Below are 56,100 nucleotides of genomic sequence, written 5' to 3' on the forward strand. Positions count from 1 at the left end.
CGGCAAGCAGGAGTTGGCGGTGATCGTGTCGGGCACCAAGGAGTCCGACGGCGATGGTCAAGAGCGCTGAACCGAGCAGCGATCCGGTTGCAATGATGCCGACCTGCAGAGGCGCGAAGCCTAATGCGAGGAGATAGACCGGCAACAGAACGGCCACGAAGCCATCGCCCATGTCGCGCAGGGCTCGGGCCGCAAAAAGAAAAGTCGCCGGGCGGATCTGCTGCACTGGTCTAGCCTGCCCTCATCACCTGCGTTGGCGTCAACGGCTTTGGCAGCGTCGCTCGACAGGGCCGGAAGATCATGACGGAGTCGCGTTAGACATTCCAGCGAGGCGAATATCGGTTTCAATCCTCGGGCTGCCGCCCAACAATGCTGAATCATATCGTGTCAAGGCTTGCAACGACCGAAGACGCAACTGGCGCATATTGCACTTGGCTGTCAAGGTCGGGAATAGGGTCAGAACCTGCCCGTGATCTTGCATTCAGGGAAGGTCCGAGAAGGGTCGGATCGCGAAGTTCCCCGCCGCATTGGCGAACGTCCCAAGATGGCGCATGGTGCCGTTTCGGAACCGGATGGACCGGGGCAGGATCGCCAATCAACCTGGGATCATGTTGCAACCAAGTTCGAATGTCGCGTTGCTGGCAAGTAGAAATGTCGCATTGGGACGTTTCAGAGGTAGGCGTCAGGTCAGGATTGCGAGGTGACGTGCATCCTGGCTTCGCCGTGAGCGCCCGATCGGGGGCGATCCAGTATGGCACTTCGGCTTTACTAGCTTTGAGAGCGGCCACTTACGCGCGAGCTTCGTTGGCCGGTGTCGGTTGCGGGTGATCCGATATTCGTCCAGCATCGCGACGACATCTGCAATGCGAAGCTTGGCGAAGAGTTTGACAGCGCAGATCAGCGCAAGATGTCCGACAGGCTCTCGGGCTTCTTCTCGCCAAGCGACAGATCAAGGCCCGACAGAAGTTCGACGAGATGGCTTTGCATCAGGTCGGACGCGTTTTGTGCGTCGTGCTTTTCGATGGCATCGACGAGGGCGTGATGGGCGTGGCTTTCGCAGGTGGTGTCGCGGCGGCGCCAGTAGAGCGCGATGATCAGCGACGACCGCGACAGCAGGTCTTTGACGAAACCGGTCAGGATAGAATGGCCGGCGATTTCGGCGATGCCGACATGGAATTTTGCCGACAGCATGATGGCGTCGCTGTCGCGGCCGGCATGCAGGGCCTCGTGCTCTTTTTCGAGATGAAGCCGCAGTTGCGCGATCTCGGCCGGCTTTGCCACTTCGGCGGCAAGCGCCGCGACCTTGGGCTCGATCAGCGCCCGCGCTTCGAACACCTCGCGCGCTTCCTGCCTGGTCGGCTGGGCGACGAACGCGCCGCGGTTCGGCTCGAGCCGAGCCAAGCGGTCATGCGACAGCGCCTGCAGCGCCGCGCGTATCACCGCGCGGCTCACCGAATAGATCGAGGCGAGTTCGTCCTCGGGTAGTTTTGTGCCCGGTGCGAGGCGGTGGCTGACGATGGCATCGCGCAGGCCGGCATAGACCGGAAACCAGCGCATCGTCGGCTTGTCGCCATCCCGTGGCTTTGGCCCAAGCAGGTCCATCGTCTCAGTGTCCCGGCGGCCGGATCGCTTAGCGGCGCGAACACCGCGTTTCCGGCCGGACATCGAACATCCTGTGTGGGAATGTCAACAATTTTGCACGCATCAGGATACACGGCCGGAGGGCGAAAAGGACGCAAAGATTCCGGCGAAGGATTTTTCGAGTGGAACCTGGTAGCCGCCGCGCTTTGAGGTCGACAGGCCAAGGCCGACGAGGCTCTCACAGAGTTTTACTGCGCAGGCGACGCCGTCGAGCACGGGAAGGCTATGTTCACGGCTGAGCGCGGCGGCGAGGTCGGCCATGCCGGCGCATCCCAGCACAATCGCTTCGGCCCGGTCGTCGCGGATGGCGCGCTCGATCTCCTCCGAAATTCGATGGCGGGCGTTGGAGCCGGGCACTTCGAGCTCCAGAACGGGAACGTCGCTGGCCCGCACCCTGGCGCAGCGGCTGGCGAGGCCGTAGCGCACCAGATTGTGCTCGATCGCCGGCACCGAACGCGACAGCGTCGTCACCACGCTGAACTTGCCGGCAATCAGGCTCGCCATGTGAAACGCCGCTTCGCCGATACCGACCACCGGCATCTCGCCGACGCAGCGTACTGCGTCGAGGCCGGTGTCGTCGAAGCAGGCGATGACGCAGGCGCTCGCCGCCGGATGTTTTTGGATCTCGCCGATCATTCCCGGGATGGCGAAGACCTCGTCGAAATAGCCTTCGACGCTCGGCGGCCCGTCCTTCGGATTGACGGCGATGATCCTGGTGCCGGCCGAAGCCGCGCGGCGCGCCGCCTCGCCGATCTTTTCGGTCATGGACGCGGTGGTGTTGGGATTGACGACGAGTACGTCCATTTGCGCTTTCATATTTCGCCGCCGAGATAGAGTTTCTTGACCCGGTCGTCGCCAAGCAGCTCAGCCGAATGTCCGGCCAGCGCGATCTTTCCGGTCGTCAGTGCGTAGGCGCGCTGCGAGATGCGCAGCGCCATGCGCGAATTCTGCTCGACCAGCAGCACGCTGACCTTTTCGTCGCGGTTGATCGCGACGATCGAGCGGGCGATGTCCTGAACGAGCTTCGGCGCGACGCCGAGCGAGGGTTCATCGAGCAGCAGAAGCTTCGGTTTGGCCATCAGCGCCCGCCCGATCACCAGCATCTGCTGTTCGCCGCCGCTCATCGTACCCGCCGTCTGGGAATAGCGTTCCTTCAGGCGCGGGAAGCGCCCGAGCACCATGTCCAGCGTCCTTGCGATTTCGGCCTTGTCGGTGCGGGTGAAGGCGCCCATCATCAGATTGTCGCGCACCGTCATGTAGGAAAAGACGCGACGACCCTCAGGTACCATGGCGATGCCCATCCTGACCAGCTCGTCCGGGCGCGTTCCGTCGATGCGGTGGCCCTGGAAATGAATCTCGCCGCTGCGGACCTTCTTCAGGCCGGTGATGGCGCGCAGGATCGAAGATTTGCCCGCGCCGTTCGCGCCGATCAGCGCTACCGTCTCGCCCTCGTTGACGCTCAGCGACACACCCTTCAGTGCATAGACATGGTCGTAGTAGAGTTCGACGTCGGAGACTTTCAGCAGTTCGCTCATGGCTAAAATCCGATCGTCTCATCTTCGGCGCCGAGATAGGCCTCGATGACCTTTTCGTTCTCCTGGATTTCCTTCGGCGTTCCCTCGGCGATTTTCACACCGAAGTTCAGGACGACGATGCGGTCGGAAATGTTCATGACGGCGGGCATATCGTGCTCGACCAGCAGGACAGTCACGCCGCGCTTCCGCACGCCGCGCACCATCTCCACCGCGCGCACGGTTTCGTCATGGTTCATGCCGGCGAAGGGCTCGTCGAGCAGAAGCACGGTCGGGTTCGTGGCGAGCCCGATGGCAATCCCGAGCGCGCGCAGATGGCCGTGTGGCAGCGTGCTGGCGATCTCATGCCGTTGCGCGCCGAGACCGAGGAAGTCGATGATCTCGTCGGCCGAGCGGCCGAATTCATCCTCGTCGCGCCGTGCGGTATTCGTGCCGAGATAGAAGCCGGCAAGGCTGGCATTGGAACGCAGGTGATGCGCGATTATGACATTGTCGCGCACCGTCATGCCCTTGAAGATCGTCGTCTCCTGGAACGTGCGCACCACGCCCTTCCGGGCGACGATATGCGGCGCCAGGCCTGAAATCCGCTCTCCCCGGAACAGCACTTCGCCCGAGGTCGGATTGAGGAAAGAGGAAATCAGCTTGAACAGCGTCGACTTGCCGGCGCCGTTGGGGCCGATGACGGAAAGGATCTCGCGTTCGCGGACCGCGAAGGAAACATTGTTGACCGCGACCAGCCCGCCGAAGCGTTTGGTCACTGCCTTGATCTGGAGAAGCTCAGTCATGGTCCTAGCCCTGCTTCTTGCCGAACAGCCTGAGGCTGAGCAGGCCGTTGGGAAGGAACAGCATCAGCGCGATCAGCACCGAAGAGAAGATCAGCAACTGGAACTCGCCGGTCTCAAACAGGAAATCCCAGCCGAAATAGAGCACGAAGGTGCCGATCATCGGCCCGAAGACGTGGCCGAGACCGCCGAGGAAGCAGTTCAGCATGAAGTTCACCGAGTCGGTGACGGTGAAGCTCGACGGATAGATCGATTGCGAGATGGCGACGAACATCGCACCGCCGAGACCGCCGAGGAATGAGGAGATGGCATAAGCGATGACGCGCAGATAGGCGATGTTGACGCCGATCGAGGAGGCCAGTTCCTCGTTCTGCTGCAACGACTGGCAGAGTTTGCCGATGCGCGAATGGACAAGGCGGTAAAGCCCGGCAAAGCACAGCACCATCAGCGCAACCGACACCAGATAGAAGGCGGGACGCGGATTGGCGAGCGTCGCGAAATCCGGAAGGATGGTCAGCCCGAAGATCGAGATGCCGCCGGGGAGCGGAATGCTGACCATGCCCTTGGCTCCGTTGGTGATCGGCAGCGCCAGCGCGAGCAGCCGCGCCACTTCGGTCAAAACCAGCGTGACCATGGCGAAATAGACGCCGCGAAGCCTGAGGATGGGCAGCCCGATCAGCACGCTTGCAGCGGCGCAGAACAGCCCAGCCAGCGGCAGTGTCAGCCAGAACGACACACCATACTGGACGACAAGGATGGCCGAAACATAGCCGCCCATAAGCGCGAAGGCGCCCTGGCCGATATTGATGCGGCCGATGTAAAAAGTCACCCACACCCCGGCGCTGGCGATGCTGAGCAGCGCGACCGAAGTCAGCGTGTAGTAGAGGTCGAGCCGACCGGTCGCCTCGATCAGCCAGGGCACGCCGATGAGTACGACCAGCAGGAAGACAGCGACGCCGAGGATGTTGCGTGTACGCTTCATGTCGATCACCCCCACGGCTTGCCCATGAGCCCGTTCGGGCGGATGCTCAGGAACACCATCAGCGCGGCGAAGATGACGAGATAAGTGACGTCGCCATATTGGCGTAGCACCGTCAGGCCGACCGATTCCATCATGCCGAGGATGAAGCCGCCGGCGATTGCTCCGCTGACCACGCCGGCCCCGCCGATCATCACCATCAAGAACGCCTTGATCGAGATCGGCCCGCCGATGCCCGAATTGACGCCGGTGATGGCGACCAGCAGCCCGCCGACTATGCCGGCAAGCATGGCGCCGAGCGCAAAGCCGATCATCGAATAGCGGTCGACCTCGACGCCCATAAGCTGCGCCGCGACCCGGTCCTGCGCCAGCGCCCGCATGGCGCGTCCCGGCTTGCTGTACTGCATGAAAAGCACGAAGGAGGCGATGAACAGTATGGCGAGTGCGCCGACCAGCAGCCGGTCGTAAGGCATTATGAGGCTGTCGGAGACGAAGACGCCGTTGACGATCTTCGGCACGCCGCGCTGCTTTTCACCGAACAGGAGGAGGATCACGGCGTCGAGGAAAAATGCGACCGCCGCCGCGAGAAGCATCGTACTTTCCTCCCGCACGCTTCGCTTGATCACCGTTCTGAAAAGGAATTTCTCGACCAGCGCTCCAATGACCAGCAGCGTGATCCCGGACGCAACGAGCGCGACGACGAAAGGCATGCCGAGCTGGCCATAGACGGTGTAGGTGATGAAGCCGCCGAGAACGTACATCTGCCCATGGGCAAAGTTAAGCACGTTCATCAGCGCGAAGATCAGGGTCAGACCGAGCGCGATCAAGGCGTATTGCGCGCCAAGATAGAGCCCGTTGGCGATGACTTGTTCCATCAGGATGGTTTCCCGGCCATTCAGAGGCTCAAGACGAATGCACGAGCCTCCGCGGCAATCCGCTTCAGTGCAGTTGCGTCAATCGACTTGAGCGACGAAGAGCGTCTCGAACTTGCCGTCGCGGTATTCCGTGACCACCATCGGGACCGAAAGCTGGCGCTTCTGGCCAAACGACGTCATTCCGACATAGGTCAGCTTGGCATCGCCCTTCAGATAGGGATTGGGCGCCGAGAAAGTGTCGATCGTCTTCTTGAACTCCTCGACATTGTCGATCGCGGCCGGGTTCGCCTTCAGCGTCTCGATGATGTATTCGAGCGCGTAGACCTTGGTGTTGGACTCGTCATTGTATTCGCCGAACATTTTCGTATAGCGGTCGACGAACTCCTTCATCATGTCGGACGCGATTTCGGGCGTCGATGCGCCGCCGACTGAGATGAAGCCGTTGGCCAACTCGCCCGCGCCCTCTTCCAGCACCTTGGCATCCTGCGCCGTTTCGGTGGAGATCAGACCTTCGTAGCCGAGCTCGCGCGCGGCGCGGATCAGCAGCGGCGCATTGCCGGGCGCGACACCCGAAAGCACCAGCAGGTCCGGTTTTTGCAACACGATCGGCGTCAGTACCGGCGTGAAATCGCGGGTATCGTTTTGGTAGACATCCGTGGCAGCCACAACCTCAAGCCCGAGCGCCTTTGCCGCGGCAACACCGCCATCCCGCTGGCTCAGCGGATCGGATTCGTTGGCGGCGACAAAGGCAACTTTTCTCACGCCCCTGTTTTCCATGAGATATTTGTAGATCGCCGGAGCTGACTGGTAGTTGGCGATCATGCCGAGCACGGCGTTGGACGCCGGCGGGGTGTAGAGTTCCTTCGGGAATGCGTAGGGAAAATAGATGATGCCCTTGGATTCTGCCACGGGACGCACCGCCGCCGCGCCGTCGTCGACATTCGGACCGACGACATAGTGGATGCCCTCCTGGGCCATCTTCTCCATGCCGGCGATCGCCCGCTTCGGGTCCTTCTGATCGTCGAAGGTGACGATTTTGATGTCATAGGTCTCGTCACCAATCTTCACACCGCCGGTTTCGTTGATCCAGGCGGCGCGCGTCTGCATCGAGCGGACGTTGGATGTGCCCCACGCAGCGGCCGCGCCACTCGTCACGCCGACAAAGCCGATCTTGAGTTCCTTGTTGGCGGCGTGCACCGTGATTGTGCCGCCGGCCATGATTGCCAGCGCAGAGACTGCGCTGAGCGCCGCGTATGTGATTATTGAACGTCTATTGATCATTGTTCTTTCCCCTTTGGAGGCCGCGCATTGTTGCGACAGAACTCGACCGATACGCGGAGTTTTGTGAGTGAGGGCTCAAATCTATTATCTGTCAACAAAACTTTTACAGATTGTTGACAATCTTGTGCGGTCGTAGATGGAGGACGCGGTCCGCATCCGATGCGCTCTGCAATCGATCGAGCTGGCCGTGCGCTTCCTGCTCTTTCCGGTACGCGCTTACGACAGTTTAGCGGAATGCTGTTGACGGAAGCCGTCCCGGAAAAGGAGAGCGTCCCATCAACAGTCTGACCAGACACTGGTGCAATGATGGTGAGCGGATTCTGCGCCTGCGCGTAGCCGAGAGCGTCTACGACACACAGGCAATCAACAGGGTCGCGCCGAGGGCTCCACAATGGTATCTCAATTGAAGCTAGGCCAGCCCCGCGCGGCGGGCGCCCTCCCGGATCGCGGCAATTGCGGGAGGATTGGTGACTGGATAGGAGCCGATAAATCCTTCGGCCGAAATGTCTGGAAATTCTCTCGCCAACCGGTTGGCAATTTTTATTGCCTGAGGTGTTTCGCCGAGCATGGCGTGCGCCATGGCCTGGAACAGCAGCGTTGCAGGCGAGTCCGGCGGAGCTTGGCTGAACGCGGTCAGGCACTCCCTGTGGAGACCTACAACGAAGCTCGACCGGCCCAGCATGCTATAGTACCAGGAAACATGTGGATTGAGACGGATCGCGCGGTTCGCCAATTCATATCCTTCCTGCGGGTCGCCTGTCACGAATGCCTTTCCTCCGGCAAGCAAGGCGAGGGTATCGGCATCGTGCGGGGCGGCCGCCAAGGCAAGATCATGTTCTCTTGCTGTGGCATCGAGATCGCCCTGCAAGGCCCGCAGCTCGGCTAGACATATGCGCGCATGGGTATCACCCGCGTCGAGCGCCAAAGCTCGTTCGAGGCACAGTTTCCAGCGCTCCTTTGCGACGGAAGGTTTATTGGTAAACGCATTGATGGCGGCGACGGCATGCGCCAGCCCCAAGACAGTCCAGGCTCTGGCAAGGCCCGGGTCCAGCTCGATGGCACGCGTCAGAAGCCGCACCGCTTCCGCATTCGAAGCGTGCGTGTAAAAATTGTGCTGCTCGACGCCGAGCAGATAGTAGTCATAGGCACGAAGGCTGGCGGGGTGTTTTCGACGGACGACATCACGTCGAAGTTTTGCGAGCTTGCCGCAACAGCTAGCAAGGACATTGACGACGTTTTCGGTGACCATGTCCTGCATCGCAAACAGATCTTCCGCTGATCGATCATAGCGGACCGTCCACAAATCGACTCCAGTGCGCGCGTCGACGAGTTGGACGCAGATCCGCAGCTGCTGCGCTGCCGCCTGCAAGGTCCCCTCAAGTAGATAATCCGCATTCAGTTCCCGCCCGATGGATCGCACGTCATCGCGCCGTCCCTTGTACGAGAGCATGGTCTGGCGGGCGATGACCGCAAGATCGGGGTAGCGAGCCAGATCGACCATGATGTCCGCCGACAAGCCATCGGCCAGGCGGTTCCATGGTTCGTCCGCACTCAGATTGTCGAAAGGGAGAACCGCAACGACTGTTGGCCCTGAGCCCTCTACCGAAAGGTCACCGGATGGTGCCTGGCCCGTGTCTTGCTCGTGTTGGTCGGCAAGCAAGCTTGCAAGCGCCACTTTGTTGCGAATATCGAGTTTCCGATAGATGGCCGACAGATGGGTCCGCACGGTAGTCGGCGCTATGAAGAGCGTCTCGCCGATTTCACGATAGGTCATCCCCTGGGCGAATTTTGCAGCGACCACCCGCTCCCGGTCCGACAGACTGGTCAGAGGATTGCTCACGGCGCGAAGCATCGCTTCAGGTCTCCGATCCGCTACGAGTTGTGGTCGACCCGGCACGGCAAAATACTACAGATGCGATCTCGAAAACACTGCATTTGAACGATCCCATCCGACCGCCAGCAATTCTAGGCTTTCCTGTCGATAGGGTTTCGTCGGGTCGCAGACCCCGATCCATTCTGTAACAGGAGGTATCCATGACAAAGTCATCTATCTTTGCCGCAATGCTGGTGCTGCCTTTGTCGGCTGGACCATGCTTGTCCGAAGGCAGGCAATCTGGTGGCAAGCTGATTTCCGAAGATGCCACGAGAGCCGTCAGTGCCGAATTGTATTCCGACGTCCTCATCCGAGCGTGCAGGAACGGATGGCGCTACCCTCGGAGCCAAATCGAGAACGGCTTTAAACGGCATCTTAGGGAGCTGAAATTGCAACTGGTCGATCAGGGTTACACGATCGTGCCTGGTGCGAAAGCGAACAACTCGCTCCGGAGTCTCTCCGCAATGGCATTTGTCGCCAAGCGCCAATCTGTCGCCTCGCGCCAGTTCGGCTGTTCCCGCCAATACTGGCTCGACGAGTGACCGTTCTGGAGCGCGCAACCGGGGCAGCATATCAGGCAAGTATTGTGGTCAATTGGCTTCCTAGTCTGGTCGTTTCGGCTCGGTGGCCCCATTTTTCGAGACGGCGGCGGCGGTGACGGTGGTGCTCATCGGCGAGACTCCTTTATTCCGGAATATACGGGCTTTCCGGGCTTGCTTGCCGGAGAGTGGATACTCGCAGACCGCCACACTGCTATAGCCTTGCTATGGATCGACTGCAGCAGCTGGTGCCTGCGTGCGGCGGCCGTGATGATTTTGTCGGGATCGTCGGTCCAGACGAAGGGCTATGACTGCAGCTTGTGGTCGATGACGAAGCGGTTGATGGCGGAAACCCACATGCCCTCAACACGGGACTGGTGATGGCTCGCGCAGCGCCTGCCGTGCTGCCGCCATCGTGCTCTTAGTTCCTGACACGACCCCAGGCCAGAACCGCACTGCACGAGCTTCCAGCGCCGGTTGCCCTGCGGCGGGAGGTTGGGGTGGCACCAAGAGGCGGGGAGGATGATCGCCATTAAGCACCGATTTATGCGGCAAATCTTGGCTCCGGAACTCCCGTTGCACCCAGGCCGGTGATGGCAAAAAGGCTGCCGCGCAAGACACCGTCGCTTGGAAAGCGCGGCAGCGGCGGCTTGGCCATCGAAGTGACGTACAGGGTGTCGAGCTTCGGCCCGCCGAACATGACGCTGGTGATCTTCTTGACGGGCATGTCGATGATGCGATCAACGCTGCCGTCGGGCGCGTAACGCACCAGCCTGCCGTCATAGACCAGCGCGTTCCACAGGAATCCTTCCGCATCCACGGTCGAGCCGTCAGCCGCCCCTCCCCGGCTGGTATCGACGCGGGTGAAGGTGCGCCGGTTGTCGGCGGCACCTGTTTCGATATTATAGTCGTAGGCCCAGATCTCGCCGGTCCAGGTGTCGGCGAAATAGAAGGTGCGGTCGTCCGGGCTCCAGCACGGACCGTTCGAGCAGATGATGCCGGAATCTATTCTGGTAACGGAGAAATCCGGATCGAGCCGGTAGAGCCCGCCGGAGGGTCCCTCTTCCATCGTGTCCATTGAGCCGGCGAAGAAGCGGCCGCGCCGATCGACCTTGCCGTCATTGAGCCGGTTCATCGGCCTGTCCGGCTCCGGATCGTGAATCGGCGTCACCTCGCCGGTGGCGAAATCAAGCAGATGGAAACCGCGCTGCAGCGATACCACCGCGCCACCGCCGTCCTTGCGCAATGCCATCGAACCGATCTTCATCGGCACGTCCCAGCAACGGATCTCGCGGCCGTCGGCGGTCGCCCGAAACACACGCCCGTCGAAACTGTCGATCCAGTAGAGGCGCTCCTGTTCAACGTCCCACAGCGGTCCCTCGCCCAGCGTGGTCTTCACGTCCACCACGACTTCGATCTTCATGCCGTCCTCCTCTGTTTCGGCGCTCTGCGGCAAAGGTCAAAACGCGACCTGGTCGCCGCCTTTCAATGACAGGATTTCGCGGGCCTCATCGGGCGTTGCCACTTCCATGCCGAGGCCTTCGATGATCTTGCGGGCAAGCACCACCTGCTCGGCATTTGACTTGGCAAGCTTGCCCTTTCCGGCCCACAGACTGTCTTCAAGCCCGACGCGGATGTTGCCGCCAAGCGCTGCCGATTGCGCGGCGATGCGCAACTGGCTGGCGCCCGCACCCAGGACCGACCAGCGGAACTGCTCGCCGAACAGCCGGTCGGCGGTGCGCTTCATATGGGCGACGTCTTCCGGATGGGTGCCGATGCCGCCGAGAAGGCCGAACACCGACTGCACGAAGAACGGCGGCTTCACCAGCCCGCGATCGGCGAAATGGGAGAGGTTATAGAGATGGGCGATGTCGTAGCACTCGAACTCGAAGCGCGTGCCGTTGTCGTAGCAGGTCGCCAGTATATATTCGATGTCCTTGAACGAGTTGCGGAAGACCAGATCACGTGTCGCTTCCAGGTGCGGTCTTTCCCAGTCGAACTTGAACGTTTCGTATTTGTCTACGAGGTGATAGAGCCCGAAATTGATCGAGCCCATGTTGAGCGAGGCGACTTCCGGCTTGAACTGGGCGGCGGGGCGCACACGCTCCTCGACCTTCATGTAGGGACTGCCGCCGGTGGTGATGTTGATGGCGGCATTGGTGCCTTGCTTGACGCGCGGCAGGAAACGCGCGAACGCCTCCGGCGTCTGGTCGGGCTTGCCGGTCTCGGGGTCGCGCGCATGCAGATGCAGGATCGCCGCACCAGCCTCCGCCGCCGCGATCGCCTCGCGGGCGATCTGGTCCGGCGTGATCGGCAGATAGGGCGACATGGTCGGCGTGTGGATCGCCCCCGTCACCGCGCAGGTGATGATGACCTTCCCGCTGGGTTGCTGGGCGCCGGGCTTGCGGCTTGTTTGCGTCATCGTCCAAACTCCTGATCCGACTTTTTCTTGTGCGCCGCCAGTGCCATCAGCCGGCGGTCGCGCCAGACCTGCCGTTCGCCGAGTTCTTCTCGCGGCAGCCGCTTGCGGCGCTCGGCCTCGACGGTCTCCATGACCTCGCCGGCCCAGTCGACGCGCCGCAGCATCTGCGGGAAGATGTTGGAATAGATCGTCTGGTAGCGCTCGACATAGTCGCGCACACCACCCGGTGCATTGAGGTCGATCGTCTCGAACGGACCCGTGAACGACCAGCGCAGCGCCAGCCCGTCGCGCAGGCCCGTGTCGACGTCCTCGACGCTGGCATAGCCGTCGGCGACGAGCCGGAACGCCTCCTCCAGCAGCGCGCCTTGCAGGCGGTTCATGATGAAGCCGTCGAGCTCGCGCTTCATCACCAGCGGCGCGTGGCCCGCCTCGACAAGAAAGGCGCGGGTCCTTTCCACCGTTTCGGCGGAGGTCCATGGCGCCGGCACGACTTCCGCCGCCGGGATGAGATAGGGCGGATTGATCGGGTGCACGACGAGGCAGCGATGGCGCCCCTCAAGATGATCGGTGAATTTCGACGGCAACAGCGCCGAGGTGGAACTGGCGATCACCGCCTGCGGACCGGCAAGGGCGTCGATCCGGGAGAACACTTCCCGCTTCACCTCAAGGTTTTCCGGCGTGTTCTCCTGGACGTGGACGGCATCGGCCAAGGCGTCGCCAAGCTCCGCCACAATAGTGATGCGGCCAAGCACGGCATCGACCGCCTGTCCCCGCAGCAAATCGTCGGCGGCAAGGTCGCCGAGCACGCCAGCGATATAGTCGCGCGCACCGCTGGCCGCGGCCGGCGCCTGGTCCCACATGCGCACATCATGGCCTGCACGAGCGAAGCTGATCGCCCACGCTCGCCCGATGAAGCCGCTTCCGACAATTGCTACCTTCGCCATGATCTCCCCCTCAGAGTGTCTCAACGTTGCCGTCGACGCCGAGCGACTGGCCGGAAATATTGACGCCCGCATCGGAAAGCAGGAAGGCGACCATCGCGGCAACATCGTATGGGCTGGTCATGCGGCGCAGCGAGATGTTTTGCAGATAGCGCTGCGTCATCTCCTCGTTTGAAACGCCGAGCTGCTTTGCCCGGTCGGCAATGACCTTGTCGATGCGCGGCCCTTCGATGATGCCGGGCAAGATGGCGTTGACCCTGATCCCATGCGGTCCGAGTTCCTTGGCAAGACTCTGGGTCAGGCCGACAACGCCGAACTTGGCAGCCGAATACGGCGTGCGGAACGCGTAGCCATGGCGGCCGGCGGCGGAAGACATTGAGACGATCGAGCCCCCGCCCGCCGCCTTGATCAGCGGCACGGCACGCCGCGCGCACAGGAACTGGCCGGTCAGGCAGATATCTATGCAGCGCCGCCAGTCTGCCGGATCGATCTCATCGACGCCACCGGTCGGCCCGGCAATGCCGGCATTGTTGATCAGGGCGTCGAGCCCGCCGAGCTTCTCCTTGACGGTCTCGAACAGCTGGTCGACATCGTCGTCGCGCGAAACGTCCGCTTTGACTGCGGCGGCGAGTGTGAGCCTCTCTGGAGCGGCGGCCAGCGCCTCGTCGGAAATATCGCAGATCACGACACGCGCGCCGCGCCTCGACAGCGTCTCTGCAATGGCAAAGCCGATGCCGCCGGCACCCGCCGTCACCAACACGCGCTGGCCTTTGAGCCCGGTCAGGAATTCGTCCGCCGATGCCGGTGCGCTTGAGCTCATTATTCCATTCCTTTCACTGAATCCGCCTTTCGCGCAGCGCCATGACGGCACCGAGCACCACCAGCCCGAACAGGATCGCCCGCGTCGCGTAAGGCAGCGTCGTGCCGGCGAGCAGCATCTGCAACGCGGTCAGGAGCAGCACCCCGCCTAGCATGCCAAGATAATGGCCGCGCCCGCCGGTGATTAGCGCACCGCCGACCACGACGACGGCGATGGAGGGCAGCAGATAGTCGTCACCCATGCCGAGGCTGGGCCTGGCCGGAAAAGCCGGTCAGCATGATGCCGACGAGCCCCGCGCAGACCGCCGACAGCACATAGACGAGGATGAGCGTGCGCCCGACCGCGATGCCGGAGAGCTGGGCCGCGCGCAGGCTGTTGCCGATGCCATAAACCCGGCGGCCGAAAGCGGTGCGGCCGAGCAGCAGCACGGCAAAGACGACGAAGGCGATCATGAACAGCACCACCGGCGTCACAACGAATACCTTCCCGGTCATGAACCAGCGCAGCATCGGCGAGGAGAAGCCGGCCGGCGTACCCTGCGAGTAAAGCAGCGCGACGCCTTGCAGAATGCCGTTGGTGGCCAGCGTCATCACGATCGGCGAAATGCCGAGGACGACGATACCGATGCCGTTGGCAAGTCCGATCAGGCAAGCGGTGAGCAGCACCGCCGGCAGCGCATAGGCAAGTGCACCATCCGAGCCGTTGACCATGCCGGCAAGCAGGATGCCCGAGAGTCCGATCGTCCACGGCACCGACAGGTCGAGCCCGCCGGTGAGGATTACGCTGCCTTGCCCAAGCGCCAGGACGGCGAGGAAGCTCGACAGCACGAACAGCGAGTTCCAGTAGGTGACGTTGAGGATGGCGCGTCCGAGCCAGATCTGGGTGACGATCACGACGACGGCCAGGCAGACATAGGCCGGCAGCGCATAACGCAGCGTCTCGGCATTGCGGATATGGAAGGCCGGCAGCGGCGCCTGCTGGTCGTCGGTGCTGCCACGCGCGATCCTCAGCCGCCGGTCGGTGCGATCGATCTGCGAGGGCAGCATTCCGGCGCGCCATGCGCCCAACCGCGCCCGTAGCGCACGCAGTTGGCGGGCGAGCACGGAGCCATGCGACAGCGAGCCGGCAAGCACGGCAAGGATCAGGATCGTGCCCTCGGCGATCGTCGAATAATAGGCCGAGACGTTGAGTACGAGCAGGATGTTGACGACCATCATCAGTATGTAGGCGCCGAAGACGGTGCCAACCGGCCCGCCTTGACCGCCGCCCAGCCTTGTACCGCCGACAACAACCGCCGCAAACATCGACAGCAACAACGGGTTGCCGACGAGCGGATCGCCGCTGCCGGTCTGGGCGCTGATGAAGACGCCGGCGAGCCCGTAGCAGCCGCCGGCTATGACATAGACCAGGAAGCGCACGAGAACGACGCGCACGCCGACCGAAGCGGCCGCATCCGGATCGCTGCCGACGGCATAAAGCGCCGTCCCGAAGCGTGTGCCTTTGAGCCAGAACCAGCCGAGCAGGACGACGCCAATAACCACCAGCGGCATCGGTATCCAGCCGGCGATGGCGTCACCGAGATAGAAGGCGCCAAGATCGGGAGAGACGAAGCCGCCCGGCTTGTCCATGACCAGCAGCGTTACCCCCTGCAGGATGAACATGGTCGACAGCGTGACGACGATTGGCTGCATGCGCAGGACCGCGATGAAGAAGCCGTTGAAGGCGCCGATCAGCATGCCGACACCAATTCCGGCCAAGGTCCACAGCGCGACACTGGTGCCGGTCGCCATCGGATCCATGCCTTTTGCCAGGACGACATTGACCAGCGAGATCACCGCGCCGGCGGACAGGTCGAAACCGCCGGACAGGATGACCACGGTCTGGCCGATCGCCGCCAGTGCCGAGGTGGCGCCGCCGCTGGAGAGAAACGAAATGTCGAAATAGGTGAGCCGCCCGGCACTGACCAGATCGACGATAAGCAGGAGCACCGCAAAGACGATCGCCGCTATGATCGCGCCGCTGTGCCGCGCGAGAAGCCGCGTCAAAGTCGCGGCCGGTGCCGCGGCGGGCAAACTCGTCACGCTCATTCCGCCGCCTCCCGGACCAAGTCGCCGTGGCCCAGCGCTGGTCGCATGATCGCGCCTTCCGTGATGTGGTTGCCGGCAAGCTCCGCCACCAGGCGACCGTCATAGAGGACGAGCACTCGGTCGCATTGATGGACCAGCTCGGGAATTTCGGTTGAATGCAGAAGGATCGAGCCGCCGGCCGCCACATAGTCGCGCATCATCACATAGAGCTCGTGCTTGGTGCCGACGTCGATGCCGCGGGTTGGGTCGAAGAGCAGCAGAATGCGGCTCTCGGCGACCAGCCATTTGGCGATGGCGATCTTCTGCTGGTTACCGCCCGAAAACGCCCCCGCCCTCGTCCACATGGCGCGGTGGTCGACCTCGACCGTCGAGAAGGCGGACTGTACGGCCCGCGCCTCCTCGTGCCTGCTGATCAGGCCAAATCGGGTAAAACGCGCGACGACCGGCAGCGATACGTTCTGCCGGCCCGAGAGTTTCAGGAACAGGCCTTCGGTCTTGCGGTCCTCGGGTACCAGCCCGATCGCCATGTTGGGCTTGAGCGCATCGGCGGGCGATCCAAGCCAAACCATGCGGCCGTCGACCAGGACATGGCCGCGCTCAATCTCGGCCATGCCGAAGCAGGCGAGGAACAGGTCGAGCTGGCCCATGCCCTGAAGCCCGGCAATGCCGAGGATCTCGCCCTTGCGCAGGTCGAAACCGACGCCGTCGAGCTTCCTCCCGGCCTTGAGATCGCGCACGCCGAGCACCGGAGGACCGAAGACGGCCTCGCTTTCGGGTTTCGGCGGAAAGGTCTGGGCGATGCTGCGACCGACGATCTTTTCGATCACTTCTCCATCCGGGACGTCGGCAACCGGCGCCGTCACGATATGACGGCCGTTTCTGAGAATGGTCAGCATATCGCAGAAGGCCCGCACCTCGCGCATGCGATGGGTGATGAACACGACCGTTGTGCCGGCGGCCTTAAGTCGCGCGATGATGCCGCCCAGCCATTTGACATCGCCGCCCGACAGCGTCGAGGTCGGTTCGTCGAGCAGGAGGATGCGCGGCTTGCGATAGAGCGCGCGCGCGATCTCGATCTTCTGGCGGACGGCGAGATCGAGGGTCGCGACCTCGGCATCAAGATCGACCGAAAAGCCGAGATCTGAAATGTGCTGGCGCACCGCCTTGCGCGCGGCCGACCGCTTGATCAGGCCGATCGGGCCGACAGGCGCGTAGGGCAGCAGCATGTTGTCGAGAACGCTGAGATCGCGCACCAGCGTCATTTCCTGGAAGGCTGTCTGCACGCCTTTGGCGTGCGCGGCGCGCGGCGAACCGAGTGGCGCCGGTTCACCAAGAACGGTGATTTGCCCTTCGTCGGGCCGCACCAGTCCCGACAGCAGCTTGACGAGCGTGGACTTGCCCGCACCGTTCTCGCCAAGCAAGGCATGCGCGCTGCCCGAAGCGATCTCGAAGGAAACGTCATCGAGGGCGACTGTTGCGCCAAACGCCTTGCGGACGCCCTCTATGCCGACAGCTGTCGAATGCGCTGACATCATGATCCCAGTCCCGGCCTGCATGAAAGGTGCGTCGAGCGCCTCGCAAGCACCCCACACCCACTTCGGGAGGGCCTACTCCTCGGGCTGGCCTACAAGGGCGGCCGCGAGACCGATTTCCGGTGTCTGATCGGAGAAGATCGAGGCGAACCAGCCTGGGTTCGAGACCAGCGACGGTTTGAACGCGTTGCAACCAGCCTTCATCTCCGCCCAGGTGCCTTCGTCACAAAGCTTTATCGTCTCGTTGGTGACGACCGGCAGTGGCAGGATCGTCTTCTTGGCAACCTCCTTGCCGTCAAGCGCCTCGACCGCAAGCTTGAGGGCCAGCGCACCGGAATAAGGCGGCGACGCGTAGGAAATGCGCGGCGCGCCGAGCGGCGCATAGGGAGAGGTCGCGCCCTCGACCTCCGTGCCCTCCGGCAGCATCTGGATACGCCCGCCATTGGAACCCTCGCCGGCGCAAGGCAGGAGTTCGCTGACCTTTTTGCCGGCCTCGAGCTGCATGGAATTGGCGGTGAAGCAGCCGACCTGCATCCACAGCCCGTTGATGTCGTCCCAACTGCGCGTCGCCAATATCTTGGAAAGTTCGGTACGGGCCACCGCCTGGCTCCACATGCCGACAGCCTCGCCGACGATCTTGATGTCGGGATGCTTGGCAAACACCTCCTTCGCCGCCTTGGTGCGCAGATCATCGACCGAGGTGCCGGGAACGCCGGTCACCGCGATGATGTTGCCCTTGCCATTGAGCTTCTTGACCAGCCACTCCGCCGTTACGCGGCCAGCCTCTTCCTGGTCGATATGGACGTTGTAGGCGCAGGGCTCCGTGATCTCGGCATCGTAGGCAAACACCTTCACGCCCTTGTCGCAGGCGTTCTTCACCACCTGGTTGAGCGCGGTCGGCGAGATCGGGAAGATCACGATGGCTTCGGCACCTGTCTGCACCATCGCATTGATCTGCTGGATCTGGCGCTGTGCGTTCGGCCCCGCAACCTGGACCTGGAGGTCCACCTTGTCGGCCATGCTCTTGTGCGACGCCATCGCCTTGACCATGTTGGCGGCCTCGGCCTGCCAATCATTGCCGATGAAGCTCATGCTGAGAAATATCTTGTGCTTTCCGGCCGCTTCGGCGGCGGACGTACCAAGAACGCAAACAGCCATGCCGGCAAGCAGCGCAAGCCGCCGGGCTTTCGATCCGATACCCATTCAAAACTCCTCCCAGTTCAGACGACCAAATGCCTCCCAAGGGCGCGAAACGTGCTCCTTGTCATTCGATGCAGCTGACCGTATCATGATTTGATCAAAGATCAATGATGAAAGGCTAATAAGTAAAAGCCGGATAGGCCGGCGCTTGACGCGGCAATCCGAACCTTGCATTCCGGGCACAGGCGCCGGGTAGGACAAGAGCGTCGCCGTATGTCGCCGTATGGGGAAAGGTAGGCAGAGATGGCTGGGGCGGCATTCAGGAAGCCGGGCGTCGAGATCACGCCGCTTTCCAGGGAAACCCTGCAGGACAGGGTTTACCGGCACGTCACCGAGTTGATCCTCGACGGCAGTATCGTTCCAGGTGAAATGGTGACGGTGCAGAGCCTTGCCGACGCTTTCGGCGTCAGCCCGATGCCGGTTCGCGAGGCACTGCGGCGTCTGAGCGCCGCCAACGCATTGATGGTGGTTTCGGGCCGGTCAATCGGTATCCCGGCATTAAGCCGCGCGCGACTCATCGATCTCAGGAACGTCAGGTTTGAGATCGAGGCGATCGCCGCCGCATGGGCGGCCGAGCGAATGGACGATGCCAGCGTGGCGCTGCTGCGCCAGCATCTGGACGCACTCGAACAGGCCAATGCCGCCGGCGACGTCAAATCCTACCTCAGGGCCAACTACGCCTTCCATTTCTCCATCTATCGAGCCGCAGGCTCGGAAAACATGCTCAACATCATCGAGAACCTGTGGCTGCAGATCAGTCCCTATTTCAACATGCTGCACGATTCCGGAAACTATTCGACCGCGAACCAGCACCATCAGCAGATGTTTGCAGCGCTGCGAGACCGCAACGCGGAGGCGATCCGGGCTGCGGTTCGCGCTGACATCGACGCGGCTTTCACTGTCCTGATCAAACTGCTGAAATAGGGTGAGGTCGCCAAGCCCGACATAGCAGGACGGTGATGCTCACCACCAACCGAACCGCCGAGCATCAGCGGGCATTTCCGGCGCCCTGCTGCGGTGATTCATCCAGAGGGGACGATCCAGCGCTCACAGGGCGGAGTTGGTCAGGGGTAGCGCTTGCCAGAGCCTATAAGCTCATCCTTTAATGCTGGCGTTGCGGTGTGACCGTCGGCACGGGTGAAGGCATGCCCGATTGATGGCGGCGGCTTGTCAACGAGAAGGGGAGACGGCAGTGTTCTGACGTTATCAATGAGCCGCGTTTCGCCGAGCCAGGCCGCTGCAAACAGGCGTGCCGGCCGATCCAGGCTTGCTATCGGTTGCAGATCTGCCTCGCCACGGAGTTCCAGGTACTCGACCTCGCGATAGCCTGCGGACAGGATCGCTGCGCGCGCTTCGGCAAGCGTTGGCAGGACGGGAGAGCCGTTCGAGAGCCCCGACGCCGTATCGAGTAGGACCGATGCTAGCCTTGGGGCGACGGCGCGCTCTGCCGGCGAGAGCCGGACATTGCGCGATGACAAAGCGAGACCATCGGCTTCCCGGACTGTCGGACAGGGGACGACGGTGATCGGAATATCCAGGTCCCGGACCATGCGCCTGATAAGTTGAAGCTGCTGGAAGTCCTTCTCTCCGAAAAAGGCGAAATCAGCGCCGGTCTGCAGGAAGAGTTTTGCAACGACGGTCGCCACCCCATCGAAATGGCCGGGCCGGAACGCACCGCACAGGCTTTCACTGACGCCGGACACGGACACGGTCGTGGCGAAGCCGTCAGGATACATCTCAGTCGCATCCGGAACATAAAGCAGGTGGGCGCCCAGCAGCGTAAGCTTTGCAGCGTCTTCATTTTCCATGCGGGGATAGGCGGCAAGATCCGCCGCACTGTTGAACTGCTTGGGATTGACGAACAGCGTCACGATCACGCGATCGGCCTTTTGAAGCGCAGAACGCACGAGACTCGAATGCCCTTCGTGCAAGGCTCCCATCGTAGGCACCACGGCGATATTGGCACCAGAACGGCGCCATCCCGCCACAACGGTACGAAGCTCGGCAATGGTGCGGACGATCGGCACGCTCACGCGGTTTCTCCGGCCTGCGGCGCGTCGGCGAAGAGATGTTCGGCCGCCGGAAAGCGCCCTCCCCGCACATCAGCCGCGTAAGCCGCAATGGCAGCTTCGGCCTCTGAGCCCAGTTCGGCATAGCGCTTGACGAATTTCGGACGAAAACCGGTGAACATGCCCAGAATATCGTCGACGACCAGAACCTGGCCGTCGCAGGCGGCGGAGGCGCCGATCCCGATGGTTGGAATCGTAACCTCCTCGGTTATTCTTCGTGCGAGCGGCTCGGCCACTTTTTCCAGCACAACGGAGAATGAGCCGGATTCGGCAACAGCAACAGCGTCCCGCAAAATCCTGTCGCCGTCTCTGCCCCTGCCCTGGACCTTGTAGCCGCCAAGCACATTGATCGCTTGCGGTGTCAGCCCGACATGGCTCATGACGGGGATGCCGCGGGCAACGAGAAAGCGGATCGTGTCAGCCATGCTCTCGCCGCCCTCCAGCTTGACCGCGGCGCATCCGGTCTCCGCCATCAGCCGGGCGGCGTTGCGAAAGGCCTGTTCGCAGCCCTCCTCATAGGAGCCGAACGGCATGTCGACGACCATCAGCGCTCGTTCAAGACCGCGGCGCACGGCCTTGCCGTGCATGATCATCATCTCCAGCGTAACCCCGAGGGTTGACGTCAGGCCGTGAAGCACCATACCGACGCTGTCGCCGACCAGGACCACGTCGCAATGCCTATCGGCGAGGCGCGCAACGGGCGTTGTATACGCTGTTAAGCAGACAATCGGCTTCTTGTGCTTTCGGGCCGCAATGTCCGACGGCGTCAGCGCCTTTGTCTCAACCGCCACACTCATGGGCACATTCCCTCGGGTCAAGTTCCAGCGGTGACGGTTTTGCATAGTTCTGTGCAGGTGCGAAGGCCAAAACCGCACTGCATCAGAAAAGTTTGTGCGTCGCGAAGCAGGCTCTCGGCAAAGCAAATACAGAGGGCCAGCGTTCCTCTGCTTCGGTGCGCCACAACCGTGTTGCTGATCGGCTGAGCAATCGGGCTCCGGTCGTTTTCAACTCGAACCGTTTAACTGCCGCACGGCGGTTCACGCCAGAAGCGACCTTGGTTGCAAGCCTATCCGAAATGCGTTGTGACGGAAGCATGCGCCCGCACTCCAGACACTACCATTTGAATCAATATCGCTGGTTCGAATCGGTTCCGAAACAAGGTGCACGCTGGCGGCGTTGGCATTTTCCGCATATTAGCAATCCCTTGACTATCGTCAAAGCCGCTCCAGAATCATGGGCATGGCTTGGGAAATTGCGGACATCAATATCGGCGATGAGGTGGCGATCACCGTGACGGTGCTGAAGCTCCTGGACGACGGAAGAGCTAGCGTCAGCATTCCCTCCTATGGTTTTCCGCATTCGATCCCTGCTCCTAAAAAGACCAAACCAGGTGACGAGCTCCAGCTCACTGGCGAGGTCACGCGGGTCGACGAGGAAAATCGAAGGGTGACCGTGAAAGCTGGCGGGCTAATCACCGTGGATGCCGATACGATCACCGACTGGACGCCTGTCCGCCGCAAAAAGATGTCGCTCACAGATGAGGCGGATTAGCGAACGCAGATCAAACCATCGATGCCGAAGACAAGTCCGCTAGGTCTGGCCGCCCTTGCTCTGGTGCGCGTGGCATCGAGGAGACCTGCCGGCCGGCGTGCTGCCGATCGAGGAGGCTGTCTTCCTGCTCTTATGGCCAAGAGCCCATGCATGAGGATGAGGCGCTTGCCACGGCTATCATTGAAACAACGGCTAACTGCTTGCGGGACCCCAGGTGGCGCACTGTACGAAAATTACCAACTTCGTTAGCCGGGAACAAGCACTCTACATCAAACGTTTTTTTGCGCGAGACTGAACTCTCCTCCGTTCTCCAGTCTGGCTGTAAAGGCCCGCTGCTCTGCACGGGCAGCGGGCTCTGAGGGTTCGCACATGCCGCAGCGCCAGCGTACCAATCGCACCTGCCTTAGTCCTCATGATTTGGCTATTTGCCAGCGCGTTTTCGATCGGATTTGCGCAGACGAAGACCTCGACCCTTTAAGCCAACAGGGCAAAATCCTGGCGGAAACGGTGGTGGCGACTTTTCGAAATGCTCACACGGACGAGCGCGAACTGCTAAAGGCAGTCAGGTCTCATCGAGGAAATTGAGCAGCAAAATTTCACCCGACCGACAAGGTCGGGCTTGACCCATTCGGCCTTGTCCCCGGAGCAGGCCCGGGAGCTAACGAGGCCCTAACTGCCAACAAGATAGGCGTCACCGATTGCGGCGTCGCTGTGCTGACGGTCGTTTTGCGCCCTCATCATTCCGCTCTTGCATAGCAGTCCCAGTCTTCAGCCGCTGTTCCCGTAGTCTGGCCGTTTTTGCCTCCCGTGCCGTACGCTCAGTGCGATCATTGCTTTCCTGATGAGCAGCCATGCTTCACCTACGTTTTTTGCTGGTGCCCAACCTTCGTCAAAACCCGCTGTTCCACTCCGGATCCTACCTCAGGGCTAACTACGCCTTTCATTTCTCCATCTATCGAGCCGCTGGCTCGGAAAACATGCTCAACATCATCGAGAACCTGTGGCTGCAGATCAGCTCCTATTTCAACATGCTGCACGATTCTGGAAACTATTCGACCGCCAACCAGCACCATCAGCAGATGTTTGCAGCGCTGCGAGACCGCAATACGGAAGCGGTCCGCGCGCGGTTCGCGCCGACATCGACGCGGCTTTCACAGTGCTGATCAAACTGCTGAAGTACATTCAGGTCGCCATAAGCGACATGCCGCCTCCATTGCTGATCAGACTTCCAGTTCTTTTTCCGCCCACTCCGCGAATTTTTCCAACTTGACGAGCAAGCTCTCGGCTTCGGGTAGTGATTTTGCCCTGATTCCGTATTGAGCTTCGTCCTTCTCATCGAGGATGCTCCGCAACCTGCTGGCCTGCGCTGCAGGAAGGCGATTTCCAAGCGCATCGCGCATGGTTTTCACCACGGCCGCATGATCCGCGCGGTTGATCTTTCCTGCAAATCGGGCAGTGAGCGCATCGGCGTATGCTATTGCCGCATTTACGATCTGCGACATAGCCGGATTTCCGATGTCACCCGTTTCAGACATTGCCACCTCCAAACGGGCAGCCTTCAAATATGAGCGGGCGATGCGCAGTCGCCCCTCGCCAAAGCCTGTCTCGACTGCTTTCGTCGCACCTCTTCTGATCATGCCAACGCCTTCTGGCGAGTTTTTGTTGCGAGTTCGTCCGGGCGTGGACCCAAGACGAGCAGGGCATTAGCTTCAACCCCGCCCCACCACGGGTCTCGCGTGCTCGACAGCCTTGCCACATCCTGCGGAGTGAGTCCCACGACCGAGGGATTGAAGCCAAGCTTTTGACCTTGGGTCACCAGTGCCTCACGGATTTCTTGGAGCGCGCTTTCTAGCTTTTCGGATGGCGTAACCACTGCGATGTCGAGATCGCTGTCTGGACGGTCCTCGCCCCTCGCCACGCTGCCGTAAATCCAGGCTGCGAGTACGTTCGGCCGAACTGCGGAAACCGCCTCAGTGACTACAGCGCGAATGTTGGAATACCGAAGCGCCTCCTGCTCAAAGAGGGCTTCCAGTGATGTCGCCAGTGGATGGCGATCATTCAACCGATAAAGACGAGCCCTGCCCGTTCCCTCTGAAGATACGATGCCAATCCCCTCCAAGGTTGCGAGAGCAGACCATACGCTTGCCCTCGCAAGCCCACTACGAGCCGCAAGCAATGGCGAAGAAAGCAAGCCGCCGTGCCGGGATAATTCCCGGAGCAATCTTACGCTTGCGTCGGTGCCGAGCATAATGGTGAGTGGATAGCGCAAAGCGCTTTGAGCGGTCGAGCGTGCCATCGCGTAAGTTCCTTCTGCTCTCGCAGCCATAGCACATCGATTGCCGGATATCAAATCTGATGTTTCGTTTTCTAAACAAATGTCCTGTTATCTGAGTCTTGGCGGTTGCTGCGCCACTGTCACGAATATATCCGAGCGATGTTGATCGTCTCGAGCGACGGCGAAAGCCGGGCTTGATCCCTACGCAAGAATATCGCGCATCTAAGATGCGCGAAATTCCCAGACATCTGACCGCGGGCCTGAATTATCGCGCATCTGTAATGCGCGATAATTCTGTGCCGCGCCTCGCAAGCGCACCCCATCTGCGCGCTGAACCAGCGGAGCGGGTTCAGCTCGTCCAGGGTGTGTTTGTCGATTCGCAGCGGCCGACCTTGCACATACGGTAGTTGCCCGCAGCGAGTGTGAGCTTTGCCAAAGCAGGCCTTGCTAAACTTCTGCTAGTCCATTTCAGGGGAATGGAAGCCGTGCCTATTGCCCTGTCGACGTTGCGACACGGCAGCGATTGGGGCACATTCCAAGCCATGTGCAATCTCTACAACATCACGACCAGCCAGGAGGCCATCCGCCAGTGGACCCGCGCCTTGCGCGACATCCTCGGCAATCTCGAACCCGCCATCGATATCTATCCCAACCAGCCCGGCCCTGTGGTGCGCAACGCGCCGGACGGCGAACGCGAATTGGCCAATCTGCTGTGGGGCATGCCGACGCCACTGGAGCGGGTCAAGGGCAAGGCCGACTATGGCACCACCAATATCCGCAATCCGCAATACGGCCATTGGCAGCAATATCTCGGCATCGAGAACCGCTGCGTGGTGCCTGTCACCAGCTTTGCCGAGCCCAGCCCGACGCCCGGCGACAAGGACCCCGAGACCGGCATTCAGCGCAACTACTGGTTTGCACTCGGCGAGGACCGCCCGCTATTCTTCTTTGCCGGCCTGTGGACGCGCTGGCATGGCCTTCGCAAGGTCAAGGACGGCCCTGCCGATCACCAGGTCTATGGCTTCATGACGACCCAGCCCAACGCGCTGGTCGCGCCGATCCACGAAAAGGCAATGCCGGTGATCCTGGCCACGCCGGAAGAAACCGAGACCTGGCTGACGGCGCCATGGTCCAAGGCAAGGCATCTGCAGCGCACGGCGCCCGATGATGCGCTGGTGATCGTCGACAAGCCGGCGACGCAGATCAAGTTTCCGCAACAGGCGCCGGTGCAAGGCTCATTATTTTAGCGCTTGAACTTCTGCAGCACCCAGATGTAGCCCTTTGGCGGATGATCCTGGTCGATGAACTGCGTCTTCACCGTCGTGTCCTCGCGGCTGCATCGCTTGCACCTGAACCTGATCGCTTCCAGCGGCTTGTTCCAGCCCACCACCTGGGCCACGTCATTCGCCCTGAACCGTCCGACATGGTAACAGTGGCCGCACTCCACGATGAGCAGCATGTTGGCCTTGGCGGCACGCCCAACGCTGTCCATCGGCCCGGCCATGGCTCATTTCCGGGTCGAGTAACCCTCGGGGAGGGGAAGCAGGCCAAGCTCCGCCATCCGGTAATCGGGCTCCTTCTCCGCTACGCTGGCCAGCACCTCGTGCAATTTCTCGACAAGCCCGCAAAGCTGCCAGAACAGCTCGCCATGCGCCTTCAGATGCAGCTGCGACGACAGCACCGTCTTGCGCAGGCTCAAAGCGTCCCTGATGATCGCCTCCGCATCCCTCGCCGACAGCCTGTCAAACCGGCTTTTTCGTCTGCCCATCGCGGCTCTCCTCGATTTGTGAGCACCGCCCCGCCTACTGACAAATAGGAAGGCATTCCTCGCAGAGTCAATTCGCTCTTGACATTTTTGTTCCGTTTTTGTTCACTTAGCAAAGGAGGTTTGGAGCAACGGCCATGGACCACATTGTGAGACTGGACAGCCGCCAGGAGGCTGCGCTGCAGGCGATCGCCGACAGATTCATAGCCCAGCACAAAGGCGACGCGGTGAAGGCGCTCAAGGAAATGATCGTCCTCAATGGCCACCTCCAGGACCGTCTTGACGAACTCTCGGCTCCGCGACGGGCAAACATCAGGAGGAACGACAATGGGCACTATTCGCCTAGACGCTGAAGCCAGAGCTGAACTTCATTCTGAGGCGGTCAAGCTCATCGCCCGATACGACAGCCCGCTTGAGACCGTAAAGGCGCTCATGGCTTATAACTGCGAGCTTGAGACTCAAATTCTGGCCCTCGCTCACCGGCATCCCGGACTGGTGGCGCTCGGTTACGACGACACGCCGCCAATCTTGGGATGAGCCATGACCGTCGGAACGGCCCTCATGCCGCCGGACGGGTATGGTGATGACGGCGAGTGACTCAGCAGGTTCGAGATGCAACGAGCCCGGACGATTCGCGACAAGTATGCCAACCGGGGCCGAGCCAGCCGGTGACGCCAGCTCGCTTCTCTTCAGCATGACCGGGTCGAGTTGACCATGCAGGATCTTATCAGCTTTTTGGAAGCCAACTCCGCGCTGATGCTGGCCAACCCGGCCGCCTTTGCCAGTCTTGCGGTTCTTTTCGGAGGAGGCGGATTTGCGGTCGGCCGCTATTTGTTGACCGAGCGTCTGGCCAATCTGGAAAGCCGCATTGCCAGGCGTGACGAGGAAATTGCTGAGCTGAAGACTGGGAAGAAAATGCAAGATGACGAGCCGCCAATGGTGCCTATAGTCGGCACTGCTGCAATAGGTCCAATCATTCGAAGCGACCCGGTAGCTCTGGCCATCGGACGAGCCCAACGCACCGGCCCGGCAACCACAAATGGAAGACGACGAGCATACTGAAGGCCAGCCGTCCTCTCTGCAAAGAAGCGCGGAAAATGATTGTTTACTGCCTTCGACCCACGATAGCCGCAGCCTTGGCCAATCACTATCCAACTGAATACCAGGGCGAAGGCCAGATGCCATGCACCGAGTGACACCAATGACTCGCCGATCTGTTGCTGAAGATCTCGAAAGCGCAGCTCAGCGCATAGCCGAAATGTCTCGCGCGAACTTGCAGATCCTTCTGCGTCGCGCTGCTTTGATGCTCCGAAACGTCGGTGGCGTGCCGCTGGAGCCCGCGACCGCAGATGCACTCGATTCCATAGCGGCCGAGATGAAAATCGGCAGGCCAGACCTTATCCAGATCATCTTGGGACAATGGCTGGAAACGAATGCCTATCTGCCGGTTCGGACGATTGACGAGGAAAGCGAGACGGACGGGAGCGCGTAGTTATCCTCAGCTAACCTCGACGCCTGATCGCTGAGCGATTTTCCGTGTCTTTCGAAGTGTCCTGTTCAAAGCGACCGAGAAGGGGAACGCGCAAGCTTCGTTCCCGTCCACATAAGGAAGCGAAAACGCGAACGAGGCGGACAAGGACAATCTGAGCGGTGTCGTCATCCTGGTTCCCTTGAAAGCCGAAGCGGCGTCGTGAAAGGGTGGCGAAATTTTGTGCTCGCGTTCGACTATCAAGTTGAAATCGGCAATTGGCGTCCGGCCCAAAGCCAGAAGGCGCCCTGCCCGCGGCGATCCGGTGAATCAGTCTGTTGGGAATGAGCCAAGTCGTTTCGGTATCATGCGATGATACGTTTGCTGGAGGCAGCAGTTGATACGTTCGTTCAAAGACAGAGCCAGCAAGGCCGTTTCGGAAGGCAAAGCACCGAAGGGTTTCCCGTCGGACCTCGTCCGTCCACTCAGCGGAAGCTGTTCATGATCGACAACGCTGCTGAATTGGCGGACCTCAAGACGCCGCCAGGTTGAGGCGCTGAAAGGCAATCGTGCCGGTAAGCATTCGATCCACATCAATGATCAATTCCGTGTCTGCTTTCGGTGGGTAGATGGGGCGGCAGAGGATATTGAAATCACCGACTATCACTGAGGATATCGTGACCGCCCATGCCCTAACGCAAACAACCTACGCAAACCAACGCATCGCTCACTGCCAGGAGCTTCACAATGTTGAACCTCGACACCCCGATCCATCCAGGAGAAATCCTTCGCGAGGAATATCTCGCACCGCCTGGCCTGAAGCCCTATACGCTGGCGAAGAAGCTGCATGTACCGCGCACCCGCATTGAGCGCTTGACGCACGAGGCGACCCCGATCACTCCGGATACTGCTCTGCGCCTGGCCAAGTTCTTCGGCACCACGCAGATGAACATTGCAGGCCAGCTATGATCTCGCGGTCGAAGGCAGAGCGAAGCAGGCCGAGATTGCTGAGATCGAACAGCTCGAAGTCGCGGGCTGAACAGTTTTGCTATCGCGGCACCCGACTGGTGACATAGCGGCATAGAACCGACATGGCGGCGCAGAGCCATCTGGGCGAGGCCGCATCTTAGACACAATATTCGCCTTCCGGTCCGCAACAGCCGTGAATGACATCATCGGTCAATCCAGCGCGCGCAGATAGCGGATGGGGCGCCCACCAGCAATCCGCTCAGCGGCTGTGGCTATGGATTGGCGTCGATGCCGAAGTGGCGGTAAAGATCACCGATTGTCCCCGACTGGCCAAAGTGCTCGACGCCGAGACTACGCGTGCGGTGGCCGTAGATTGAGCCCAGCCAGCCGTGTGCCGCTGGGTGGCCGTCTGCGACGGTGACGATCGCACAATGGGCTGGAAGGTCGGCGAACAGCCTTTCGACGTGGCTTCTGGCATGAACAAGGCCGCTCACGTGCGCGACTTGCCGCCGTCCAGCCTGCGTTCAACCGGTCGGCCGAGGTCACCGCCAAAAGACCGACGTCGCGACGATCCTCCGCCATCATACCCACCGCCTCGATGGCTTCCGGCGCGACGGCTCCTGTATAGGCGACGATCACCTCGGGATTCGGACCCGGACGCCGCAGCCAATAGCCGCAGCGTCGAATAGTACGCCGCCCCGCGCCGTAGCGACCGAGCATTGAAAAAAGCTACACAATAGCGTAATGATGGATACGCGATTGGAGCTACACATATGACCTTGAACATCCGAAACGATGAAGCTGACAAATTGGCGCGGGAGCTTGCCCGCCTCGACCGCACCAATATCACCGAAGCGGTGATATCCGCTCTCCGTGAGACAATCCGAAACCGGATGCAAAAGGAGCGGCCGCGCGAGACTGCAAAGAAGATTCTGGCAAAACATGGCCTGTCATTCCAACCTGATCGAAAGCCGGTCCCACAAGAAGCCTATCACGACCTGGATCACGATCTGCAGGGCGACGAATAATGTTCGTGGATGCCTGTGCCATCGTGTCGATGATGGCTGGCGAGGACACGGCCGATAGCTATGAAGCCGCCTTGCTGGAAGCGCCCTCCCCCCTCACATCGACGCTCGCCGCGTGGGAGGCGATTATTGTTCTATCCCGGCCGGACCAGCTGAATTGCCCGTACAGCGCCGCCGAGGCGGTCGTGGTCGAATGGCTGGAAGCCAGAAGAATCGCGCTTCGCGAGCCAGGATCGCCGCTGCGGGTACTGTCCTATGCCGTCGCGGTTGCCGAAAAACAGGGAATTGGCAAACGCTACCTCAGCAATTTCGATTGCTTTCACTACGCCTATGCCAAGACGATGCGCGCGCCGCTGCTGACGCTCGACGGGCTCTTGTGCGAAACCGACGTGAAGACCCTGCCACAACGGCGCTTTCCGCGGAAAAAAAGCCGTAGCCGGAACGCGCCCCCATAGGGCGCTGTGTGTATGCCATTGCGATGAAGTCGGGGGAGCCGTTCGCCTTGGCGGCGCTCTGGGAGAATTGGCGCGACCCCGCTATCGGCGGCAACATCCGCTTCACGGTGCTGACCTGTGAGCCGAATCCGCTCATGGCGACGTTCCACAACCGTGTGCCGGTCATACTGGCGCCCGAAGAATACATGATTTGGCTGACGGACCCCGAACCGGAACATCTCATGAAGGCGTTCCCAGAAGAGCTGATGACCATGTGGAAGATTGGCCGCGACGTCGGCAACCCGAGAAACCGCCGCCCAGTTCAACCTCGGTGCTGTCCGGAACGAATTGCAGCATGCGCTGCGCCAAGCGGCGAAGAAGCATAGGATCGGATTCAAACCGATTCGCCGAAGTATTCAGTGGAGCTCTGACCAGAGCGCAGCCTAACGTCCCACGAAGGCCCGCGGCTGCATAGGCTAACTTTCTTGAATTGCGCATAATGCCTGCTCTCGACCTCGTAGCGAATCTAGAAGACAAGCTTGAGGCTACGGAGAGAGTTCCAAGTCGGAGTGGTTTCCAATTCGGTGAAGTCACCAGCCGCGATCTCCTGGCATGTTTTCAACAGCGCTCCGGCGATTGCGCGGGCAAGCGAACCGCCCACACTTATTCGCAGTACGCCAGCCTCCGCAATCTGATCAAAGGTCAAGCCGGGTGCACCATGGCCCACGAATCGGCAATCCCTTCGGGGGTATCGGCGTATCCGTTCTCCAAATCCGTCGACACCGGAATATCGGTCGAAGCTGCTATTTCAGCAGCGTAGGTCAAGCTTTCAGCGCGGCTGACCTCCCGCGTTCCGTCTTTCTTGCCTTTCGATAAGGCGTAGTCTGAAGATGTGGTTGCCAGCGCCTTCAGCCCAACCCCGTCATTATTGGAGCGCCGGCAATGTCCCATCGATTTGGAATGACAAAGCAGCCCGTTTTGTGAAGAGCACGAAAACATTCGACTTTTTGGGATCGACTTATCGTCAGTGGCGTTGCCTTTATCTCCCGGCGCCGCGCAATTGGAGCGGCGCTGCTGAGGAGGCAAGCAACGATGCTGCAAACCTATAGTCGCGACGTCGCGGAGATCGACAATGCGAGGCGATCGTCTCGATCACTTGCCACACTCTTGCAGCGCTCTTCCAAGTTCCTGTCGTCGTCATTCTCGTTTTGGACGGCAAAGTGGTTTCCGTCGAGAAAGTCGGCAACGTAGCACTCCAGGAAGCAGAGATCGAGGCGGCTCAATCGTCGCTGGCAACGGGACTTGTCGTGAGCGCCGGAGTCTATCCGGCGTTGACCTCCCGCTTTGACTTTTGACCCGTGAAAACAACGGCAGGAGGTCCCCGCGCCGCGATCGGGCTCGCATTCGAACGCCCGCCGGTTCCACCCAGATGCGCTCGCCGAACGCGTCTGGAAGGGCACGCTGGCCCAATACGGCGGCCGTCTGCACCACCAGGATAACGGGAAGACCGAGGTTATCGTCTTCGACTATGTTGATGAGATGGTCCCAGTGCTGGCGCGCATGGCAGCAAAACGGCGAACGGGATATCGGACGCTCGGCTATAGGGTTGAGTGCTCCGCCGGCGGCCGCTCATCGGCTGAAGTCCAGTTCCGTTCCGGTTCGCAGACGTTCCATATAGGCGCGATATGCGAAACTGCGGTCGCGCTTCTTTCCCGTCGTTTCCACGAGGATATCGATTTCGGCCAGCACCTCGATGGCGCGGGCTGCGGTCGGTTTGCTCGTGTCGAGCAGCTTCATCGCCGATGCGACGGTCACGATCGGATGCCGCGGAAGCCGCTCGAACAATCGAAGAGCTGAAACGGATACGGATTCGACACCGAGCAGCCGCGTGCGATCCGCGCTGACGAGGTTGAACAATTCACGCGCCGAGCCGACAGCTTCATCGGCGATCGTGGCGATGCCATCGAGAAAAAAATCGATCCAGCCCTCCCAGTCGCCCACTAGCCGCACGAGATTGAGGCGCCGGTAGTATTCCTCGCGATGACGCTTGAAGAAGAGGCTGAGATAGAGAAGCGGAGCCCTCAAGAGTCCCCAGTGTTCCAGCAGGAGGGCGATCATCAGGCGCCCGATCCGCCCATTGCCATCGAGATAGGGGTGAATGGTTTCGAACTGGGCATGCAAGAGACCCGTCCGCACGAGCTTCGGCAGCTGGTCGTCGGCGTGGATGTATTTCTCTAAAGAGCTGAGAAGCTGAGAGAGTTTCTCGGAAGGCGGCGGAACATAAGCCGCGTTCCCGGGACGGCTTCCGCCAATCCAGTTCTGGCGCTGCCTGCTTCCGCCGCGCACGCCGCGCATCAACCGCTTGTGTGCTTCGTTCAAGAGCCGCAGGGAAAGCGGCAGACCACGCTTCGACGCGAGCTGGTTGCGCGCGTAGGCAAGGGCGTCGAGGTAGTTTGTCACCTCCTCGACATCGGCGTTGGGTTGGGGCTGTTCCTCGGCTTCAAAAGCGAGAAGGTCGACGAGCGATGCTTGCGTGCCCTCGATCTGAGACGAGATCACCGCTTCCTTGCGCACGAAGGCGTAGATGAACCAGTCGAGCGAAGGCACCATCTCGCCCGCCAGATCGAGTCGGACAAGCGCCTGCTCGGCTTGCCCAAGGCGTCGTTCGAGCTTGGTGTCGATGACAAGCACCGGCCGCACGGGCGGCAGATCGAAGGGGACGAAGGCATCAACCTTCTCGCCGCCTGCGGTCACGCTTTCGTACCGGCCTGTTGTGCGCTTCGGCATGACTTGGCGGCTCAACCCGGGGGGACGACGTTGTTCCAACGGCCGGACGCAAGGAACGCTTATGTTCTCTGTCGGCCGCGCTAAAGAACGAACTTTTTACTAGTCAGAGTTCTTAGTCAATAGATAGTGGTTTCCGCCTGACATAAGAGTCCCGGGTGGGATTCCCTTTTGCCTGTGCGCATGCGAATCTGGCGCATGCGCACTGGAATATCTCTCACCGTTTCGCCTTCATACCAAGGGTACTTGATCGTTGATTCGTTACCTTTTCCGTCCCAGGCGATCTTGCACCAGAATTGAGCCTACCGGTCGAGCGTCGATCGCGGCGGCAGCTTCTGGGCCAAGCGGGATGCCTTCTGTTACTTGCCGACGTTTGCTGTGGCGCAAAGGATCCGCAGAAGCTAACATATCTTGTTCTTGGAGGCTGTCGTGCGTACGAGACGTTTCAGAAAGCCCGTCGTCGTTCAACCCGGCCGGATCGATCGCGACAGAGTTGTTGCGTCGGTATCCGACGCGGCCGAAGTTCTGCTGAGGGATTGGCCGAGGCCGGAGGGCAAGTCGCGGCTCGCCGCAATCGAAGCATGCCTTGCCGTAATCCGTGGAGAAAAACCACCAAGGATAGCGCGCCAGGCATTCATCGCTGCTGCCAAGGAGGCCAGGATATTGCTCGGGGAAGAAATTTAGGCTTACCCAGCACCCGTATGGCCATGCCCTTGAAGCAGGGAGCGCTGCTGGATTCAGCGGCTTTGTTGCTTTGAGGCATCGCGCAGAGCGTGATGTGTCGATGTAGTGCGATTTTATCGATATGATTTGATTGGCTGTCGAGGGCGACGATGTATCGGCTCGATTTGTCGATCGCACATTTCGACCTCTCCTGCCCGCGTCAGGATACGAGGACGTGAAGACGCAAGCCGTGCTGAAGCTTGTGTTGTGGCGTGAGCGGCGCTTACTGAACTGCGAAGCCAGGCAGCTCATTCCCAGCCACGCCACCTGGACCATCTAGACCTGACGGCATGGCCCGAAATCGTGCACTGTCAGGCTTTGGCCTTGCGCTTTGCTGGTGCTTTCTTTGGCGGCGTTTTGGCGGCCGCCTTGCGGCCGAGACCGGCAGCTTTGGCAAGCGCAGACCGCTGAGCCGCATAGCTGGGCGCTACCATAGGATAGTCCCACGCCAAACCCCACTTGGCTCTGTACTCATCAGGTGTCATGCCAAGCAAGCCCAGGTGGCGCTTCATCGACTTGAACTTGCGCCCGTTCTCAAGGCTTATGATGTATTCGGGAAAGATCGACTTCTTAGCATTCACCGCGGGCGTAAGTATTGGCGATCGTGCAGCGACCGGCTTAGCCAGGCCAGACAACGCAGAATTAACGCTGGCGATCAAATTCGGCAGATCCGCCACGGGCGTTGCGTTGCTCTGGACATAGGCTGCGACGATATCTGCTGTCATCCCTAGCAGATCAGCCCTTCTCTGCCCAATTGCTTCATCCATCAAAATCGTTCCCTTGTTGATCTCCGGCGTTCCTATTTAGAAAATTCGGCCTGCGCAATTGCAAACAACGATTATTTGACGCTAGATTACTTCAAGGACCGACTACGGTATACTGACGCCTGGCTCAGAAGAAAATGAGATCAGTCGGCCCGCTCTCGACGGTCGACCCCAAGTACATCACGCACGGGCATCGCCGTGCGCTTCGAGAGCGGGCGCAGTTCAAACTTCGCGCGGACTTTCAAGGTTGTGAACATGCACATGGTCGCCCGCGACGACCGGAGCTGTAAGGCGACCGATCACGTCTGCGTACTTGCGCACCTTGGAGCTTGCCGCGAGATCTGCAGCGCGAGCTTGTGGCACAAACCCCTTTTTTGAGCGGCCAGTTGACTGCCGTCCAAAATGATTATTAAGTTCGGTGACAGAACGAATTAATCGGAGCTGCTGTTGAACGACGTGCCGCGCATTTCTCGTCAGTTCTCGCAGCGCTCCGTCATGGAGGCGATCGTGCAAGGCGGGCCGATCTCGCGCGCTTCAATCGCAAAGCAGACCGGCTTGTCCAAGCAGACAATCTCCGAGATCGTCAGGACACTTGAGCAGGAAGGCTGGGTGCAGGAGACAGGGCGCACGAGCGGACATGTCGGACGCACGGCTGTCACTTACGAACTCGTATTTGACGCGGCCTACATCGCGGCGGTCGACCTCGGCGGCGCCAAAGTCCGGGTCGCCCTCACCGACCTTGCCTGCCAGATATTCGCGGAGGAAACGGCGCCGACCGATCCTCGGGGCGGACAGTTCATCGTCGACCAGATCGTGGACCTAGCGCTTCAGGCGGCCGAGAGGCACCGAATCTCGCGCACAAAGATAAGGCTGGCGGTGATTGGTGTTCCCGGTGCACCCGACAAGAAGACGGGCCGCGTCCTGCTTGCCCCGAATATTGCCGGCTTTGGCACGATGAATGTCGTTCGCGCTTTCGAGCACGCATTCGGGTTTCATGTGATGATCGAGAACGATGTCAATCTGGCGGTGCTCGGCGAGAACTGGCAGGGGTGCGGCCGCGGTATCGACAATCTCGCCTTCATAGCGCTGGGTACCGGTATCGGCAGCGGCCTCATGGTTGGAGGCAATCTGGTGCGGGGCGCCAGCAATGCCGCCGGCGAGATGGGCTTTTTGCCGATTGGCGCCGATCCTTTCGCGCCGACATCGTTGCGCGCCGGCGCTTTCGAGCGCGTGGTCGCAACCAACGCCATGGTTGAACGCTACGCAACGCTGACGGGCAACATCGTCAACGTGCCGACGATTTTCCACAGTGCATTGGCTGGAGACAGGCATGCCGCGACGGTGCTCGACGAAACCGCGCGCTACCTCGCACAAGGCATTGTGGCCATAGCGGCAATTGCCAATCCGCAAAAGGTCGTCCTGGGCGGCTCGATCGGGCTGCGGCCGGAAATCCTGTTGCGCGTTAGGGACCTGCTGCCGCGCTGCTTCCCCTACCCTATCGCCGTTGAGGCCAGCGAACTGGGGTCGCGGGCAGCGCTCATCGGCGCTGCCGCCATCGGGCTCAGCCAGTTGCACAACACACTGTTCGGCGTCGACGCGCCCGACGGACGCATTTCGCTTCCCCCAGCCAGTTCGGCCGTGCTGCGCGAGGCCACGCTATGACTGCCTTAAAGGACATCACCGCCCGCTTGCGCGCCGCCCTCGATTGCGACGCAGCGGTGGAGCTTCTGCAGCGGGCAATCGGCCGCGAAAGCATAACCGGTCACGAAGAAAACTTTGTCGCCTTCCTTGAAGACCGGATGCGCGTGCTTGGCTTGAGCGAAATTCGGCGTGCGGAATTCGCGCCCGGCCGGCCCAACGTCTGGGGTGAGCGCAAAGGTGCTGGCGCCGGCAAGCGGCTGCTCTTCATCGGCCACACCGATACGGTCCATGTCGAGGGCTGGCGCGAGCACTGGGCTGGCACCGCCAAGCAGGATCCGTTTGCCGCGCCAATGATCGACGGGCAGATCTGGGGCCGCGGCGCCGGCGACCTCAAGGCCGGCATCTGCTCCGCGCTGTCGGCACTCTCTCTGCTCGACACAGCCGACATCCAACTGGCCGGCGACGTTGCGTTTGCCTTCGTCGGCGACGAGGAGAGCGGCCAGCCTGGAACCGGCGTCTCCGCCGGCATCAAGGACTTCGTCGGCCGCATCGAGAGAGGCGAAGTCGTGGCGCCCGATTTCGTCGTCTATGTGGAGCCTACCCGCCTTTCGGTTTATCCGGCCCAAATTGGGTTCTTCATTACCGACATCACCATCACCGGACGATCAGCCTATTTCGGCGTACCCGAACTCGGCAAGGATGCCTTGCGTGCAAGCCACGCCGTGATGAGCGCGCTATGGAAGCATTCGGAAGATGTTGCAACAAGAGCCGAGCACCCGCTGATTGGGCGTGGCTTCCTGCTGATCACCGGGCTTGCGGGCGGCGGCTACATCGCTGTGCCCGAACGCTGCACGTTGTCGCTGATCCGCAAGCTGTTACCCGGCGAGTCGCTGGACGAGGCCGCCGCCGAAATCGAGGCAGTGGTGCGCGGCGCCATCGCCGATCCCGAAATCATGTTGGCGTTCGCCTATCCGGCCGGCCGCGATCATCCGCTCGGGGGTAACGCCGCCGAGATTGCACCTGACAGGCCGGAGGTCGGCGCTCTTGCTGCCGCCATGGCCCGATCGATGGCTGGTCGCGGCGCCATCGAAGGCGCGCCATTCTGGTCAGAGTCATCGTTTTTCACCAACCGGCTCGGCATCCCCGCCGTGTACTGCGCGCCAGGCGACATTCGCAACTGCCACACCTTCGACGAACACGTCGATGTCGAGGAATATCTGGCGGGCATCGTAGGCTTCGCCCGGTTCATGCTGGAGTATTGCGGCGTTACGGAATGAAGGACAACTGAGAGCGAAAATGGGAGAAAGACCATGCTGATAGACAGACTTGTTGCTACAGCACTTGCAGGCAGCCTTATGCTGTTGGCCGGCGGAGCCGGCGCACAGACAGTGGGACCGAGCGGCGAGACGGCGACACCCAGCGCCGAGGTTAGATTGTCGGACGCGGACCTGGCCGCAGTAAAGGAGAAGGGCTACAAGGCCGCGCTGCTGTGGCACACCTCCTCCGACTTCACCAATGCGGTCACGTCCGGTGCCAAGGATGAATTTGCCCGTGCCGGCATTCAAATCGTCGCCACCACCGACGCGGGCTTTGACGCCGCGCGCCAGCGCAGCGACATCGAAACCGCGCTCGCGGCGAAGCCAAACGTCATCCTGTCGCTGCCCCTCGATCCGGTCACTTCGGCCGAGGCGTTCCGTCAGGCGCTCACCGACGGCACCAAGCTGGTATTCCTTTCCAATCTGCCGAAAGGCTACAAGCACGGAACCGACTATGCCGCCATCGTCACTGACGACCTGTTCCAGATGGGCAAGCAGGCGGCCGATGCACTGGCCAAGGCGCTCGATGGCAAGGGCAAGGTCGGCTACATCTTCCACGACGCCAGTTACTATGTGACGAACCAGCGCGACCAGGCTTTCAAGACAACGATCGAGAAGGACTATCCCGGTATCAAGATCGTCGCCGAGCAGGGGATCTCCGATCCGGCGCGGGCAGAAGAGCTGGCCAGCGCCATGCTCGTGCAGCATCCCGACCTTGACGGCATCTACGTCACCTGGGCCGAACCGGCCGACGGCGTGCTGTCGGCCTTGCGGGCAAGCGGAAATACCAAGACCAAGATCGTTACGCTCGACCTCGCCGAACCGGTCGCGCTCGATATGGTCAAGGGCGGCAACGTGACCGCACTGGTGGCCGACAAGGCGTATGAGCTCGGTCGCGCCATGGCCGCTGTCGGCGTCAAGGCGCTGCTCGGCCAGGAGACGCCGGCCTTCGTCGTTGCCCCGGCGCTTACCGTGACCAAGCAGAACGTTGCGCAGGGCTGGAAGGACTCGTTGAACCGCGACGCGCCGCAATCGGTGCTCGATGCGGCCAAGTGACAGGCGAATGCCCGGCGGCCAATCAGGGCCGCCGACACCATAAAAGCAAGGGGAACTGACATGCGCACAGCAATTGGAATGTTGTCGGCACTGGTAGCGCTCGTCGCCGCCAACGCCTTCGCAGCCGAGGGCACCACCACGGGACCGAACGGGGAAAAGCCAACGCCGGCAAAGAGCGTCGTGCTCACACCAGCTGAGGAGCAGCAGATCAAGGACGGCAAATACACCGCCGCGCTGGTCTGGCATGAGATGAGCGAATACACCAACGCGGTGAACAGCGGCGCCCAGGACGAGTTGAAGCGGCTCGGCATCACGGTCGTCGCTCAGACCGACGCCGGCTTTGATGCGGCCCGTCAGAAATCCGACGTCGAGACAGTACTCGCCAAAAGGCCCTCTATTATACTGTCCCTACCGGTCGATCCCGCAAGTGCGGCCACCGTATATGATCCTGCGCGCCAGGCCGGCGTGAAATTGGGATTCGTCGACAATTCGCCGGCAGGCTACGTTCAGGACAAGGACTATGTGACCATCGTTTCGGACGACCTTTTCCAGATGGGCAACAAGGCCGGGATCGCAATGGCCGACGCGCTCGGCAAGCAGGGCAAGGTCGGCTACATCTTTCACGATGCCGATTTCTACGTCACCAACCAGCGCGATGGAGCATTCAAGCACACGATCGAGCAGGACTATCCGGACATGAAGATCGTGGCCGAGGCCGGAATGGCCGACCCCGCGCGCAGCGAGGAAATCGCGCAGGCGATGATCACACAGCACCCCGACCTCGACGGTATCTACGTCACCTGGGCTGAGCCGGCGCTTAGCGTGCTGTCCACATTGCGGGCGGCCGGCAACAGCCACACCAAGATCGTCACGCTCGACCTGAACGAACCGGCGGCACTGGATATGGTGAAAGGCGGCAACGTTGCGGCACTCATCGCAGACGAAGCCTACGACATCGGCGTGACGCTGGCGCGCGCCACGGCCGCCTCGTTGATCGGCAAGAAAGCCGCGCCGTTCATCGTGGTCGATTCCCTCGCCGTCACCAAGGACACTGTCAAGGACGGGTGGAAGCGGTCCCTCAACAAGGACGTGCCCGCGACCATCGCGGCCGTCATGAAATAGCGGCAGACAATGGCGGCCCGCCGGAGGAAGTGAGAATGTCGAGTATCAACACCAGCCCCGGCCGGGCAGCAAGCTTGGTCAGCCGCTTCAACCTGCAGCAATATGTCGTCTATCTCGGATTTCTGGCGATCTTTCTGTTCTTCGCGATCGTCCTGAAGGACAGCGGTTTTCTGACGGTCCGCAACCTGTCGAACATCGTGCTGCAGACGGCACCCGTGACGATCATGGCGATCGGCCTTGTCTTTGTCATGTCGGCGGGCGAGATTGATCTTTCGATAGGTTCGATCGTTGCCGTGGCAGCCCTTGCAGCCGCGGTGGCGATAAACGCCTACGGCTTGTTGGCTGGGGTGCTGGCCGGCCTCGGCGCCGGCCTTCTGATCGGCCTGCTCAACGGCGCCCTCGTGGCTTACGTCAAGTTGCCTTCATTCCTGGTAACGCTGGCGACGCTCGGGCTGTTTGCCGGCGTATCTCGCTCGATGACCGATTTGCGGTCGATCCCGGTCACCAACGACGCCTTCACCGGTTTCTTCGGCTCGGGTTCTTTGCTGGGTGTCCCGTCCTTGATCTGGTGGACGGCAATTGCCGTTGCGATCGCGCATCTCATCTTTCGCGAGACGCGCTTCGGCGCCCATGTGCTGGCCACCGGCGACAACAGCCGTGCCGCCAGTGTTTCCGGCATCAGCGTGGCGCAGATAAGGCTTGCCGTTCTGACCATAAGCGGCGGGCTCGCCGGCCTTGCCGGGCTGCTCTATGCCGGCCGGCTGCAGGCTGCGAAATATACGCTCGGCGAAACCGACCTTATGACGGTGATAGCGGCCGTCATTGTCGGCGGAACCCTGCTCAACGGCGGCAAGGGATCGATTGTCGGTGCGCTGGTCGGCTCGCTGATGATGGGCATGCTGAACAACGGCCTCATCCTGATGGGCCTGTCCGTCTCCGACCAGATGATCGTGCGTGGCTTGATCATTCTTGCGGCCGTCGCCGTATCGCTGCGCGAAAAGTCCCGTTGAAGGAGTTTTGTCATGTTCCTCGATGTTCTGCGGCGCCGCAATCCGAGCTTTATAGAAAGCGCCATGCGCCTGCACCAGGAAGGAAAGCTGCCGGCTAATTCCTATGTGCTCGACCTCGATGCCGTCGAAAGCAATGCCCGGGTCCTGAAGCGCGAGGCCGACCGGTTCGGCCTGAAGATTTTCGCCATGACCAAGCAGGTCGGCCGCGCCAGTTCGTTCTGCCATGCGCTCAAGCGTGGCGGCATCGATCAGGCCGTTGCCGTCGACATGGCCTGCGCGCGGGCAACGCACAGAGCAGGCCTGAGGCTCGGTCATCTTGGCCACCTGCAGCAGATCGCAAGGCACGAGGCCAATGCGGCGGCCAAAACGTTCAGGCCGGACTATTGGACCGTCTTCAACGACACCAAGGCTGAAGAAGCCGCTGCCGGCGCAAGGCTCGCCGGGTACACGCAAAACCTGCTTGCCCGCATCCGCGCCGATGGTGACGTTTTCTACCGCGGCCACGAAGGTGGTTTTGAGGCGGCCGATATCGCCGCGGTCGCCGAAAAACTGGATGGTCTCGACGGCGCACGGTTCGCTGGCATCACCACCTTCCCGGCGCTGTTGTTCGACCAGACCACGCGAACGGTCCTGCCGACACACAATCTGGCGACACTGGGCAGAGCTGCCGAAGCGCTCGCCAAGTCCGGCCGCAGCGACATAGAGGTGAACGCGCCCGGCACAACGTCGAGTGTCCTGCTTGGCGCGCTGGCCGAAGCCGGCGCCACGCAATGTGAACCGGGCAATGGCTTGGCCGGCACCACCGCGCTGCACGTCATGGAAGATCTGCCGGAGCTCCCTGCCGTTCTGTATTTGACCGAGGTCTCGCATTTGTCTGGCGGCAAAGCCTACTGCCTGGGTGGCGGCTTCTATATCGATCCGATTTTTCCGGACTATGAGGTGAAGGCAATCGTGTCCGCAGAACCCACCACGGCCGCCGCCGCGCTCAGAAGCGTCGAGGTGCCGCCGCCTGCGGCAATCGACTATTACGCAATGATTGACGCTAGCGGCGCCAATGCTCCACGCCCCGGCGACACGGCGGTGTTCGGCTTTCGCGGCCAGGCGTTCGTGACCCGCGCCTACGTGGTCGGCATCTCCGGTGTCTCAAAGGGGGCGCCCCAAGTCGAAACGATCGAAAACGGTTTTGGCGAAACCGCTGCCTGGCCTGTCTAGGAGCAAGTGATGAACGCGACCACGACCGGCATGCCCCCTGTTTTGCAGCTGCGCGATATCCGCAAGAATTTCGGCGGCCTCACGGCAATCGAAAATTTCTCGCTCGAGCTCTATCCCGGCGAGATAGTGGCGTTGGTCGGCGATAACGGTGCCGGCAAGTCGACGCTGGTCAAGATCGTGACGGGGGTGCATGCTCCGACATCCGGGACGATCATCATCGAGGGGCAGGCGGTGGCAATGTCGAGCGCCACCATGGCGCGCGCGCACGGCATTGAGGTGGTCTATCAGGACCTGGCGCTCGCCGATCAGCAGACCGTCTACATGAACATGTTTCTTGGCCGCGAGCCGGTGAACCGCTTCGGCCTGCTCGACCGACGCCGGATGATCGACGACACCGAAAAGCTGGTGAAGGATCTCGACGTTCGCATCCCATCGGCTCACGCCACCATCCGCGATCTTTCGGGCGGCCAGCGCCAGGGCGTGGCGATCGCGCGCGCCACGCACTGGGCAAGCAAGCTGATCCTGCTCGACGAGCCAACCGCCGCGCTCGGCGTTGCCGAGACCGCCAAGGTCGAGACGATTGTTCTGTCGCTGAAGCAGCGCAATATCGGCGTGCTGATCATCAGCCACAGCCTCGACCAGGTGTTCAGGCTCTCAGATCGGATCTGTGTTCTGCGACGTGGCAAACAGATCGGCGTGCGCAAGACCAGCGAGACCGACAAGAACGAGATCGTCGCCATGATCACCGGGCTTCAGCACTAGCCCGGTCCGACAGAGGCGCGCCGTTCAGATATTGCGTTACCCGAGCAGCGAGTGGGATGATTTCAGATCCACGATCAGGCCTCGGCCACAGAATGTCGCCAGCATCAATCTAGAGCGCGCAGATAGCGGATGGGGCGGCCACCGGCAATCCGGTCGGCCGCTGTGGCTATGGAATTGGCGTCGATGCCGAAGTGGCGGTAAAGGTCGCCGATCGTCCCCGACTGGCCAAAATGCTCGACGCCGAGACTGCGCGTACGGTGGCCGTACACCGAACCCAGCCAGCCGAGTACCGCCGGATGACCGTCGGTGACGGAGACGATCGCGCAATGCGCAGGGAGGTCGGCAAACAGCCTTTCGATATGACTCCTGGCGTGAACGAGGCCGCGTTCGCGCGCGCGACTTGCCGCTGTCCAGCCTGCGTTCAAGCGATCGGCCGAGGTCACCGCCAGAAGACCAACATCGCGACGGTCCTCCGCCATCATGCCGATAGCCTCGATGGCCTCCGGCGCAACCGCGCCGGTATAGGCAACAATCACTTCGGCATTCGGACCCGGAGGCCGCAGCCAGTAGCCCCCGTCGATGATGTCCTGCTCGAGTAGGGGCGTCACGCCACGCGTTATCTGCTCGACCGGGCGCGTCGAGAGCCGCAGATAGACCGAACCGCCCGTCTCGTCGCGCAGCCAGGTGCGCTCCGACTGCACGGCGTCGCCGTCGCGCTGCATATAATCCAGCGCAAAGCGCATGATGACGCCCAACTCGTCGACGAAGGCCGGCTCGTAAGCCGCAAGCCCGTCTTGCGCTATGCCGATCAACGGTGTGGCGATCGACTGATGCGCCCCACCTTCCGGCGCCAATGTGACCCCGGATGGCGTCGCGACCAGCAGGAAGCGCGCATCCTGATAGCAGGCATAGTTGAGCGCATCGAGACCGCGCTGGATGAACGGATCGTAGAGCGTGCCGATCGGCAGCAGCCGTTTGCCGAAAATCGAATGCGACAGCCCAAGTGCCGACAGCAGGATGAACAGATTGTTCTCGGCGATGCCCAGTTCGATGTGCTGGCCGGAGGTGCCGAATTCCCATTTCTGCGCCGAGGCGATGCGTTCGCTGCGGAAAGTGTCGGTGAGTGACTGACGGGCGAACAGGCCGCGCCGGTTGACCCAGGGGCCGAGATTGGTCGAAACCGTGACATCGGGCGATGCCGTGACGATCGCGTCGGCGAGCGGCCCGCCAGCGCGCGCAATCTCGTCCAGAATTCTGCCGAAGCCGACCTGCGTGGAGACGCTGCCTTTGGCTTCCGCGACGAGACGACCAGGGACCACGATGCGCTGGGCGTGTCGGCGCCGCTGGCCCTTTGCCGCGAACGGAACGGCGTCGAGGAACCGTTGCAGCTCCAGATCCCCGACAGCCAATCCCTCGAAGGCATCCCACTCCCGCCCGTCGCCGACCGACATCGAGGCACGAAGGACCGCCATCTGATCCCTGGTCATCAGGCCGGCGTGGTTGTCCTTGTGGCCGGCGAGCGGCAGGCTGTCCGCTCGTCATTGGTGGCGAAGCTCACCCGTACGTGACAATTGTCGAGGATGGAATTGTTCGGTCCGTAGGCCTTCTCGATCTGATTGAGCGATTGTGCGATCAGGAACGACTTGATGCCATAGCCGGCCATGAAGGCCAGCGCGCTTTCGAAGAAATCGAGCCGGCCGAGCGCCGGGAACTCGTCGAGCATCATCAACAGACGCTGTCGATGATCCTTCGCATGGAGATCTTCCGTCAGTCGGCGGCCGATCTGGTTAAGCACGAGGCGGATGAGAGGCTTTGTGCGACTGATGTCCGATGGCGGCACGACCAGATAGAGGGTCGTCGGCCGTCTCTCCTCGACAAGGTCGGCGATCCGCCAGTGGCAACATGACGTTACCTTGGCCACAACCGGATCGCGGTAGAGGCCCAGAAAACTCATGGCCGTCGAGAGCACGCCGGAGCGCTCGTTTTCGGATTTGTTGAGCAGTTCTCGGGCAGCCGACGCCACGACCGGGTGCGGGCCGGCATCGCCCAAATGCCGGGTCAGCATCATGGCGCGCAACGTCGTCTCGATTGGGCTCTGTGGATCGGAGAGGAAGTTTGCCACGCCGGCAAGGGTCTTGTCCTTCTCCGCGTAGAGCACATGCAGTATGGCGCCGACCAGCAGCGCATGGCTGGTCTTCTCCCAGTGGTTGCGGCGTTCCAATGTGCCTTCCGGGTCGACCAGGACATCTGCCACGTTCTGCACATCTCGAACTTCCCGCTCGCCTCGTCGCACCTCCAGCAGAGGGTTATAGGCCGCGGATGCGGCATTGGTCGGATCGAACAGAAGCACCCGGCCGAAATGTGCGCGCCATCCGGCCGTCAGTTCCCAGTTTTCGCCTTTGATGTCGTGGACAATTGCCGAACCCGGCCAAGTCAGCAGCGACGGCACGACCAAGCCAACACCCTTGCCGCTTCGGGTCGGCGCAAAACACAGCACGTGTTCGGGACCGTCATGCCGTAGATAGTCGTGGTCGAGCTTGCCGAGCACCACGCCATCAGGACCGACTATGCCTGCGGCTCTGATTTCGTCTCGCGTCGCCCAGCGTGCCGAGCCATAGGTCGCGGAGTCCTTTGCCTCGCGCGCGCGCCATACCGACATCCCGATCGCGGTGGCGATCGCCATCAGGCTGCCGCTTGCCGCAATCGCCGCGCCCTCAACAAAGACCTTCGGCGCGTAGGCGTCATAGAAAAACCACCACCAGAAAAATGCCGGCGGGGGATAAATGGGCTGTCCCGCCAGTTCGAACCAGGACGGACCGAGTTGGCTCTGAAAGCCGAGCCGCCATGCCGTCCATTGTGTCGCTGCCCATGTTGTCATGAGGACGAACCCAAGGGTGGTGAGGACCTGTCCCCACAAAATCTTGGTTGCCGGCACTTGTCGTTTCTCCGATCTGAATGACCCGAACAACGAAGAAAGACCGAGTGTCGAGATATGCAAGGGGAAGGAGTTGTCAAAAGCGGCAGGACGTACTGTGAGATAGAAAGACTTGCAGAATTCGATCCGAGACTTCTTTGGAAAGTATTTCATTTGGGCAGAGAGATCAGAGTCGGGTCGTTGCCATTGCGCCACCATGGAACAATGACTGTTCTCATTCTGGTGGTCGTGAAGGAGATCAACTAAATCGCAGATCTGCACAACTATCCCACTTGCGCCTCGAATGGGAAAGGGGTCCGACACCTGGCACATGGAACGTCCGGCCCAGAGCCGCTCGATCTCTTGTGCCCGATCGCACTGTCTGCCGACGACCTGATCACGTGCAGCCGCACATAAGATCCGCAAATTGCAAGATGATCGCGGCTGCGGTGGCTATTTGTCGACGAAAGCCGGCTGCAGGACCGTCGCTGGTTCTCAATGGAGACTGCCGCAACCGCGCCAAAGCGCGACGTTATCGGGAACGAATCCGTGCGTTGGGTTTAGCTCCGCTTCGCAGCGCGCGCTGGAGGAGCGCCTACGTCGATTCGGATCCGACGCTCGCAAGCCGGCAATGCTGGAAGACCTAGCTGCCAGCCGCCGGCGCTGGGCCGCCCTGCCCGTGCTCAATGCTCGCAGCGCCGACGAGATCATCGGGGGCGCGGCCAGCAAGGACGCTTAGTGCGCAATCGATAGGACCTCCTCGCAACCCCGTTTGGACATGGACTTGGAATAGCTGAAAAACGCTCTCGACAGCCGTTATTTGGACTGGCGCGCGGCAGCGATGGCCTGCAAGAGATTAATGCTGCTCATGTCAGGTTGACTGGATGCGGCAACAGCCAGTGCTGCGGCATCGGCCATTTTCGCGACGTCGTCGCTGCTGATGGTTCCGCGCTTTTCCAGCAGGTTTAAAAGTTCGACAACGAGAATGAAGGCGTTCACGCCATACCGTTCGGCTCTGAGCTCGAATTCGCCCCGCGCCAGTTCCTCCGAGTCTCCCTCGACCCTTTTGTCCATGATTTGATCGCCTCCCGCGGCAAAGCTATCATAAATTAACAACCTGTTCTAACCCGCCTTCATCTGGAAAAACCCGCCGTGCCCATCAGCACGGCGGGTTGATCAAGCGTTGCCCAAGGCCTGGTGCTGGCAGATCTATAGATCGATTGCCGCCCGACAGCCTATCAAACACGCTTCGTCCCCGCGCCGCCTAACTTGGTAACGGCGGGCTTCTCCTCCCCAAATCGTTCAGGTCACTGGATGACTTTGACGATCTTGCGTGTGCCTGGATCAACGACAACGGTCCGGTTGTCGACGACGACGTAGCGGTATTTGACGTTCGGGACCTCATGAAGCTCGACTGTGTCGGGCAGGGTTGAGCCGATATTGAGCTCCACTCCAGGAATTTTCACCGAAGCGAGTGGCTGCTTTTTCACATATTCCTTAATCACCGTCTCCTGTTCCGGGTTGATCACCACGTCCTGAGCGGCGGCAGCACCGACACCAGCCAGCAGCAGAAATCCCGCGGCTGCGATGGAAAAACGCATTCTCATAGCTATCTCCTTGTGAGCTCTCTTGCACTGGACGCGAAACTTTGCGCCAAAGCTCCCCCAAACATGAAGCTTGTGCAGACGTTCCTCACTGAGCCTTCGGTCTAGCCGTGCGTGGGACCAAAGTCTTCGCTGCAGTGCGCAATAGCCCCGCACATGCAGCCACGCGGAACTGTGTCTGTTCGTACTCGTTGGCGTCGCTCAACGGAGGAGCCTATGGAGAACAGTGTCCACCAAGCTCGCTGGCTGCTTGCACCGGTTTTCGCCGTCTCCATCACCTTCTTGGTGATAGGAATGGTTGCTAGCTGATGCTCGCTAGCCAGAAATGACGCTCCAACAGCCCCGAATTTGTATCTGCGCAGAAAAGTCCCTTCCTGCGCTGATAGGATCCGCCCGCCATTCCTCGATTGGCGGACGGATCCTCATTTCCCAGCTGCGTCGGATGTCGAGTGAGTAGGAACGGAAATGGACGAGAACAAAAGCAATCGAGACTTGTTCACTTGTTCGACCGAGGCCGCCTGTCGGTCGATGCGCTTTATGAGGTGGAACATTTCGCGCGGGAAAATGGCGTGTGGCCGAGCCAGGTCAGCAAGCTGATCAAAGAGAACGGCAACGACCGTCTGACCCTCACCAAGGCAGTGAAGAGCTGCGCGATCGGCATTGAAAAACCCGCCGCACTCTACAGCACGACGGGTCGATCGAGCGTTGCGCCGAGCACGGGCGTGGGCGCTGGGGTGGGCTGTGCCCGGTGCGGCCCGATCGTAACAAACGATACGTGCGCGGCTGCTTGGCGTCTACCAACCGCCAGTTGGGGACAATTTTCGTAGCCGGTGGGGCGGACAATCATTGCAAATGTCCTCCTTTTACACACCGTTCACTCGTTCATCCCGACGGGCGCTAATTTTGATCACCAGTGACGGCCTTTCTGAAGCATGGGGGTTCCAAAAATCCCTTTCAACAGGCCGGTTTATACCCGTCCGATCCTGAGCTTCGCCAACGCGTTTTCGACCAGGTTTGGAGTGACGAGGTCGGCAGACGAACGCCGTGCGTCGCCAGGAAAGGAGCCGCGCTATTGTCGCCGATCTCGAACCTTGGCTGCGCGAGAAGCTCGGCCTGATCAGCCACAAGACAAAGCTCGCCGAGACGATCCGCTACACTCTCACCCGCTGGGGAAGGCCTCTCGCGCTTCCTCGACGACGGTCGCATCGAGATTGACAGTAACACCGTCGAGCGGGACCGAACAATCGACGCCCGCCTGCAGCAGCTCCATGGCAGCGCTGTGCCTCAAAACATGGGGCGCCGAAGCGTTCGAAACGCAACCGGAAGGTGCCCATTGGTCCAAGCATGGCGTCGTCAGCAGCGTGAGAGTGGCGATATCCGTGTATGACAGCAGAGTTGAAGGCACGGTCAAACACTAAAAGCCGGCGCCGTGTGGGCAAATTGGACGTCCATTGCCGCAGCAATTTCGGTCATGATGGGAGCAATTATGACCGGGGCTATCTTTGCCTCTCCCCCTTCCCCTGGCCTCCAGAACCTGCGAAACTTCGCCATGCGGGCAACATATCACCATGGCGACAAATAAAAAACTCGACCGGAGCCAGACGGCTGTTCTGAGGCCTACCGCTTAACGCACATCCGCGGTTCCGCTGTGCCGCAGATTTCACCTATGCCGCAATCGAGATCGCGACTGCAGGGCGGCGGCATCTGCGGCGGCTCCAGCACGATGAAGGGCGTCATCACCTTTTCGCCGGGCGCAACCAGCTGCGGTGCTGCCGCTCCGGCGGGGCCAAGCGACCGGATATAGCGGTAGAGCGAGCGCACGTCGGTTTCGTCCATCTTGCGGAGATTGTACCAGGGCATTGGCGGCACTGCGTCGAAAAAGCGGGCAATGCGCACGAACTCATCTTCGCCGTCGTCTGCCACCATGAGCCGCAGGTTGGCCGGATAGCTCGTCCCCCATGGACCCTGGAAACCGATGTTGCTGCCCTTGAGCGCCTTCTCCGGGTCGATCTTCCCGCCGCTTTCCCGATAACCCATGCTGTGACAGTCGTGGCAGCCGCCGGTAATCGAGACGTAGAGGCCGCGTTCGACCGAAGGTTCCTCGGCGCGGGCCGGGATGTGGGCGAGCGAGAAAAGCACGGCACTGCACAGCAAAACGATCGTGCGCATGGCATCCCCCGAAGCAAATGCGGAAGAGAGACTATCAAGCCTAGCATCACCCGGGCAAATGAAAACCCCGGCCGGGGCCGGGGTTCTGAGTGAAACGTGGCGGCTCGTTATCTCACGCCAGCCGCACTGGCTGGCTGAAGCGGATGGAGGTGGACAGCGGCCAACGTGCAGGGGTTCCCCACCGAAATGACGGCGCGGATGAAGGCTCTGGAGCGGGAGAACCGGGAGCTTCGGCAGGCCAATGAGATCCTGCGGAAAGCATCCGCTTATTTTGCCAAGGGGGAGCTCGACCGCCCGTTCAAAAAATGATCGCCTTCATTGATGATCATCGTGGCGACTACGGGATCGAGCCAATCTGCAGGGTTCTGCCGATTGCCCCGTCCACCTATCACGCGCGTGCGGCACAGCACCACGATCCTTCCCGCCTGTCATTGCGGGCGAAACGGGATTTGGCTCTGAAGCCGGAGATCACAAGAGTGTTTGCAGAGAACTTCGCCGTCTATGGCGTGCGCAAGGTGTGGCGGCAATTGAAGCGCGAAGGCTTCGATGTGGCCCGCTGCACCATTGAACGATTGATGCGGGAGACCGGGCTGAACGGCGCCATCCGCGGCAGGCCGTTCAGAACCACGATCAGCGACAAGGCCGCGCCCGGTGACGTCGTGATCGGGCCGACTGGTGCGGTCAAGGTCATCGTGGCGACGAGGCCAATCGACTTCCGGAATTACGTTGAGCGTCTGATTATGCGGAGTCCGCAGCGGCAATTGCTTGCCGCCTGCGGTATTTGAGCAGCGATCACTCGACATAATCTGCCGATCGGCTGACGGACTTCAGCACTGCCAGCAGCCTGGCGGGAGTGCGGAAGCGACCCGACTTGAGCGACGGGGGCGCCATCGCGGCAAGCAGTCGGCTCGGCCCGCAGGTAGATTTCAGTGCTTTGGAGGCTGGCGTGACCGAGCCAGAGCGAGACTTTGCGGACATCCCGGGTCGCCTGCAGCGTGTGCATGGCGCAGGTGTGCCGTCTATGTCGACCAAGACATAAGCGGCACACCGCCGCCGTGGAATTGCTGCAGGCCGGTGTCGATTGCTCGGTCATTGCCCTGTGGCTGGGCCATGAGACGATGGAAACGACGCTGATCTATCTTCACGCACATCTTGAGCTGAAGGAATCCGCACTCGCCAAGCTGAAGCCGTACGAACGCGCCAAAGCCGAGCGATTTCGACCAAACGACCGGCTTCTGGAATTCCTGAACGCCCTTTGAGCATGAGAATTATGCCGAGTGTCAACGACTGGCCTGCGGCCAAAACGGCGGGAGAAGCACGCTCTGACCGCCATGGTGAAAGAGGCACTCGGCATAGTTCGACGGTCGCCATAAACATGCAAACTTAACGGCATCGAGCCGCTCGGCTATCTCGCCGACGTCCTCACTAGGATCGTCAACGGCTATCCCAACAGCCGAATCGACGATCTCCTGCCATGGGCCTACGTCACCGCACCCAATCTCAAGGCCGTGATCTGAATTCGGGTGATACGCGGCCTCGCCAGTTCATTCGGCTAGTTCAAGACCCCCCTGAACTCGCTCCTCGATCGCCTTCAGGAAATGGTCGGACGTCGATGTCCATCCAAAGAGTATCTGCACGAGCGTGATCGAGGCGTCATGATTGCTCCTTGAGGCATCCCAGGAGATGGGCTCGCTAGTGCAATCCGTTAGCAGTATGCAGAGATAGTCCCTGAAGAAGGCATCCCGAATTGTCGACTCCACACACACGCTGGTCGTGCATCCTGTCACGATGAGGTGTTTGATGCCTGCGGTCTTCAGAACAGAATCGAGTTCGGTCTCGTAGAAACCGCTGAACCGCGTTTTGTAGAGGACGACATCCCCTGCCTCTGGCTTGAGGTCGTTAACGATATCTGTTCCCCAGGTGTCGCGGATCAGAATCCGGCCCTCGCTACCGTCCGGGGCTGTCATGCTCTCACCGACCCCAAAGATCTGGAGATGTCGGATACGGTTGGGGGCGTCCGATGTCCCAAGGTCCGAGAGGTCGGAATAATACCCCATCTTCAGATAGACGATGGGCACTCTCAAATTGCGAGCGGCAGCTATTACGCTGGCAGTAGGGTCGACAGCCCGTTGAATCCCGGAGATATCGATTCCGGCTCTGTCGAACATTCCACCTTTGGAGCCGAAGTCATTTTGCATGTCCACCACGAGAACTGCAGCGTTAGCGGGATCAATTGAAATAGGTTGAGGCTTCGCGTCTATGACAAGTGGCTGCATTTTTATTCTCCCACCAGCATGAGGGTCGCTCTTTGCGCCCTTGGTTATCATGATCGGCCACCTACATCGCGTCAACAAAAGGGGGAGCTACATCCTGCTTGGGAGCCCCAGGAACAGCGGTTATACTGCTGCGCGGGGCAATGAAGTCGATCGGCTGACGATGCCGGAGCGTGCCGGCTTGCTCCGTTCGCGCAGCAGCGACGATCAAATCCTATCGTGACGACATCGGCTATTCCGGAACGCCAGCCAATGACACCGGCTCTGGAATCGATTGGGAGCATTGTCGAGATTTTTCCGGCCCTGAAGAGCGGAGATCGGCCAATGTCCGCTCTTACCCATTCCTGCCCGACAGTTTGCGCCCAAGCCATCGCGCTCATTGGCTAATCGCGGCACCGTTCAGCGCCCGCACAGAACTCTTACTACTACCAAAAAGAATACGCCGTTAACCAGATTTTCTAACCCGCCAATGCTTAATCGCGAGACTGAATGGGTGAGGTGATCGGTGTCAAGCATAAGGGCGTTTCCGCTGTATCGGCGGCGGAAGTTGGTCGAGGGAGTTGCCCGCGTGCTGGAATCCAAGAACGGCGAGGAGGCGAATGCGTTCTGGCGCTGCACCGCCAAGACAATTCTCGTTCAGTTGTCCGAATCAGGAATTGCACCCGGGCGCGCCGAACAGGAAATTGGAACGCTTCTTCATGCCGTCTTACGCGAGATAGCCAGCCGGAGTGCTGCGAAACGCACACTCTAGCGTCGACTCACGACGAATGATTGCCGCTTGCAGACTCGACTAGGCTTCGCACATGTTACTGCACTGCTCCCGTCGAATGCCAGGTTTCTCACCCCTCATTGCAATATGCGCAGCCGAACTGGCTCGGCCAAGCCGGTTTCGGCAAAAGGCAGGCAGCTAGCGCGGCTCCCGCCCAAAAAGCCAGTTTCGAATATTTCATTGTTTACTCCAGCTGGCACGTGCCCGGTGGCAGCCAGCTGGAAACCTGGCGGAGCCAACCAATTGAGATCGTGAAACACTCCACTTACGCCAATGGTTACGCTCGCTGCCTATCGCCGCGCTGGCCCTAATCACCGTCCGTCGCGGTCTATAATGGGTCGGCTGGCTGCTCCGCGTCGCAATGCTGAATGCCGAAGGACTGGCGCGGCCATGGACAGGCAAGCGCAGGTCCTGATGCGATGTTTGGTGAATCCGGTTGCTGGGCTTGCATTCCATGGTGGTATTCGCTCGAATAAGCTTCTGGCGGGCAGTGTCCGTTCGAATGATGCTTTTGCGTTGCCTTGAGCGCAAGTTTTTGGCCAGCCAGCCAGCGCCTCCTCTTAAGCATGCTGCTGGTCAAGGCCCAGCGGCCTCTAGCTGCTAGTCCCCCCTCAACCAAGCCGCTGGGCCATACCCGCTAGAGCGAAGCGTGCTGTCTCGCACATTAGCAATCCCTTGCTTAAGCACGCTCCAGACTCGTTTCATGAAGCGGGGAATTGGAATTGGTGACGTGGTCGCAATCACCGCGACTGATCAGCGATCCGCCAAATTGGCGGCAAATCCATTGGAAAGCGCGCCAGACCGAAGCTATACCGCGCGGTTAGCCGGTCCCATCGTCCTGCCACTCGACAGCGCTGGCAATAGAGCACCAGATCCCGGTCAATACAGCCGCCCTACCCTTCGCAAGACAGTCGATGAGGGCCTGGATATCTATCCCTATTCGGCCGCACCTAAGTTCCAGATGTCCCGATGTAGGCGCCATGTCCCGTCGTCGCCCTTTTCCAGACGACGAGATACTTGCCCGCGACGGTGGAGAGGGCGCCGCCTTTGCTCGGCACACCGAGCGTAAATGCGCCAACTTCGTAGGCGAGATTCCCGCTCCCTTCCACTTCCAGCGCCTTCAGGGTGAGATTCTTCATCCCGGCCTTGATTGCGCCCTGCCAGAATTCTTCCACGCCCTTGCGGTCATCGACGCGTTTGCCGTCGGGTGGCAGCAGGGCGGCATCGTCGGTATACATTTGACCTACCGCTGCTGCGTTTCCGCTGTTGAAGGCGTCCATGAATTTTACCAACGCCGCTTCGATGTCCTCACGAGCCGAGTGGGCGGCCGCAGACAATGCAGACGAAAGAAGCAGCACAGCAGCAAATGCAAATGACTGAACCAGTCTCATTTCGTCCTCCCTTGCGTGCCCGACATGCCCACCCGATGAATAGCGCCGACCCGAGGGCGCCGCGGCGTTCGATGGCCAGGCGCGGATCATATTAGACTTATCTGATATGACGGCGCAAGCGCAGCTGCGACCCTCTGAACGACCAGCGTAGCAGCTGCCGGAGAGCTTCAAAGCGGCGGCTACCGCCTCACTGCCCTCCTCGTCTCGACGAAAGAGTTCGTTCGAATGATGCTTTTCCGTGGCTTTGCTCGCAAGTTTTCGTCAGCCAGCACAGGGCCTCCTCTTACGCTCGCTGGTCGTCAAGGCGGCCACTAGCTGACAGTCCCCCCGCAGCCAAGCCGCTGGGCCCCTCGACGTGGGGAACGAGCATTGGAGACGATGTCGCGCTTTCCGTTACAGCCCGAAGGCGGGTGACAGATGACCGCGTCAGCCTCTCCACCCCGAGCTACGATTTCACGCATTCGATCAGGCACAGCTCTCTCGGGCTAGCGCGCCAAGCATGAGTTAGCTCCCGAATGAGCAGGTGCCGCCCAGTTCAGCTTCGGCTCTTGCGCGCGCAAAGTATTGGGCGAGATCGATCGGCAGTCCGGTCGGCAAATTGGGGCAGCGATGGCGAGAATGAATGCCAGGAACTTCCCTTCGGTGCCGCTTCGTCGATCTGTTTGCCGAGAAGACGCGCGCGCTGCGTGCCGCCCCATACCGCAGAGAACTCACTTCAGGTCACACACACACACACACGACGCCACCGAGATCCTGCATCACTTTTCTACTCCGACGCCGCCACGTCACCAAGATCAGTCGCGAGCGTGATCGCGGCTATCAAATCGGGATCGCGCGCCGGAGCGCTCTATGAGTGAGCCCCGAACGGCGCGCTGCTCCTCGAGCAATCCGGCTCGACGTAAGGCGGGCCATCCGTGCCGGCCTCGTGACTAAGAGACGGGCGAATGGCGGTTCCTGGACTCACCTTTTTGTCTGAAGTCGCTTCCTTGAGCCGGTGGCGGAGTTCTTGCTTGATCGACTTCAGCACCGTCTTAGAATCGGTTTTCGGAAAATTTGTCTTGTAGCATCAATTTTCATGGAATAGGATCATTTTTCATAGGATTTGGCCGGCTAAACCAAAATTCGATGGAAGGATTCGCTTTTCATGCCTGCGGTGCAACAGCACCAATTTTCAGGTCCTGTTACCGTTTTTCAGGAACTCCGCCTTCCTGAAACGGCGACCCCGGCCGGGTACAGCGCCCTGATCGGAGCCTACAGGCTCGCCGTGCCCTTGCCCCGTAGGTTGTTCGCCACTGGCGAGCATCATCGCATTACCGAACGGGATGGCTGGCGGATCATGACCCCCCGCCACGCCCCAAATCCTACCCTCGAGGGCCACCTGACCTTTGCGCTCAAGTACGAGGGACTGGACCTTGCCGTCCTCAAGCGGCTGTTCCAAGTGACCGGTCCCGCGCCGATCGAGGCGCTGGTCCGTGAAAGCCCGACCGGCAGTTATGCCCGCCGCATCTGGTTTTTATATGAATGGCTGAGGGGCGCGCGTATCGATCTGCCGGACGCGGCGGCCGGACGATACATTCCGGTTCTCGATCCCGAGCTGCAGTGGCCCGGACCCGACAAGACCGCTTCGCGCTACCGCGTAAGGGACAATCTCCCCGGCACGCGTGAGTTCTGCCCTCTGGTGTTCCGCACCAAGATTCTGGAAAAATTCATCGGCCTTGAACTACCGCGGCGCGCGGAGGCAATCGTAGCGGACGTGCCGCGCGACCTCCTTGCTCGGACCGCCGCCTTTCTTTTGCTCAAAGACTCGCGATCAAGCTATGCGATCGAGGGCGAGCACCCGCCGCAAGATCGCATCCAGCGCTGGGGCCGCGCCATCGGCGAAGCCGGCCGCTGGCCGATCGATCGCGATGAGCTGCTGCGTCTGCAAAGAATTGTACTTGGCGACGCCCGTTTCGTAAGACTTGGCTTCCGAAAAGAAGGAGGTTTCGTCGGCGAGCATGACCGAGACAACGGCACGCCCTTGCCCGATCACATCGGCGCTCGGCCCGAGGACCTGCCGCGGCTAATCGATGGAATGGCAGCGTTCGATCAGGGCCCCGCGCAAAAGCTTGATGCAGTCGTAGCCGCCGCAATCCTCGCCTTCGGCTTTGTCTACATTCACCCATTCGAGGACGGAAACGGCCGCATTCACCGCTACCTAATCCACCACGTCCTTGCCATGCGCGGCTTCAATCCGCCGGGAGTGGTCTTTCCCGTCTCGGCCGCGATCCTGGACCAGATCAACGAGTACAGGGGCGTGCTCGAGAGCTATTCGCAGCGCCTTCTGCCGTTGGTGGAATGGGAACCGACGCCGCAATTCAACGTCCGGGTGCTGAATGACACCGGTGATTTCTACCGGTTCTTCGATGCAACCCCGCACGCCGAATTCCTCTATGCCTGCGTTCAGCGGACGATCGAACGGGACCTTCCCGAGGAAACCGCATTTCTGCAGCGCTACGATCAGTTCCGGCAGCAGGTGGACGCCTTTATC

Annotated in this window: 53 protein-coding genes, 11 pseudogenes and 1 other annotated feature (1 of these 65 only partly in view); of the genes and pseudogenes, 30 read left to right on the top strand and 34 right to left on the bottom strand. The window is 60.8% G+C overall.

The annotated features are described in order from the left end of the window. The 9 genes and pseudogenes from NKI97_RS26690 to NKI97_RS26730 all read right to left on the bottom strand — a co-directional run. Positions 1-172: pseudogene (locus NKI97_RS26690) on the bottom strand (MFS transporter); the annotation flags it as partial. A 725-nt stretch (positions 173-897) separates the two neighbouring features. Next, complete coding sequence (locus NKI97_RS26695) at positions 898-1,602, bottom strand: GntR family transcriptional regulator (protein WP_352837605.1); 705 nt, start codon at positions 1,600-1,602, stop codon at positions 898-900. Positions 1,603-1,704: 102 nt separating this feature from the next. Then, positions 1,705-2,445, bottom strand: coding sequence for an aspartate/glutamate racemase family protein (locus NKI97_RS26700; protein WP_352837607.1), 741 nt, complete (start codon positions 2,443-2,445; stop codon positions 1,705-1,707). Positions 2,446-2,453: 8 nt separating this feature from the next. After that, complete coding sequence (locus tag NKI97_RS26705; protein WP_352503769.1) at positions 2,454-3,176, bottom strand: ABC transporter ATP-binding protein; 723 nt, start codon at positions 3,174-3,176, stop codon at positions 2,454-2,456. 2 nt (positions 3,177-3,178) lie between these two features. Continuing rightward, complete coding sequence (locus NKI97_RS26710) at positions 3,179-3,958, bottom strand: ABC transporter ATP-binding protein (protein ID WP_352474568.1); 780 nt, start codon at positions 3,956-3,958, stop codon at positions 3,179-3,181. Between the two features lie 4 nt (positions 3,959-3,962). After that, positions 3,963-4,937 (bottom strand): branched-chain amino acid ABC transporter permease, encoded by a 975-nt coding sequence (locus NKI97_RS26715; protein WP_352452195.1) that lies wholly within the window; start codon positions 4,935-4,937, stop codon positions 3,963-3,965. A 5-nt stretch (positions 4,938-4,942) separates the two neighbouring features. Continuing rightward, positions 4,943-5,809: a branched-chain amino acid ABC transporter permease gene (locus tag NKI97_RS26720; protein ID WP_352452194.1), complete on the bottom strand. Its 867-nt coding sequence runs from the start codon at positions 5,807-5,809 to the stop codon at positions 4,943-4,945. 78 nt (positions 5,810-5,887) lie between these two features. Continuing rightward, complete coding sequence (locus NKI97_RS26725) at positions 5,888-7,090, bottom strand: ABC transporter substrate-binding protein (protein ID WP_352745306.1); 1,203 nt, start codon at positions 7,088-7,090, stop codon at positions 5,888-5,890. Positions 7,091-7,499: 409 nt separating this feature from the next. Then, positions 7,500-8,942, bottom strand: coding sequence for a LuxR C-terminal-related transcriptional regulator (locus tag NKI97_RS26730; protein ID WP_352452192.1), 1,443 nt, complete (start codon positions 8,940-8,942; stop codon positions 7,500-7,502). A gap of 410 nt (positions 8,943-9,352) precedes the next feature. Here NKI97_RS26730 and NKI97_RS26735 point away from each other — a divergent pair, with 410 nt between their 5' ends. Then, the gene (locus tag NKI97_RS26735; RefSeq protein ID WP_352837609.1) at positions 9,353-9,505 is read left to right on the top strand and encodes a hypothetical protein; all 153 of its coding nucleotides are present in this window, start codon (positions 9,353-9,355) and stop codon (positions 9,503-9,505) included. Between the two features lie 541 nt (positions 9,506-10,046). On the opposite strand, the gene NKI97_RS26745 is transcribed toward NKI97_RS26735, so the two are convergent. The 7 genes and pseudogenes from NKI97_RS26745 to NKI97_RS26775 all read right to left on the bottom strand — a co-directional run bounded on the left by NKI97_RS26745 (position 10,047) and on the right by NKI97_RS26775 (position 18,507). Next, entirely contained in the window at positions 10,047-10,925 is an 879-nt protein-coding gene (locus tag NKI97_RS26745; protein ID WP_352452190.1) for an SMP-30/gluconolactonase/LRE family protein, read from the bottom strand. Positions 10,926-10,961: 36 nt separating this feature from the next. Continuing rightward, positions 10,962-11,924 carry a 3,5-dioxohexanoate:acetyl-CoA acetone transferase gene (gene kce / locus NKI97_RS26750; protein ID WP_352452189.1) on the bottom strand — a complete coding sequence of 321 codons (963 nt, stop codon included), beginning with the start codon at positions 11,922-11,924 and terminating at the stop codon, positions 10,962-10,964. Then, complete coding sequence (locus tag NKI97_RS26755) at positions 11,921-12,868, bottom strand: 3-hydroxyacyl-CoA dehydrogenase (protein WP_352837611.1); 948 nt, start codon at positions 12,866-12,868, stop codon at positions 11,921-11,923. Before NKI97_RS26755 ends, kce begins: the two co-directional genes overlap by 4 nt. A gap of 10 nt (positions 12,869-12,878) precedes the next feature. Further along, positions 12,879-13,685 (bottom strand): SDR family oxidoreductase, encoded by an 807-nt coding sequence (locus tag NKI97_RS26760; protein ID WP_352452187.1) that lies wholly within the window; start codon positions 13,683-13,685, stop codon positions 12,879-12,881. Between the two features lie 13 nt (positions 13,686-13,698). Beyond that, positions 13,699-15,772: pseudogene (locus NKI97_RS26765) on the bottom strand (ABC transporter permease). After that, on the bottom strand, positions 15,769-17,307 hold the full coding sequence (locus NKI97_RS26770) for a sugar ABC transporter ATP-binding protein (protein WP_502907126.1): 1,539 nt from the start codon (positions 17,305-17,307) through the stop codon (positions 15,769-15,771). Before NKI97_RS26770 ends, NKI97_RS26765 begins: the two are co-directional and overlap by 4 nt. Before the next feature lie 72 nt (positions 17,308-17,379). After that, positions 17,380-18,507: a sugar ABC transporter substrate-binding protein gene (locus NKI97_RS26775; RefSeq protein ID WP_352452185.1), complete on the bottom strand. Its 1,128-nt coding sequence runs from the start codon at positions 18,505-18,507 to the stop codon at positions 17,380-17,382. Between the two features lie 240 nt (positions 18,508-18,747). Between NKI97_RS26775 and NKI97_RS26780 the strand changes: the two genes are divergently transcribed. Next, positions 18,748-19,428 carry a GntR family transcriptional regulator gene (locus tag NKI97_RS26780; protein ID WP_352837613.1) on the top strand — a complete coding sequence of 227 codons (681 nt, stop codon included), beginning with the start codon at positions 18,748-18,750 and terminating at the stop codon, positions 19,426-19,428. Between the two features lie 140 nt (positions 19,429-19,568). Here the strand turns inward: NKI97_RS26780 and panC are convergent, their stop codons facing one another. Together panC and panB are read right to left on the bottom strand one after the other, a co-directional pair. Then, on the bottom strand, positions 19,569-20,537 hold the full coding sequence (panC, locus tag NKI97_RS26785) for a pantoate--beta-alanine ligase (RefSeq protein WP_352837614.1): 969 nt from the start codon (positions 20,535-20,537) through the stop codon (positions 19,569-19,571). After that, positions 20,534-21,370 (bottom strand): 3-methyl-2-oxobutanoate hydroxymethyltransferase, encoded by an 837-nt coding sequence (gene panB / locus NKI97_RS26790; protein WP_352452182.1) that lies wholly within the window; start codon positions 21,368-21,370, stop codon positions 20,534-20,536. The genes panC and panB overlap by 4 nt, the downstream gene beginning before the upstream one ends. A gap of 442 nt (positions 21,371-21,812) precedes the next feature. Between panB and NKI97_RS26795 the strand changes: the two genes are divergently transcribed. After that, positions 21,813-22,124: a hypothetical protein gene (locus NKI97_RS26795; RefSeq protein ID WP_352837617.1), complete on the top strand. Its 312-nt coding sequence runs from the start codon at positions 21,813-21,815 to the stop codon at positions 22,122-22,124. Positions 22,125-22,975: 851 nt separating this feature from the next. Beyond that, positions 22,976-23,287, top strand: a complete 312-nt coding sequence (locus NKI97_RS26800) for an FCD domain-containing protein (RefSeq protein ID WP_352837619.1) — start codon at positions 22,976-22,978, stop codon at positions 23,285-23,287. Between the two features lie 57 nt (positions 23,288-23,344). Here NKI97_RS26800 and NKI97_RS26805 read toward each other — a convergent pair whose 3' ends face one another. Together NKI97_RS26805 and NKI97_RS26810 are read right to left on the bottom strand one after the other, a co-directional pair. After that, the gene (locus NKI97_RS26805) at positions 23,345-23,761 is read right to left on the bottom strand and encodes a hypothetical protein (protein ID WP_352745288.1); all 417 of its coding nucleotides are present in this window, start codon (positions 23,759-23,761) and stop codon (positions 23,345-23,347) included. Continuing rightward, positions 23,758-24,420, bottom strand: a complete 663-nt coding sequence (locus NKI97_RS26810; protein ID WP_352745286.1) for a nucleotidyltransferase domain-containing protein — start codon at positions 24,418-24,420, stop codon at positions 23,758-23,760. Before NKI97_RS26810 ends, NKI97_RS26805 begins: the two co-directional genes overlap by 4 nt. 521 nt (positions 24,421-24,941) lie before the next feature. Here NKI97_RS26810 and NKI97_RS26815 point away from each other — a divergent pair. Beyond that, complete coding sequence (locus NKI97_RS26815; protein ID WP_352837641.1) at positions 24,942-25,646, top strand: SOS response-associated peptidase; 705 nt, start codon at positions 24,942-24,944, stop codon at positions 25,644-25,646. On the opposite strand, the gene NKI97_RS26820 is transcribed toward NKI97_RS26815, so the two are convergent. After that, positions 25,643-25,903 (bottom strand): hypothetical protein, encoded by a 261-nt coding sequence (locus tag NKI97_RS26820; protein WP_352837621.1) that lies wholly within the window; start codon positions 25,901-25,903, stop codon positions 25,643-25,645. The genes NKI97_RS26815 and NKI97_RS26820 overlap by 4 nt on opposite strands. A 3-nt stretch (positions 25,904-25,906) precedes the next feature. After that, the gene (locus NKI97_RS26825; protein ID WP_352745284.1) at positions 25,907-26,167 is read right to left on the bottom strand and encodes a hypothetical protein; all 261 of its coding nucleotides are present in this window, start codon (positions 26,165-26,167) and stop codon (positions 25,907-25,909) included. Positions 26,168-26,301: 134 nt separating this feature from the next. Here NKI97_RS26825 and NKI97_RS26830 point away from each other — a divergent pair, with 134 nt between their 5' ends. From NKI97_RS26830 to NKI97_RS26855, 6 genes and pseudogenes are all read left to right on the top strand, one after another. Then, positions 26,302-26,517 carry a hypothetical protein gene (locus NKI97_RS26830; RefSeq protein WP_352745281.1) on the top strand — a complete coding sequence of 72 codons (216 nt, stop codon included), beginning with the start codon at positions 26,302-26,304 and terminating at the stop codon, positions 26,515-26,517. Then, positions 26,492-26,701, top strand: a complete 210-nt coding sequence (locus NKI97_RS26835) for a hypothetical protein (protein ID WP_352745278.1) — start codon at positions 26,492-26,494, stop codon at positions 26,699-26,701. Before NKI97_RS26830 ends, NKI97_RS26835 begins: the two co-directional genes overlap by 26 nt. Positions 26,702-26,878: 177 nt before the next feature. Further along, a complete protein-coding gene (locus tag NKI97_RS26840) occupies positions 26,879-27,226 on the top strand; it encodes a hypothetical protein (protein ID WP_352745276.1) in 348 nt (115 codons plus the stop codon). A 139-nt stretch (positions 27,227-27,365) separates the two neighbouring features. Continuing rightward, the gene (locus tag NKI97_RS26845) at positions 27,366-27,656 is read left to right on the top strand and encodes a hypothetical protein (protein ID WP_352745459.1); all 291 of its coding nucleotides are present in this window, start codon (positions 27,366-27,368) and stop codon (positions 27,654-27,656) included. A 373-nt stretch (positions 27,657-28,029) separates the two neighbouring features. Continuing rightward, a pseudogene (locus tag NKI97_RS26850) lies at positions 28,030-28,302 on the top strand (type II toxin-antitoxin system RelE/ParE family toxin). A gap of 77 nt (positions 28,303-28,379) precedes the next feature. Continuing rightward, on the top strand, positions 28,380-28,601 hold the full coding sequence (locus NKI97_RS26855; protein WP_352745273.1) for a HigA family addiction module antitoxin: 222 nt from the start codon (positions 28,380-28,382) through the stop codon (positions 28,599-28,601). A 210-nt stretch (positions 28,602-28,811) separates the two neighbouring features. Here the strand turns inward: NKI97_RS26855 and NKI97_RS26860 are convergent. Continuing rightward, positions 28,812-29,273: pseudogene (locus NKI97_RS26860) on the bottom strand (transketolase-like TK C-terminal-containing protein); the annotation flags it as partial. Positions 29,274-29,374: 101 nt separating this feature from the next. Here NKI97_RS26860 and NKI97_RS26865 point away from each other — a divergent pair. From NKI97_RS26865 to NKI97_RS26875, 3 genes and pseudogenes are all read left to right on the top strand, one after another. Then, complete coding sequence (locus NKI97_RS26865) at positions 29,375-29,629, top strand: type II toxin-antitoxin system VapB family antitoxin (protein WP_352745270.1); 255 nt, start codon at positions 29,375-29,377, stop codon at positions 29,627-29,629. Next, the gene (locus tag NKI97_RS26870) at positions 29,629-30,081 is read left to right on the top strand and encodes a type II toxin-antitoxin system VapC family toxin (RefSeq protein ID WP_352745267.1); all 453 of its coding nucleotides are present in this window, start codon (positions 29,629-29,631) and stop codon (positions 30,079-30,081) included. Before NKI97_RS26865 ends, NKI97_RS26870 begins: the two co-directional genes overlap by 1 nt. Positions 30,082-30,092: 11 nt before the next feature. Continuing rightward, positions 30,093-30,446, top strand: a pseudogene (locus NKI97_RS26875) (SOS response-associated peptidase family protein); the annotation flags it as partial. A 316-nt stretch (positions 30,447-30,762) separates the two neighbouring features. On the opposite strand, the gene NKI97_RS26880 reads toward NKI97_RS26875, so the two are convergent. After that, positions 30,763-31,146, bottom strand: a complete 384-nt coding sequence (locus tag NKI97_RS26880; protein WP_352837623.1) for an isocitrate lyase/phosphoenolpyruvate mutase family protein — start codon at positions 31,144-31,146, stop codon at positions 30,763-30,765. Positions 31,147-31,689: 543 nt separating this feature from the next. Next, positions 31,690-32,847 carry a Fic family protein gene (locus tag NKI97_RS26885; RefSeq protein WP_352837625.1) on the bottom strand — a complete coding sequence of 386 codons (1,158 nt, stop codon included), beginning with the start codon at positions 32,845-32,847 and terminating at the stop codon, positions 31,690-31,692. Positions 32,848-33,273: 426 nt separating this feature from the next. Between NKI97_RS26885 and NKI97_RS26890 the strand changes: the two genes are divergently transcribed. Next, complete coding sequence (locus NKI97_RS26890) at positions 33,274-33,528, top strand: DUF982 domain-containing protein (RefSeq protein ID WP_352638206.1); 255 nt, start codon at positions 33,274-33,276, stop codon at positions 33,526-33,528. Positions 33,529-33,878: 350 nt separating this feature from the next. On the opposite strand, the gene NKI97_RS26895 is transcribed toward NKI97_RS26890, so the two are convergent. Together NKI97_RS26895 and NKI97_RS26900 are read right to left on the bottom strand one after the other, a co-directional pair. Further along, entirely contained in the window at positions 33,879-34,334 is a 456-nt protein-coding gene (locus NKI97_RS26895) for a Ros/MucR family transcriptional regulator (RefSeq protein WP_352837627.1), read from the bottom strand. A 219-nt stretch (positions 34,335-34,553) separates the two neighbouring features. Beyond that, positions 34,554-34,694, bottom strand: coding sequence for an SAF domain-containing protein (locus NKI97_RS26900; RefSeq protein WP_352837629.1), 141 nt, complete (start codon positions 34,692-34,694; stop codon positions 34,554-34,556). Between the two features lie 93 nt (positions 34,695-34,787). Here NKI97_RS26900 and NKI97_RS26905 point away from each other — a divergent pair, with 93 nt between their 5' ends. From NKI97_RS26905 to NKI97_RS26935, 7 genes are read left to right on the top strand one after another with little or no spacing between them, the layout of a single operon-like run. After that, positions 34,788-35,993: an ROK family transcriptional regulator gene (locus NKI97_RS26905; RefSeq protein WP_352837642.1), complete on the top strand. Its 1,206-nt coding sequence runs from the start codon at positions 34,788-34,790 to the stop codon at positions 35,991-35,993. Further along, positions 35,990-37,249 (top strand): M20 family metallopeptidase, encoded by a 1,260-nt coding sequence (locus tag NKI97_RS26910; RefSeq protein ID WP_352837630.1) that lies wholly within the window; start codon positions 35,990-35,992, stop codon positions 37,247-37,249. Before NKI97_RS26905 ends, NKI97_RS26910 begins: the two co-directional genes overlap by 4 nt. Positions 37,250-37,282: 33 nt before the next feature. After that, on the top strand, positions 37,283-38,344 hold the full coding sequence (locus tag NKI97_RS26915; RefSeq protein WP_352621947.1) for a substrate-binding domain-containing protein: 1,062 nt from the start codon (positions 37,283-37,285) through the stop codon (positions 38,342-38,344). Between the two features lie 60 nt (positions 38,345-38,404). Next, the gene (locus NKI97_RS26920) at positions 38,405-39,466 is read left to right on the top strand and encodes a substrate-binding domain-containing protein (protein WP_352837632.1); all 1,062 of its coding nucleotides are present in this window, start codon (positions 38,405-38,407) and stop codon (positions 39,464-39,466) included. A 35-nt stretch (positions 39,467-39,501) separates the two neighbouring features. Beyond that, on the top strand, positions 39,502-40,476 hold the full coding sequence (locus NKI97_RS26925; RefSeq protein WP_352748886.1) for an ABC transporter permease: 975 nt from the start codon (positions 39,502-39,504) through the stop codon (positions 40,474-40,476). Positions 40,477-40,488: 12 nt separating this feature from the next. Then, complete coding sequence (locus tag NKI97_RS26930) at positions 40,489-41,688, top strand: alanine racemase (protein ID WP_352748884.1); 1,200 nt, start codon at positions 40,489-40,491, stop codon at positions 41,686-41,688. A gap of 9 nt (positions 41,689-41,697) precedes the next feature. Next, on the top strand, positions 41,698-42,450 hold the full coding sequence (locus NKI97_RS26935) for an ATP-binding cassette domain-containing protein (protein WP_352745716.1): 753 nt from the start codon (positions 41,698-41,700) through the stop codon (positions 42,448-42,450). Positions 42,451-42,554: 104 nt separating this feature from the next. Here NKI97_RS26935 and NKI97_RS26940 read toward each other — a convergent pair. Beyond that, positions 42,555-43,976: pseudogene (locus NKI97_RS26940) on the bottom strand (transketolase-like TK C-terminal-containing protein); the annotation flags it as partial. After that, a pseudogene (gene traG / locus NKI97_RS26945) lies at positions 43,946-45,385 on the bottom strand (IncP-type conjugal transfer protein TraG); the annotation flags it as partial. The pseudogenes traG and NKI97_RS26940, both read right to left, overlap by 31 nt. Positions 45,386-45,869: 484 nt before the next feature. On the opposite strand from traG, the gene NKI97_RS35550 reads away from it, so the two are divergent. Continuing rightward, positions 45,870-46,103 (top strand): type II toxin-antitoxin system VapB family antitoxin, encoded by a 234-nt coding sequence (locus tag NKI97_RS35550; protein ID WP_502901454.1) that lies wholly within the window; start codon positions 45,870-45,872, stop codon positions 46,101-46,103. 77 nt (positions 46,104-46,180) lie between these two features. Here the strand turns inward: NKI97_RS35550 and NKI97_RS26950 are convergent, their stop codons facing one another. Together NKI97_RS26950 and NKI97_RS26955 are read right to left on the bottom strand one after the other, a co-directional pair. Further along, entirely contained in the window at positions 46,181-46,438 is a 258-nt protein-coding gene (locus NKI97_RS26950) for a hypothetical protein (protein WP_352452180.1), read from the bottom strand. A 233-nt stretch (positions 46,439-46,671) separates the two neighbouring features. Next, complete coding sequence (locus tag NKI97_RS26955) at positions 46,672-46,971, bottom strand: DUF1236 domain-containing protein (RefSeq protein ID WP_352452179.1); 300 nt, start codon at positions 46,969-46,971, stop codon at positions 46,672-46,674. A gap of 497 nt (positions 46,972-47,468) precedes the next feature. Here NKI97_RS26955 and NKI97_RS26960 point away from each other — a divergent pair, with 497 nt between their 5' ends. Beyond that, positions 47,469-47,795 (top strand): hypothetical protein, encoded by a 327-nt coding sequence (locus NKI97_RS26960; protein WP_352452178.1) that lies wholly within the window; start codon positions 47,469-47,471, stop codon positions 47,793-47,795. 198 nt (positions 47,796-47,993) lie between these two features. Continuing rightward, positions 47,994-48,202, top strand: a pseudogene (locus NKI97_RS26965) (IS66 family transposase); the annotation flags it as partial. A 383-nt stretch (positions 48,203-48,585) separates the two neighbouring features. On the opposite strand, the gene NKI97_RS26970 reads toward NKI97_RS26965, so the two are convergent. Next, the gene (locus NKI97_RS26970) at positions 48,586-49,137 is read right to left on the bottom strand and encodes a hypothetical protein (protein ID WP_352452177.1); all 552 of its coding nucleotides are present in this window, start codon (positions 49,135-49,137) and stop codon (positions 48,586-48,588) included. 143 nt (positions 49,138-49,280) lie between these two features. Between NKI97_RS26970 and NKI97_RS26975 the strand changes: the two are divergent. From NKI97_RS26975 to NKI97_RS26985, 3 pseudogenes are all read left to right on the top strand, one after another. Then, positions 49,281-49,787 (top strand): annotated as a pseudogene (locus tag NKI97_RS26975) (IS3 family transposase); the annotation flags it as partial. Beyond that, positions 49,401-49,517, top strand: a sequence feature (AL1L pseudoknot). It overlaps the preceding pseudogene by 117 nt. A 390-nt stretch (positions 49,788-50,177) precedes the next feature. Next, positions 50,178-50,396: pseudogene (locus NKI97_RS26980) on the top strand (tyrosine-type recombinase/integrase); the annotation flags it as partial. A gap of 114 nt (positions 50,397-50,510) precedes the next feature. After that, positions 50,511-50,654, top strand: a pseudogene (locus NKI97_RS26985) (transposase domain-containing protein); the annotation flags it as partial. A gap of 27 nt (positions 50,655-50,681) precedes the next feature. On the opposite strand, the gene NKI97_RS26990 reads toward NKI97_RS26985, so the two are convergent. After that, complete coding sequence (locus NKI97_RS26990; RefSeq protein WP_352452176.1) at positions 50,682-51,464, bottom strand: cysteine hydrolase family protein; 783 nt, start codon at positions 51,462-51,464, stop codon at positions 50,682-50,684. Between the two features lie 451 nt (positions 51,465-51,915). On the opposite strand from NKI97_RS26990, the gene NKI97_RS26995 reads away from it, so the two are divergent. Continuing rightward, positions 51,916-52,161, top strand: coding sequence for a DUF6074 family protein (locus NKI97_RS26995; protein WP_352452175.1), 246 nt, complete (start codon positions 51,916-51,918; stop codon positions 52,159-52,161). A 968-nt stretch (positions 52,162-53,129) separates the two neighbouring features. Here the strand turns inward: NKI97_RS26995 and NKI97_RS27000 are convergent. Next, complete coding sequence (locus NKI97_RS27000) at positions 53,130-53,570, bottom strand: YybH family protein (RefSeq protein WP_352822497.1); 441 nt, start codon at positions 53,568-53,570, stop codon at positions 53,130-53,132. 1,144 nt (positions 53,571-54,714) lie between these two features. Here NKI97_RS27000 and NKI97_RS27005 point away from each other — a divergent pair. Then, on the top strand, positions 54,715-56,100 hold the 5' portion of the coding sequence (locus NKI97_RS27005) for a Fic family protein (RefSeq protein ID WP_352837634.1). It continues 159 nt past the right edge of the window; the window shows 1,386 of its 1,545 coding nt (coding positions 1-1,386); it begins with the start codon at positions 54,715-54,717; its stop codon lies off the right edge, out of view.

It is taken from the genome of Mesorhizobium sp. M0296 (genome assembly GCF_040321675.1).
In the GTDB taxonomy this organism is placed as follows: domain Bacteria; phylum Pseudomonadota; class Alphaproteobacteria; order Rhizobiales; family Rhizobiaceae; genus Mesorhizobium.

Coding starts and splice junctions, on each gene's coding strand:
- NKI97_RS26695 (WP_352837605.1), bottom strand. CDS start 1,602: ATGGACCTGCTTGGGCCAAAGCCACGGGATGGCGACAAGCCGACGATG.
- NKI97_RS26700 (WP_352837607.1), bottom strand. CDS start 2,445: ATGGACGTACTCGTCGTCAATCCCAACACCACCGCGTCCATGACCGAA.
- NKI97_RS26705 (WP_352503769.1), bottom strand. CDS start 3,176: ATGAGCGAACTGCTGAAAGTCTCCGACGTCGAACTCTACTACGACCAT.
- NKI97_RS26710 (WP_352474568.1), bottom strand. CDS start 3,958: ATGACTGAGCTTCTCCAGATCAAGGCAGTGACCAAACGCTTCGGCGGG.
- NKI97_RS26715 (WP_352452195.1), bottom strand. CDS start 4,937: ATGAAGCGTACACGCAACATCCTCGGCGTCGCTGTCTTCCTGCTGGTC.
- NKI97_RS26720 (WP_352452194.1), bottom strand. CDS start 5,809: ATGGAACAAGTCATCGCCAACGGGCTCTATCTTGGCGCGCAATACGCC.
- NKI97_RS26725 (WP_352745306.1), bottom strand. CDS start 7,090: ATGATCAATAGACGTTCAATAATCACATACGCGGCGCTCAGCGCAGTC.
- NKI97_RS26730 (WP_352452192.1), bottom strand. CDS start 8,942: ATGCTTCGCGCCGTGAGCAATCCTCTGACCAGTCTGTCGGACCGGGAG.
- NKI97_RS26745 (WP_352452190.1), bottom strand. CDS start 10,925: ATGAAGATCGAAGTCGTGGTGGACGTGAAGACCACGCTGGGCGAGGGA.
- kce (WP_352452189.1), bottom strand. CDS start 11,924: ATGACGCAAACAAGCCGCAAGCCCGGCGCCCAGCAACCCAGCGGGAAG.
- NKI97_RS26755 (WP_352837611.1), bottom strand. CDS start 12,868: ATGGCGAAGGTAGCAATTGTCGGAAGCGGCTTCATCGGGCGAGCGTGG.
- NKI97_RS26760 (WP_352452187.1), bottom strand. CDS start 13,685: ATGAGCTCAAGCGCACCGGCATCGGCGGACGAATTCCTGACCGGGCTC.
- NKI97_RS26770 (WP_502907126.1), bottom strand. CDS start 17,307: ATGATGTCAGCGCATTCGACAGCTGTCGGCATAGAGGGCGTCCGCAAG.
- NKI97_RS26775 (WP_352452185.1), bottom strand. CDS start 18,507: ATGGGTATCGGATCGAAAGCCCGGCGGCTTGCGCTGCTTGCCGGCATG.
- NKI97_RS26780 (WP_352837613.1), top strand. CDS start 18,748: ATGGCTGGGGCGGCATTCAGGAAGCCGGGCGTCGAGATCACGCCGCTT.
- panB (WP_352452182.1), bottom strand. CDS start 21,370: ATGAGTGTGGCGGTTGAGACAAAGGCGCTGACGCCGTCGGACATTGCG.
- NKI97_RS26795 (WP_352837617.1), top strand. CDS start 21,813: ATGGCTTGGGAAATTGCGGACATCAATATCGGCGATGAGGTGGCGATC.
- NKI97_RS26800 (WP_352837619.1), top strand. CDS start 22,976: ATGCTTCACCTACGTTTTTTGCTGGTGCCCAACCTTCGTCAAAACCCG.
- NKI97_RS26805 (WP_352745288.1), bottom strand. CDS start 23,761: ATGATCAGAAGAGGTGCGACGAAAGCAGTCGAGACAGGCTTTGGCGAG.
- NKI97_RS26810 (WP_352745286.1), bottom strand. CDS start 24,420: ATGGCACGCTCGACCGCTCAAAGCGCTTTGCGCTATCCACTCACCATT.
- NKI97_RS26815 (WP_352837641.1), top strand. CDS start 24,942: ATGTGCAATCTCTACAACATCACGACCAGCCAGGAGGCCATCCGCCAG.
- NKI97_RS26820 (WP_352837621.1), bottom strand. CDS start 25,903: ATGGCCGGGCCGATGGACAGCGTTGGGCGTGCCGCCAAGGCCAACATG.
- NKI97_RS26825 (WP_352745284.1), bottom strand. CDS start 26,167: ATGGGCAGACGAAAAAGCCGGTTTGACAGGCTGTCGGCGAGGGATGCG.
- NKI97_RS26830 (WP_352745281.1), top strand. CDS start 26,302: ATGGACCACATTGTGAGACTGGACAGCCGCCAGGAGGCTGCGCTGCAG.
- NKI97_RS26835 (WP_352745278.1), top strand. CDS start 26,492: ATGGGCACTATTCGCCTAGACGCTGAAGCCAGAGCTGAACTTCATTCT.
- NKI97_RS26840 (WP_352745276.1), top strand. CDS start 26,879: ATGCAGGATCTTATCAGCTTTTTGGAAGCCAACTCCGCGCTGATGCTG.
- NKI97_RS26845 (WP_352745459.1), top strand. CDS start 27,366: ATGACTCGCCGATCTGTTGCTGAAGATCTCGAAAGCGCAGCTCAGCGC.
- NKI97_RS26855 (WP_352745273.1), top strand. CDS start 28,380: ATGTTGAACCTCGACACCCCGATCCATCCAGGAGAAATCCTTCGCGAG.
- NKI97_RS26865 (WP_352745270.1), top strand. CDS start 29,375: ATGACCTTGAACATCCGAAACGATGAAGCTGACAAATTGGCGCGGGAG.
- NKI97_RS26870 (WP_352745267.1), top strand. CDS start 29,629: ATGTTCGTGGATGCCTGTGCCATCGTGTCGATGATGGCTGGCGAGGAC.
- NKI97_RS26885 (WP_352837625.1), bottom strand. CDS start 32,847: ATGCCGAAGCGCACAACAGGCCGGTACGAAAGCGTGACCGCAGGCGGC.
- NKI97_RS26895 (WP_352837627.1), bottom strand. CDS start 34,334: ATGGATGAAGCAATTGGGCAGAGAAGGGCTGATCTGCTAGGGATGACA.
- NKI97_RS26910 (WP_352837630.1), top strand. CDS start 35,990: ATGACTGCCTTAAAGGACATCACCGCCCGCTTGCGCGCCGCCCTCGAT.
- NKI97_RS26915 (WP_352621947.1), top strand. CDS start 37,283: ATGCTGATAGACAGACTTGTTGCTACAGCACTTGCAGGCAGCCTTATG.
- NKI97_RS26920 (WP_352837632.1), top strand. CDS start 38,405: ATGCGCACAGCAATTGGAATGTTGTCGGCACTGGTAGCGCTCGTCGCC.
- NKI97_RS26925 (WP_352748886.1), top strand. CDS start 39,502: ATGTCGAGTATCAACACCAGCCCCGGCCGGGCAGCAAGCTTGGTCAGC.
- NKI97_RS26930 (WP_352748884.1), top strand. CDS start 40,489: ATGTTCCTCGATGTTCTGCGGCGCCGCAATCCGAGCTTTATAGAAAGC.
- NKI97_RS26935 (WP_352745716.1), top strand. CDS start 41,698: ATGAACGCGACCACGACCGGCATGCCCCCTGTTTTGCAGCTGCGCGAT.
- NKI97_RS26950 (WP_352452180.1), bottom strand. CDS start 46,438: ATGGACAAAAGGGTCGAGGGAGACTCGGAGGAACTGGCGCGGGGCGAA.
- NKI97_RS26955 (WP_352452179.1), bottom strand. CDS start 46,971: ATGAGAATGCGTTTTTCCATCGCAGCCGCGGGATTTCTGCTGCTGGCT.
- NKI97_RS26970 (WP_352452177.1), bottom strand. CDS start 49,137: ATGCGCACGATCGTTTTGCTGTGCAGTGCCGTGCTTTTCTCGCTCGCC.
- NKI97_RS26990 (WP_352452176.1), bottom strand. CDS start 51,464: ATGATAACCAAGGGCGCAAAGAGCGACCCTCATGCTGGTGGGAGAATA.
- NKI97_RS27000 (WP_352822497.1), bottom strand. CDS start 53,570: ATGAGACTGGTTCAGTCATTTGCATTTGCTGCTGTGCTGCTTCTTTCG.